This is a genomic window from Streptomyces sp. NPDC127038, from assembly GCF_042725875.1.
Lineage (GTDB): Bacteria > Actinomycetota > Actinomycetes > Streptomycetales > Streptomycetaceae > Streptomyces.
The window spans coordinates 1-57,671 of record NZ_JBHXDQ010000044.1 but is presented as its reverse complement, the minus strand read 5'-3'; the positions used below and the strand labels follow the sequence as shown (position 1 = coordinate 57,671).

Below are 57,671 nucleotides of genomic sequence, written 5' to 3'. Positions count from 1 at the left end.
CAGCTCGTTGGCCAGGTCGACGTTGAAGGCGTCCACGCGGGTCGAGGGGAGGGAGAGGCCGATCTTGTCTTCCTCGTACCGGTCCGCCAGGCCCTTGGCGATGTCACCGATCTCCGAGTGGTCCGCGGAGGACAGGGAGAGGAGGCCGACCTCCTCGAAGCCCGTCGCCTTCAGGCCCTTCTCGACCATCTCGCCGATGCCCGTGATCGAGCGCTCGCGCACGGGGCGGGTGATCATGCCCGCCTGGCAGAAGCGGCAGCCGCGCGTACAGCCGCGGAAGATCTCCACGGACATGCGCTCGTGGACGGTCTCGGCCAGCGGGACGAGGGGCTGCTTGGGGTAGGGCCACTCGTCCAGGTCCATCACCGTGTGCTTGGACACGCGCCACGGGACACCCGACTTGTTCGGGACAACGCGGCCGATACGGCCGTCGGGGAGGTACTCGACGTCGTAGAAGGCCGGGATGTAGACGCTGCCCGTCTTCGCCAGACGGAACAGGACCTCCTCGCGGCCTCCGGGGCGGCCCTCCGCCTTCCAGGCGCGGATGATCTCCGTCATGTCGAGCACGGCCTGCTCGCCGTCGCCGATGATCGCCGCGTCGATGAAGTCCGCGATCGGCTCGGGGTTGAAGGCCGCGTGGCCGCCCGCGAGGACGATCGGGTCGTCGAGCGTGCGGTTCTTCGACTCCAGGGGGATGCCGGCCAGGTCAAGGGCCGTGAGCATGTTCGTGTAGCCCAGCTCCGTGGAGAAGGACAGGCCGAACACGTCGAAGGCCTTCACCGGGCGGTGGCTGTCCACGGTGAACTGCGGCACGCGGTGCTCGCGCATCAGTTCCTCGAGGTCCGGCCACACGCTGTACGTGCGCTCGGCGAGGACGCCCTCGCGCTCGTTCAGTACCTCGTAGAGGATCATGACGCCCTGGTTGGGCAGGCCGACCTCGTAGGCGTCGGGGTACATGAGCGCCCAGCGGACGTCACAGGTGTCCCAGGGCTTGACCGTGGAATTGAGCTCTCCGCCGACGTACTGGATCGGCTTCTGCACATGCGGGAGCAGAGCTTCGAGCTGTGGGAAGACCGACACGGCGGTTTCGGCAGGCATCTCGCGAACCTTCGTGAGCTGATGGGGGTGACCATCTAGCGTAACGCGGCCGGAGGGGCCCGCCGCACCCCCGGACGCCCACGGGACCCGCACCGGGCTCCGCCGAGGGGCGGAAACCGGGCTCCGACAAGGGAAAACCGCGGGCCAACGGATCAGCGGATCAGTGCATCAGAGGATCAGCGGGCGTCACAGCGCCGACTGTGCCCGGATCGTCTCCCACGCCCCGGGCAGCGCCGCCTCCGCCTCCGCGGCGCGCCGCTCCTCGCGGCCGTAGAGGACCCCGTAGGTGAAGGAGCTCTCCCCCGCCGCGTGTGCCAGGGCCGCCAGTTCCCGCAGGGCCCCGCGGGTCATCACGCTGTCCTGGTGGTCGCCGAGCAGGCCCTGGAGCGACTTCATGGACTTGACGAGGCCGGCGGCCGGTCCGCCGAGGGCGGGGGCGGCGGCCTCGGCGGCGTAGCGGGTGCGCTTGGCCTTCTTGCGGGCCTCGTGCATGGCGTGGTCGCGGTCGGCGCCCGGGGGCCGGTCGAGGGCCTCCTCCACGAGGCCGGCGACGGTGCCGAAGTCCTTGCGGACGGCCTTGGCGATCACCTTCGCGGGGTCGCCCGCGGCCGCCTTGAGCAGCGGCGGGCCGGTCACGAGGGCGTCGAGCGCGGTCAGCAGGGCAAGGTAGCGCTTGCCGTCCAGGACGGCGATCAGACGGCGCCGGGAGCCGCCGTGGCGGGCGTGCGCCCAGGTGCGCAGCCGGGTGCGGACCGGGCCGGAGAGCAGGGTGCGGGGCAGCAGGCCGAGGGACTCGGTGAGCCGCTCGGTGAGGACTTCCTGGTCGCGGTCGACGCCGAGCTCGCCGGCCAGCCATTTCAGCTCGTCGCCGATCGGGTCGGTGACGTCACGGTCGAGGATCTTCCCGTACGAGCGGAAGGTGCTGCGCATCCGGCGGGTGGCGACGCGCATGCTGTGCACGGAGTCGGGGAGGTCGCGGCGGACGGCGGGGTCGAGCTCGACGATGGCCTCGTACTGGGCGCGGAGGTAGGCGAGGACGTGGTCGCCCGCGGTGACGGGGTCCGGGGCCGGAGCGGGCTTCTTCCTGGCGCGCTTGCCGGTCTCGCCGAGTGCCCGGGCCAGCTTGGAGGGGGAGGCGGAGCGGCTCAGGCCGGTCTTGCGGAGCTTCTTCTCGACCTTGTCGAGGAAGGCGGGGTCGCCGTCGTCGGCGAGTTCCACCTCCAGCTCGGTCCATTCCGCGGTGCCTCCGCCGCCGCCGAGCCGGTCCGCGCGGACGCGGTCGAGGCTGACCTCGGCGAGCAGGGCGCCGGAGTCGTCGACGAGGTGGCGGATGTCACGGGCGGAGCGCAGGCGTACGAGGGGGACGAGGTCGGCGTCCCGGACCCGGGACCGGACGAGGCCGGCGATCGCGCGGGGCACGGTGTCGGAGAGGGGGGCCCGGATCTCGTCGCGCACGCCGTCGGCGACGGGGAGTTTCAGGTGCCAGCCGGCGTCGGAGCCGCCGGTGCGGCGGCGCAGGGTGAGGGAGGCGGTGGCGAGGCGCTGGTCGGGCGTGTCGTAGTAGGTGGCGTCGAGTTCGGCGACGCCCTTGTCGACGACGCCCGCGACGCCCGGGACTCCGCTCAGGTCCGGCATCCGGGTGCCGCCGTCGGCCGCGGGACCCTCGTACTTGCGCTCGATCTCGCGCTTCGTGTCCGCCATGAACCGAATCTAGACGCGTTTGCGGGCCGTGGGCAGTACCCAACCGGCCCCGGCTTGGCCGGGGGCCGCCTTTTCCCGTTGGCCCGGGTGTCACCTCGTGTATGGCGAGGTGACACCCGGGTTCCATCCGGAGCGCTGTCCGGGGGCCGTCCGAGCCGGGCCCCGGGGGCTTCCGGGCGTGGTCCGGGGATCCGCCCGAGCCGGGTCCAGGCGCCCGCCGGCGGCCCGGAGCCGGTGTCCGGCCCGGGCCCGGTGTCCGGCCCTGCTCCGCTGTCCGGCCCACTGCTGGTGTCCGCCACGCGCCGGTGTCCGGCCCGGCGCCGATACCGCGGCCGCTAAGCCGACATCGGGCGTTGTACCGCGATCGACTGGAGCAGCCCGATCGCCACCCAGACCGCGAACATGGAGGATCCTCCATAGGACACGAACGGTAGTGGCAGACCGGCGACCGGCATGATCCCGAGGGTCATGCCGATGTTCTCGAAGGACTGGAACGCGAACCAGGCGATGATCCCGGCGGCGACGATAGTGCCGTACAGCTCGGTCGTCTCGCGGGCGATGCGGCAGGCGCGCCACAGGACGATCCCGAGGAGCAGCAGGATCAGGCCCGCGCCCACGAAGCCGAGTTCCTCGCCCGCGACCGTGAAGACGAAGTCGGTCTGCTGCTCGGGCACGAACTGGCCGGTGGTCTGTGAGCCGTGGCCGAGGCCGGTGCCGAACAGGCCGCCGGAACCGATGGCGATACGGGCCTGGTTGGTGTTGTAGCCGACGCCGGCCGGGTCGAGGTCGGGGTTGGCGAAGGCCGCGAAGCGGTTGATCTGGTACTCGTCGAGCACGTGCAGCTTCCAGGCGGCGACCGCGCCGATGGCGCCCGCGGCGATGAGGCCGAAGACCCAGCGGTTGGAGGCGCCGGAGGAGAGCAGCACGCCGAGCACGATGACGACCGCGACCATGATCGTGCCGAGGTCGGGCATGAGCAGCACGACCATCATGGGGACGGCCGCGAGTCCCAGTGCCTGCATCACCGTGCGGTGGTCGGGGTACGTCTTGTCGCCCGCGTCCACCCGGGTGGCCAGCAGCATGGCCATGCCCAGGATGATCGTGATCTTGATGAACTCGGCGGGCTGGAGCGAGAGCCCGCCCGCGACGAGCCAGTTGCGCTGGCCGTTGATCGTGGCGCCGAGCGGGGTCAGCACGAGCAGGATCATGAAGACCGAGAGCCCGTACAGGATCGGTACGGCCGTGCGCAGGGTGCGGTGGCCGAGCCAGATCGTGCCGATCATCAGGCCGAAGCCGATGCCGGCGTTCATCAGATGGCGGATGAGGAAGTAGTACGGGTCGCCCTGGTTGATCTCGGTGCGGTTGCGGGTCGCCGAGTAGACGAGGGCCGCGCCGATGCCCGAGAGCGCGATGGCCGACAGCAGTATCGGCCAGTCGAGCCTGCGGGCGATCGAGTCGCGGGCGAACAGGCGTGTCCAGCCGGCGCGCGCGGGTCCGTACCCGGAGACGGAGAAGTTGTTGGCTCCGGTCATGTCAGGATCCTCTTCCCCCGCCGCTTCTGCGGGCGGGCCGTGCGCCTTCGGGTGACGCGGTTGCCCGCGGTGGGCGAGGCGGTGGTGCCGGCGGGCAGGTTCGGGTCGGGGGTGGCGTCCTTGGGGGCCTGGCTGGCCTGCTGGTCCTTGGCCGGGTCCTTGGAGATGCTGCCGGACGCGATCGTGCCGTCGCTCTGGATCTTCGGCAGGCCCTTCTGCGGGGTCGGCAGCAGGGCGTTCTTCTTGTCGATGGCGCCGTCGGCGGAGACGCCGTAGAGCGCGTTGTAGATCTTGCGCACGGCCTCACCGGACGCTCCGGAACCCGTACCGGCCTGCGAGATCGTCATGATGATCGCGTAGTCCTTGGAGTACGTGGCGAGCCAGGAGGTCGTCTGCTTGCCGTAGACCTCGGCGGTGCCGGTCTTGGCGTGCAGCGGGATCTTGTCCTGCGGCCAGCCGCCGAACTTCCAGGCGGCGGTACCGCGGGTGACGACGCCCGCGAAGGCCTCGTTCATGCCCTTGAGGGTGGCCTTGCTGACCGGCAGCTTCCCGTTGACCTTGGGCTTGATCTCCTGGACGCTCTTGCCGTCGGCGCTGACGATGGCCTTGCCGATGGTGGGGGCGTACAGGGTGCCGCCGTTGGAGACCGCGGAGTAGATGGCGGCTTCCTGGATCGGGGTGACGAGGGTGTCACCCTGTCCGATGGAGTAGTTGATCGAGTCGCCCTCGCGCATCTTGTTGCCCTCGAGGCAGTTCTCGTACTCGATGCGCTGGACGTAGCTGCCGTTCTTCTTGCCGGTCTTGCACCAGGCGTCCTTGTTGGCCTTCCAGTAGTTCAGCTTCCACTGGCGGTCCGGGATGCGGCCGGTGACCTCGTTGGGGAGGTCGATGCCGGTCTCCTTGCCGAGTCCGAACTGGTGGGCGGTCTTGTAGAAGTAGTCCTTGGGGGTCTTCTTCGGGTTGATGCCGCCGTCCTTCTTCCACTCGTTGTCGGCGAGTCCGTAGAAGACGGTGTCGCAGGAGACCTCCAGCGCGCGGCCGAGCGAGATCGGGCCGAAGTTCTCGCCCTCGAAGTTCTTGAAGACCTGGCTGCCGACGGAGTACGAGCTGGTGCAGGGGTAGTGGCCGTCGAAGGCGTAACCGGCCTGGACCGCGGCGGCGGTGGAGACCACCTTGAACGTCGATCCGGGCGCCGACTGACCCTGTATGGCGCGGTTCAGCAGCGGGTAGTTGGACTTCTTGCCGGTGAGCGCGTTGTAGTCCTTGCCGGAGATGCCGCCGACCCAGGCGTTCGGGTCGTACGTCGGGTTGGACGCCATGGCGACCACGCGGCCGGTCTTGGCCTCCATGACCACGACCGCGCCGGAGTCGGCCTTGTAGTTCTCGCCGGTGATCTTGTCGAACTGGGTCCGGGCCGCTTCCATCGCGTAGTTCAGCTCGTACTCGGCGACGCGCTGGACGCGGGAGTCGATGCTGGTGACGAGGTTGGCGCCGGGTTCGGCCTTGTCGCTCTTGGCCTTGCCGATCACGCGGCCGAGGTTGTCGACCTCGTAGCGGGTGACTCCGGCCTTGCCGCGCAGGGCCTTGTCGTACTCGCGTTCCAGTCCGGAGCGGCCGACCTGGTCGGAGCGCAGGTAGGGCGAGTCGGTGTCCTTGGCCTTGGTGATCTCGTCGTCGGTGACCGGCGAGAGGTAGCCGAGGACCTGTGCGGCGTTGGACTTGCCGGGGGCGGCGTACCGGCGGACGGCCTCGGGCTCGGCGGTGATGCCGGGGAAGTCCTCGGAGCGTTCGCGGATCTGGAGGGCCTGGCGCGCGGTGGCCTTGTCGGTGATGGGGATCGGCTGGTAGGGCGAGCCGTTCCAGCACGGCTGCGGCGTCTGGGCGTCGCAGAGGCGGACCTTCTGGATGACGTCCTGGGGCTTGAGGCCGAGCACGCCGGCGAGCTTGGTGAGGACGGCCTTGCCGTCGTCCGCCATCTTCAGCAGGTCGGTGCGCGAGGCGGAGACCACGAGCCGGGTCTCGTTGTCGGCGATCGGGACGCCCCGCGCGTCGAGGATCGAGCCGCGCACGGCGGGCTGGACGACCTGCTGGACGTGGTTGCCGGAGGCTTCCTTGGCGTACTGCTGGCCGTTGCGGATCTGGAGGAACCAGAGCCGTCCGCCGAGGGTGCCGAGGAGGGAGAGGACGAGGATCTGGAGGACGATCAGACGGATCTGGACCCGGGGGGTCCGGCCGGTCTCGGGAATGTTGGTCATGGGCGCGGCCCATCCGCTGGAAGGGTGGTGGTGGGCGACGGGTGGGCGTTGGTCACTGCTGCTGCCTCCCCCTCTCAGTACGTGTACGAGTCATACGAGTACACGGCGAACCTGTGCGCGGTGACACCGCGGCCGGTCAAGTGTCGTGGCGTCCCGGGGGTTTGGCCCCGCCGCCGGACGGAGTCCGTCACAGTCGCTTGACCCCCTTGATGCGTCCGGCGCGGGCGACCCGTGCCTTGGCCGCCTTGACGCGCAGGCCGCCGCGCTGGCTGCCGATGCGCAGGCCGGTGCCGGAGGACAGCCAGCCCGATGCGACGTCGGCCGTCTTGGAGGCCGAACCGCCGTCGGCGAGCGGATCGTTCTCGGCGCGCCGGGCCAGGGCCATCAGCACCGGGACGACGAACGGCGCGAGCAGCAGGTCGTAGAGCGTGGCCGTGATGAGCAGGTTGCTGAGCCCGACGTGGCGGGCGGCGGTGTCGCCGACGAGCGCGCCGACACCCGCGTACAGCACGGTGGAGCCGATGGCGGCGGCGACGACCACGACCATGGGTCCGGTCGCCGACTTGAGCCGGCCGTTCTCGGGCTTGGCGAGTCCGGCGAGGTAGCCGACGACGCAGAGCACGAGGGCGTAGCGTCCGGCGGCGTGGTCGGCGGGCGGGGCGAGGTCGGAGAGCAGACCGGCGCCGAAGCCGATGAGCGCGCCGCCGACATGGCCGTAGACCAGGGCGAGGGCGAGCACGGTCAGCAGCACCAGGTCGGGTACGGCGCCCGGGAGATGGAGTCGGGCGAGGACGCTCACCTGGATCACCAGGGCGACGACCACCAGGGTGACGGAGAGCAGCATCCGGTTGAAACGCATGGGATTCGGCTCCTCCTGTTTACTGCTGCTGGCCGAGGGCGGTGGCGCTCGCCGAGGGGGTGACCGTCACGGTCACGGTCGGCGTGGGCGTGGGTCTGGGTTTCGGGGGCAGCACGGTGTCGCGCGGGTCGCTCTTGGGTGCCGCGACGACCACGCCGACGATGTCGAGCTTGGTGAACGAGACGAACGGCGTCACGTAGATCGTGCGGGTCAGGTCGCCGCCGGAGGGGTCGACCCGGGAGACGACGCCGACGGGGACGCCGGGCACGAACGGCTTGTCGGACTGCGATCCGAAGGTGACCAGCCGGTCACCCTTCTTGATCTTGGCCTTGGCGTTGAGGAGCTCGACGCGCAGCGGGCGGTCGCCCTGGCCGGAGGCGAAGCCGAGTTCGTCGCTCGACTCCATGCGGGTGCCGACGGTGAAGTCGGGGTCGTTGGCGAGCAGCACGGTCGCGGTGTCGGGGCCGACGGTGGTGACCCGGCCGACCAGTCCGTCGCCGTTCAGGACGGTCATGTCGCGCTGGATGCCGTCGTTGGCGCCGACGTCGATGGTGACGGTCCAGGAGAAGCCCTGGGCCGCTCCTATGGCGATCACCTCGGCGCCCTTGATGCCGTACTGGCCCTCGCCCGCCACCTTGATCATCTTGTCGAGCTGCTTGAGGCGGCTGCGGTTGCGGTCGTCGCTGCCGAGCCTGGCCTTCAACGCCGCGTTGTCGTGCTCCAGTTGCGCGATGCGGTCGTGCCGGGTGCCCGAGTCGCGGACCGCGGAGATCGCGTTGCCGACGGGGTCGACCGCGGACGACACCCCGTTCTCGATCGGGCCGAAGACCGTCGCGGCGGCCTGGCGGGCACCGTCGACCGGTGAGTCCTGCCCGCCGCGGATGTCCACCGTGATCAGTGCGAACGCGATGGCGATCAGCAGCACCAGGAGCAGCCGGCTCTCTCGTGTGTCCCTCACGTGCGGCGGCCGTGCCTTCCTCGTCGTATTGGGTCAACAGGGGCGCGCCCTGGGCGAAAAGGATGCCCACGGTGCGATGAGGCTGGGGTGGGGGTGGTGAGACGGGGTGGCTGGTATGGGGGATTTACGACTCTTATGTCGCAGGAGTTTATGCCTCCATACCAACGATCCGCCGCACGAGAAGGGGTGATCTCGTACGGCGGAATCGAAGTGTTACTTCATCTGCGGGGCTGGGCGTCCAGAACCTGCTGGAGCGCCTCGAACTCCTCGACGCACTTGCCGGAGCCGAGCGCCACGCTGTCGAGCGGGTCCTCCGCGATGTGGATCGGCATGCCGGTCTCACGACGCAGCCGCTCGTCCAGGCCGCGCAGGAGCGCTCCGCCGCCGGTCAGGACGATGCCCCGGTCCATCACGTCGCCGGAGAGCTCGGGCGGGCACTTGTCGAGCGTCGTCTTCACGGCGTCGACGATGGCGTTGACCGGCTCCTCGACGGCCTTGCGCACCTCGGCGGCGGAGATGACGACCGTCTTGGGCAGACCGGAGACCAGGTCCCGGCCACGGATTTCGGTGTGCTCGTCAGTGTCGAGGTCGTACGCGGAACCGATCGTGATCTTGATCTGCTCGGCCGTCCGCTCACCGAGAAGGAGGCTGTACTCCTTCTTGATGTACTGGATGATCGCGTTGTCCAGCTCGTCGCCCGCGACGCGGATCGACTGAGCGGTCACGATCCCGCCGAGCGAGATCACCGCGACCTCCGTGGTGCCGCCGCCGATGTCCACCACCATGTTGCCCGTGGCCTCGTGGACCGGCAGGCCGGCGCCGATGGCCGCGGCCATGGGCTCCTCGATGATGTGCACCTGGCGGGCGCCGGCCTGGGACGACGCCTCGATGACGGCACGGCGCTCGACGCCCGTGATGCCGGAGGGCACACAGACGACGACACGGGGGCGGGCGAGATAACGCCGCTTGTGGATCTTCAGGATGAAGTAGCGGAGCATGCGCTCGGTGATCTCGAAGTCGGCGATGACGCCGTCCTTCAGCGGACGCACGGCGACGATGTTGCCCGGCGTCCGCCCGATCATCTTCTTGGCTTCCGCGCCCACCGCGAGGATCCCGCCGGTGTTGGTGTTGATCGCGACGACAGACGGCTCGTTGAGTACGATCCCTCGGCCCCTGACGTACACCAGCGTGTTGGCGGTCCCGAGGTCGACAGCCATGTCACGGCCGATGAACGACATTGAGTTCCCCATCAGGATTCGTCTGGCCTTCCCAAAGCGAGCTTTGACGGCTTTTTAGGGACGGCGCGAGGTTGGTGCAGCGACGTGAACGCCTCCATCGTAGACGCGCCTGCACGAACACTGCGCGAGGGTCTTGGCCATTGTCGGCAGATGGCGCAGCACCTCGCTCGTGGAGACGAGCCATCGGGGGCACGCGTTCCCCCGATCAGCGCGCATATGCCACGGGACGGCCGGATTTTTCACGGCCGTCCCAGGTCAGACTGTCGGAGCCGCGCTGACGCAGTCTCAGAAAATTCTTTGAAATTGTGCGGTCCGGCGCGCTTGGAAGATCGTCCGGACGGCCCCGCCGAGGCCCCCCGCGGCCTCGGACGCGACCGTCCGTACGCGGCGGGGTGACCCTCCGTGCACAGGGCCGCCGGAGGGCGAGGCCGTGGTCCGTACGCTCAGGCGCGGCCGGGGAAGAAGATCTTCACCTCGCGCTCGGCGGAGTCCTCGGAGTCGGAGGCGTGGATCAGGTTCTCGCGGACGATCACACCGAAGTCGCCGCGGATGGAACCCGGGGCGGCGGCGATCGGGTCGGTCGGGCCGGCCAGGGCGCGCACGCCCTCGATGACCCGCTCGCCCTCGACGATCAGGGCAACGACCGGGCCGGAGGCCATGAACGCCACCAGCGGCTCGTAGAAGGGCTTGCCCTTGTGCTCGCCGTAGTGCTGCTCCAGCGTGTCCTGGTCCAGGGTCCGCAGCTCCAGCGCGGTGATCTGCCAGCCGGCCTTGCGCTCGATACGGCTGATGATCTCGCCGGTCAGGCCGCGACGGACGGCGTCGGGCTTGAGAAGGACGAGGGTGCGCTGGCTCACGGGAAAGCTCCTTCGGGTCACACTGGTGCGGATGAACGAGGCTACAGGGCGTGTCCCGGTGGCCGCCGCACAGTGCCGGGTGGTACGGGAACACGCCTCCGTCCGCCGGTGACGCGCGCTCCGGCGCCCCACCGGACGGGCCCCGCGGACGCGCCCCGCAGGAGAGGTCCTGCGGACGCGCCCCCACGGGAGAGGTCCTAGGCCGGGGTGCCGTCCGGTTCGGCGTTCGCCTGTGCGGCGAACCTGGCCTTGGCCTCGTCGATCTTGCGGCCGTAGTGGACCGAGGCCCACCACAGGGCGGCGAAGGCCGCGCCCAGGATGAACATCGACGGCACGACGAACCCGCCGGCGATCAGCAGGATCTGCAGCGCCCAGCCGAGCTGGACACCGCCGGGCCGCGTGATCATGCCGCACAGCAGCACGCTCAGCGCCATCAGGACCCCGCAGACCGTCCAGACCGTGGCCGTGGACAGGTCGGGTTCCTTCATGGCGACGAGACCGGCGAAGCCGATGACGAAGAACTCGCCGATCAGCGTGGAAGCACAGAGCGTACGCATGTGGGTCAGCCCCTCCCCAGGAGCAGTCGGGCCTCGCCGACCGTGATGACGGATCCGGTGACCAGCACGCCCCCGCCCGCGTACTCGCCCTCTTCCTCGGCGAGCGTGATGGCGGCCTCCAGGGCATCGTCCAGGCGCGGTTCGACCTGGACCCGGTCCTCGCCGAAGACCTCGACGGCGATCCCGGCGAGTTCGTCCGCGTCCATCGCGCGATGGCTGGAGTTCTGGGTGACGACGACCTCGGCGAAGATCGGCTCGAAGGCCTCCAGCACCCCGCGCACGTTCTTGTCCCCGCTCGCGCCGACGACCCCGATCAGCCGGCTGAAGTCGAAGACCTCGCTCACCGCCTCGGCGGTGGCACGGGCGCCCGCGGGGTTGTGCGCGGCGTCGAGCACCACGGTGGGCGAGCGGCGCACGATCTCCAGGCGGCCGGGCGAGGTGACCGAGGCGAACGCCTTGCGCACGGTGTCGATGTCGAGCCGCTCGGCGTGCGCGGAACCGACGCCGAAGAACGCCTCGACCGCGGCGAGCGCCACGGCGGCGTTGTGCGCCTGGTAGGCGCCGTGCAGCGGCAGGAAGACCTCTTCGTACTCGCCGCCGAGGCCGCGCAGGGTGAGCAGTTGCCCGCCGACCGCGACCTGCCGTGACACGACGCCGAACTCGAGCCCCTCGCGGGCCACGGTCGCGTCGACCTCGACGGCCTTCTTCAGCAGCACCTGGGCCGCGTCGACCGGCTGCTGGGCGAGGATGACGGTGGCGTCCTGCTTGACGATGCCGGACTTCTCGGTGGCGATCTCCGCGAACGTCTCGCCCAGCCGGTCGGTGTGGTCGAGGTCGATCGGGGTCACCACGGCGACGTCGCCGTCGATCACGTTCGTGGCGTCCCAGCTGCCGCCCATGCCGACCTCGACGACGGCGACGTCCACGGGCGCGTCGGCGAAGGCCGCGTACGCCATGCCGGTGAGCACCTCGAAGAACGACAGCCGGTACTCCTGCTGCCCGTCGACCATCTCGACGTAGGGCTTGATGTCGTTGTACGTCTCGACGAAGCGCTCGGCGGACATCGGCGCCCCGTCCAGGCTGATCCGCTCGGTGATCGACTGCACGTGGGGGCTGGTGTAGCGGCCGGTGCGCAGGTCGAAGGCGCCGAGCAGCGCCTCGACCATCCGGGCGGTGGAGGTCTTGCCGTTGGTGCCGGTGATGTGGATCGAGGGGTACGCGCGCTGCGGCTCCCCGAGGACGTCCATCAGCGCGGCGATCCGGGCGACGGACGGCTCCAGCTTGGTCTCGCCCCAGCGGGTGGCGAGCTCCGCCTCCACCTCGCGCAGCGCCTTGTCGGTCTCGGGGTCGGAGGGGCGCCCGGGGACGTCGGCCTGGTGACCGCCGGCGCCCTGGGTGCGCAGGGTGCGGCTGCCGGCCTCGATCACCGCGAGGTCGGGGTCACGGTCCGTCTCGTTCGCCACGATCTCGTCGAAGAGGCCGTGCGGGTCACGGTCTTCCGGCTCGTCGTAGGCGCTGCTGTCGTGCGGGGGGAGGTCACTCACGGGGCCAGTCTACGGAGACGGCGGGGTGTGGGGGCGTGTGGGGCCGCTTGGGGTTTTTCGCCCCCTCCGCCCCTACCCGTCCCGTTCCCGGTGCTCCGCCCCGGACTCCGCTCCTCAAACGCCGGAGGGGCTGAGAATCAGCCCGTCCGGCGTTTGAGGACGAGGCCGTCAGGCCGAAGCGGGGGTCCGGGGGCGGCAGCCCCCAGGTACGGGACGGGAAGGGGCGGAGGGGGCGAGAAACATCTGTCGTGTACGGCGGAAGGCCCCCGGAACCGGGTGGGTTCCGGGGGCCTTCACCTGGGCCGGGGCGGACTAAGCCGCCGGCAGCCGGTCGAGCTGCGTCTGGATACGGGCGATGTCCTCGTCCGCCTTGGCGAGCCGCCCGCGGATCTTGTCCACGACGTTGTCCGGCGCCTTGGCGAGGAACGCCTCGTTGCCGAGCTTGGCGTTGGCCTGGGCCTTCTCCTTCTCGGCGGCGGCGAGGTCCTTGGCCAGCCGCTTACGCTCGGCGGCGACGTCGATCGTGCCCGACAGGTCGAGCGCGACGGTGGCGCCCGCCACCGGCAGCGTCGCCGTTGCCGAGAAGCTCTCGCCCTCCGGCTGGAGGCGCAGCAGCTGGCGGATGGCCGCCTCGTGCGGGGCCAGCGCGGTCCCGTCGAGGGTCAGCCGGGCGGGAACCCGCTGGCCGGGCTGGAGGCCCTGGTCGGCACGGAAGCGGCGGACCTCCGTGATGACCTGCTGGAGCTGCTCGATCTCCCGCTCGGCGGCGGTGTCGCGGAAGCCCGAGTCGGTCGGCCAGTCCGCGACGACGACCGACTCGCCGCCCGTGAGGGTGGTCCAGAGCGTCTCCGTCACGAACGGGACGACCGGGTGGAGGAGGCGCAGGGTGACGTCCAGGACCTCGCCGAGGACCCGGCCGGAGACCTTCGCGGGCTCGCCGCCTGCCATGAACGTGGTCTTGGACAGCTCGACGTACCAGTCGAAGACCTCGTCCCACGCGAAGTGGAACAGGGCGTCCGACAGCTTGGCGAACTGGAAGTCCTCGTACAGGGCGTCGACTTCGGCGACCGTGGCGTTGAGCCGGGACAGGATCCAGCGGTCGGTGGCCGACAGCTCCTCGGCGGGCGGGAGTTCGCCCTCGACCGTCGCGCCGTTCATCAGCGCGAAACGGGTGGCGTTCCAGATCTTGTTGGCGAAGTTGCGCGAACCCTGGACCCAGTCCTCGCCGATCGGGACGTCGACGCCCGGGTTGGCACCGCGCGCGAGGGTGAAGCGCAGCGCGTCGGAGCCGTACTTGTCCATCCAGTCCAGCGGGTTGACCGCGTTCCCGAAGGACTTGGACATCTTCTTGCCGAACTGGTCGCGGACCATGCCGTGCAGGGCGATGGTGTGGAACGGCGGGGTGCCGTCCATCGCGTACAGGCCGAACATCATCATCCGGGCGACCCAGAAGAAGAGGATGTCGTAGCCGGTGACCAGGACGGAGTTCGGGTAGAACTTCGCGAGGCTCTCGGTCTGTTCGGGCCAGCCGAGCGTGGAGAACGGCCACAGGCCGGAGGAGAACCAGGTGTCGAGGACGTCGGTGTCCTGGTGCCAGCCCTCGCCCGTGGGGGCCTCGTCGTCGGGGCCGACGCAGACGATCTCGCCGTTCGGGCCGTACCAGACGGGGATGCGGTGGCCCCACCACAACTGCCGCGAGATGCACCAGTCGTGGAGGTTGTCGACCCAGTCGAAGTACCGCTTCTCCATCTCCTGCGGGTGGATCTTGACGCGGCCGTCGCGGACGGCGTCGCCCGCGGCCTTGGCCAGCGGGCCGACCTTGACCCACCACTGCATGGACAGGCGCGGCTCGATGGTGGTCTTGCAGCGCGAGCAGTGGCCGACGGAGTGGCTGTACGGCCGCTTCTCGGCGACGATCCGGCCTTCGGCGCGCAGCGCGGCGACGATGGCGGAACGGGCTTCGAGGCGGTCGAGGCCCTGGAAGGGGCCGGGGACCGTGATGACGGCGTGCTCGTCCATGACGGCGATGTTGGGCAGGTCGTGGCGCTGCCCGATCTCGAAGTCGTTCGGGTCGTGGGCGGGCGTCACCTTGACGGCGCCGGTGCCGAACTCGGGGTCGACGTGCTCGTCCGCGACGACCGGGATGGAACGGTCGGTCAGCGGCAGCCTGATGAGCTTGCCGACGAGGTGCTTGTACCGCTCGTCACCCGGGTGGACGGCGACGGCGGTGTCGCCGAGCATCGTCTCGGCGCGGGTGGTGGCGACGACGATGGAGTCGTCCCCCTCGCCGTACTTCATGGAGACGAGCTCGCCGTCGTCGTCCTGGTACTCGACCTCGATGTCGGAGATCGCGGTGAGGCAGCGCGGGCACCAGTTGATGATGCGCTCGGCGCGGTAGATCAGCTCGTCGTCGTAGAGCTTCTTGAAGATGGTCTGGACGGACTGGGAGAGGCCCTCGTCCATCGTGAAGCGCTCGCGCGACCAGGCGACGCCGTCGCCGAGGCGGCGCATCTGGCCGGAGATCTGCCCGCCGGACTCGGCCTTCCACTGCCAGACGCGCTCGACGAACGCCTCCCGGCCGAGGTCGTGCCGGGACTTGCCCTCCTTGCCGAGCTCGCGCTCGACGACGTTCTGGGTGGCGATGCCGGCGTGGTCCATGCCGGGCTGCCACAGCGTCTCGAAGCCCTGCATGCGCTTGCGGCGGGTGAGGGCGTCGATGAGGGTGTGCTCGAAGGCGTGGCCGAGGTGCAGGCTGCCGGTGACGTTCGGCGGCGGGATGACCACCGTGAACGGAGGCTTGTCGCTCTTGGCGTCCGCCTCGAAGTAGCCGCGCTCCACCCAGCGCTCGTACAGCGGCCCCTCTACGTCGGCCGGCGCGTACTGGGTCGGCAGTTCGGTGTTGGGCGCTGATGGCTGCTGATGAGCGTTGTCGGTCACGGGATCAGTTTAGGGGCGTCACGCCGCTGTCCCGAAACGGGATTACTTCGTAACGGTGGACCCCCTGGGAGCCTGGGGGGCTGACCTGTGCGTCAGGATGTCAGGAACACATAAGGCATCTGGAGGGGAACCCAGAAATGAGCTACAACCAGCCGGGCCCGTACGGCGGGCAGCCCCAGCAGCCCGGACCCTACGGTCAGCCCGGTGGCCAGCCTGGCCCCTACGGCCAGCAGCCGCCGGCCCCCCAGCCCGGCTACGGCTATCCCCCGCAGGCTCCCCCGGCCCAGCCCGGCTACGGCTACCCCCAGGCTCCGGGCGTGCCGCCGCAGACTCCCCCGTACGGCCAGCAGCCCGTGTACGGCCAGCAGCCGCCCTACGGCACGGTCCCGATGCCCCCCGAGCCGTCCGGCGGCAAGAAGAAGACGGCCCTGATCATCGGCGCGGTGGCCGTGGTGGCGGCGGTCGCGGTGGGCGCGTACCTGCTCCTCGCCGGCAACAGCGGCGGCGCCTCGGTGGCCGACGACGGCCCCCACAAGCTGACGACGCCGGCGACGGTCATCGGCGGCCAGTACAAGCGCATGGGCGCGGACCAGGGCCCGCAGGACCCGTCCTCCAGCGACGCCAAGGACCTGGCGGCCAGCGGTATCACCAACTCCAAGTCGGTCAGCGGTGTCTACTCCACGATCGACCTGAACAACCCCGACACGCTGAAGGACCTCACCGCCATCGCGGGGTCCAAGGCCATCAGCTTCTCCGGCCTCTACGGCAAGGTGAAGGACCCGGCGGCGGCCATCGACGCCTCGTTCGCCAACATCAAGAAGGACTCGGCCAAGGAGTCGGCCTCCAAGATCGAGTTCGTCGGCGACGCCAAGTCCGTGAGCCCGGCGGGCCTGGACGGCGCGATCATGAAGTGCCAGGAGGCGAAGGCGCTCAACCAGACGACGGGCAAGACGGACACCCAGTACATGTGCATGTGGGCCGACTACAGCACGCTCGGCTTCGGCGTGGCGGCCTCGGGCGGTCACGGCGTGAGCATGGACGAGTCGGCCAAGGTGACCGCGGCCCTGCGCAAGGACATCCGCGTCCCGGCGTGACCTTCCGCTCGGCGCAGGACGAGGATCGGCACATGGCGGAGGCGCCCGGCCGAAATGCCCGGCGCCACCCCCAAGTTCGTCGCGAAACCCTCACGCCCCGATGCAGGCGGCCTGCCCCTTCCCCCCGCCGCCGGGGCGGCACCCTCGGGGGGGCGATTGGGCTGTCGGTCCCGGGGGGGGGGGCCGCGGGTTAACGGCCGGGGCCCCTCCGCCATGTGCGTCGCGAATCCGTCAGGCCCGGATGCAGGCGGCCTGCACGTCGTCGTTCTTGACGTGGATCTGCGCCAGCTGGATGACGCAGTTCGGGTTTCGGAGCCTTGCCCAGCACGAGGTCCAACGCCTTGTTGCGGCAGGCGGCCTTCACCTTCGGCCCCACCAGGTAGTGGTGATTGCCCATGCAGTTGACGCAGGTGGACTCGTCGGCCTGTGCGGCCGTCGCGGTCACCAGCGGAACGACACCGGCCGATACCTCTCGGGTGAGCGGTGCGAATGGCGTGAACCTCTCGGTCACGGTGGGCACAAACGCGGCGGGGCGCCGGCGGATCGCCGACGCCCCCGGAAGACTGCTGGTGGCTACGCCGTCTTCTGCTCGCCCGGGCCGCCGCGGCGGGCGTCCCTGGGGATCAGGGTCGGGTTGACGTTGCGCAGGACCACGTCGGCGGTGATGACCACGCGGGCCACGTCCTTGCGGGACGGGACCTCGTACATCACGGCCTGGAGGACTTCCTCCATGATGGCGCGCAGGCCGCGGGCCCCGGTCTGGCGGAGGATGGCCTGGTCGGCGATGGCCTCCAGCGCCTCGCGCTCGAAGTCCAGCTCCACACCGTCGAGTTCGAAGAGGCGCTGGTACTGCTTCACCAGCGCGTTGCGCGGCTCGACCAGGATCTGGAGGAGCGCCTCGCGGTCCAGGTTGTGGACCGAGGTGATGACGGGCAGACGGCCGATGAACTCGGGGATCATCCCGAACTTGACCAGGTCCTCCGGCATGACGGCCTCGAACTGGTCCTTGGACTCCAGCTCCCGCTTCGAGCGGATCGTCGCGCCGAAGCCGATGCCCTTCGCGCCGGCCCTCGACTCGATGAGCTTCTCCAGGCCCGCGAAGGCACCGCCCACGATGAACAGGACGTTCGTCGTGTCGATCTGGATGAACTCCTGGTGCGGGTGCTTGCGTCCGCCCTGCGGCGGCACGGAGGCCGTCGTCCCTTCGAGGATCTTGAGCAGCGCCTGCTGCACGCCCTCACCGGAGACGTCGCGCGTGATCGACGGATTTTCGCTCTTACGGGCGACCTTGTCGATCTCGTCGATGTAGATGATCCCGGTCTCGGCCTTCTTGACGTCGTAGTCGGCGGCCTGGATCAGCTTCAGCAGGATGTTCTCGACGTCCTCGCCGACGTACCCGGCCTCCGTCAGCGCCGTCGCGTCGGCGATGGCGAACGGGACGTTCAGCATGCGCGCGAGGGTCTGGGCGAGGAGCGTCTTGCCGGAGCCCGTGGGGCCCAGCAGAAGGATGTTGGACTTCGCCAACTCGATGGCGTCCTCGCGGTTCTGGCCCGTGCTGTTCTCACCGGCCTGGACGCGCTTGTAGTGGTTGTACACCGCGACGGAGAGGGCCTTCTTGGCGGACTCCTGACCGACCACGTACCCCTCGAGGAACTCGTAGATCTCGCGGGGCTTGGGGAGTTCCTCCCAGCGCACCTCGCTCGTCTCCGCGAGTTCTTCCTCGATGATCTCGTTGCAGAGATCGATGCACTCGTCGCAGATGTACACACCGGGGCCTGCGATGAGCTTCTTGACCTGCTTCTGGCTCTTGCCGCAGAACGAGCACTTGAGCAGATCGCCGCCGTCACCGATGCGTGCCACGGTGTGCTTCCCCTTCGCCTGGGAGCCGCCTGGATCCAGCGGCTCCTGGTGCTGCCTTATGTCCGACGGTACCTTGCCGAGCCCCTCGTTCGGGCCCCCCTTGGCGCGGTTCACTTTGACGTGGACCGCGCCACGGAGCGGCAGACGATACAGCGATACGTCACACGACCGCGGAGTTGTTCATCTTCCGCGTCGAAATGATCTGGTCGATCAGGCCGTACGCCAGCGCGTCCTCGGCCGTGAGGATCTTGTCGCGCTCGATGTCCTCGCGGATCTTCTCGATCGGCGTGGTCGAGTGCTTGGCCAGCATGTCCTCCAGCTGACCGCGCATGCGCAGGATCTCGTTCGCGGCGATCTCGAGGTCCGAGACCTGACCGCGGCCGGTCTCGCTGTAGGGCTGGTGGATCAGCACGCGCGCGTTCGGGAGCGCCATGCGCTTGCCCGGGGTGCCGGCCGCCAGCAGGATCGCGGCGGCCGAGGCGGCCTGGCCCATGCAGACCGTCTGGATGTCCGGCTTCACGAACTGCATCGTGTCGTAGATGGCCGTGAGGGCCGTGAACGAGCCGCCGGGGCTGTTGATGTAGACCGAGATGTCACGGTCGGGGTCCATCGACTCCAGGCACAGCAGCTGCGCCATGACGTCGTTGGCGGAGGCGTCGTCGATCTGCACGCCGAGGAAGATCACGCGCTCCTCGAACAGCTTCGCGTACGGGTCGTACTCACGCACGCCCTGCGAGGTGCGCTCGACGAAGCGCGGGATGACGTAGCGGGACTCCGCGCGAGGACCGGTGTACTCGGCCTGCGTGCGGGCGAAGAGGCCGCTGCCGGGGAAGTCGTTCACTGTGTCTCCTGGAAAACCTGAAAGGGCTGAGCGGTCGGCTGAGGGCACGCTGGGGGCCTCGCCCCACCGGACGGGCGGGAAGGGGCCCCGCGCCGCTCTCGCGGGCGCTGGAGGGGCTTACGACGCCCCGGTGCCGCCACCGCCCGGCATTCCGGCAGCGGTGGGCACGATGTCGTCGATGAGGCCGTACTCCTTGGCCTCGATCGGGTCGAACCAACGGTCGCGGTCCGAGTCGCGCGTGACCTGCTCGACGGTCTGGCCGGTGTGGAAAGCGGTCAGCTCCGCCATCCGCTTCTTGGTGTGCAGCAGCCGCTCGGCGTGGATCTTGATGTCCGAGGCGGAGCCCGCGAGGCCCGCGGAGGGCTGGTGGATCAGGATCTCGGCGTTCGGCAGGGCGAAGCGCTTGCCGGGCGTACCGGCGCTGAGCAGGAACTGGCCCATCGAGGCCGCCATGCCCATGGCGATCGTCACCACGTCGTTCTTGATGAACTGCATGGTGTCGTAGATCGCCATGCCGGCCGTGATCGATCCGCCGGGGCTGTTGATGTAGAGGTAGATGTCCTTGTCCGGGTCGGCGGCAAGGAGCAGCAGCTGCGCCGTGATCTTGTTGGCGATGTCATCGTCGACCGCCTGGCCGAGGAAGATGATCCGCTCGCCGAGCAGTCGGTTGTAGACCTGGTCGCCGAGGCCACCACCGATAGGGTCGCCGGCAGCTGTGGGCATCAGATTCGTCACGTATCCACCTGCTCGTCTTACGACGGCGCCGGGCCGTCTCACGTCTTCTGCAGGAACCTGGGACCCCGGGTTCCGCGCCGCCTCCCGGCGGCGTCCGGGGACTCCCCTGCCCTCGTATTCATGGACCCTAACGCGCGGGTCCCTCCGGGGAATCCCGCAGAGGGAACTGTTCGCTGTGAGCGCATGCGCTGCGCCGGCTCCACCAGGGCTCCGGGCGCCCTTGTCCACCGGCTCGGGGCCGTCGCGGTCACCCTCGAAAGGCCGCACCCGCCGTGGGCCCGGGGGCCGGGACGCGGCCGCGGCGCCGTACTGGTCGCTCGCGCAGTTCCTCGCGCCCCCAAAAGCAGACGGGCCCCCGGGGACGTGAAGTCTCCAGGGGCCCGTTCAGGGTTGCTGCCGGGGCTATCAGGCCTCGGTGGTCTCCTCGGCGGCGTCGGTGGCCTCGACGGTCTCGGCCGTCTCGTCCTCCTCGTCGTCCAGGTCGACGATCTCGCCGTTGGTGTCCTTGACCGTGGCGGCCTCGACGACGACCGCGAGGGCCTTGCCGCGGGCGACCTCGCCGACGAGCATCGGGACCTGGCCGCCCTCGACGACGGCCTGGGCGAACTGGTCGGGGGACATGCCGGAGGAGGCCGCGCGCCGCATGAGGTGCTCGGTGAGCTCCTCCTGGTTGACGTTCAGCTTCTCCTTGTTGACGAGCTCGTCGAGGACGAACTGCGTCTTGATGCCCTTGACCGCGGCGTCCTTGGTCTCGGCGTCGAACTCTTCCTCGGTCTTGCCCTGGATCTCCAGGTACTTCGCGAGGTCGAGGCCCATCTGGCCGAGCTGGTGGTGCTCGAGGTTGTGCTTACGGGTGTTGATCTCGTCCTCGAGCAGCTTCTCGGGGACGGGCACCTCGACGAGCTCCAGCAGCTTCTCCAGGACGCGCTCCTGGGCCTGCGTGGCCTGGTCGTACTGCTTCATGTTCTCGAGGCGCTTGCGGCTGTCCGCCTTCAGCTCGTCGAGGGTGTCGAACTCGGAGGCGAGCTGCGCGAACTCGTCGTCCAGCTCGGGCAGTTCGCGGGCGGCGACCTGGGTGACCTTGACGGTGACCTCGGCCTCCTTGCCGGCGGCGGAGCCGCCCTTGAGCTCGGAGGTGAAGGTGGCCTCGCCACCGGCCTCCAGGCCCTTCACGGCCTCGTCGATGCCGTCGAGCAGCTCGCCGGAGCCGATGGTGTACGAGACGCCGCTGGCGACACCGTCCTCCAGGACCTCTCCGTCGACCTTGGCCTCGAGGTCCAGGGTGACGACGTCCTCGTCCTGGGCGGCGCGCTCGACCGGGGAGGTCGACGCGAAGCGCTCGCGCAGGTCGGAGACGGCCTTCTCGACGTCCTCGTCGCTGACCTCGATGGCGTCGACCTCGACCTCGATGCCGGAGTAGTCCGGGATCTCGATGGCCGGGCGGACGTCGACCTCGGCGGTGAAGTTCAGCGTCTCGCCGTCCTTCAGCTCGGTGATGTCGACCTCGGGCTGGCCGAGGACGTTCAGCTCAGCCTCGTTGACCGCTTCGGTGTAGAACTTCGGGAGCGCGTCGTTGACGGCCTCTTCGAGCACGGCGCCGCGACCGAACCGCTGGTCGATGACGCGCGCCGGGATCTTGCCCTTCCGGAAGCCCTTCACCGTGACCTGCTGGTTGATCTTCTTGTACGCCGCGTCGAGGCTGTCCTTGAGCTCCTCGAAGGGCACCTCGACAGTGAGCCGAACCCGAGTCGGGTTCAGGGTCTCCACGGCGCTCTTCACGGTTCGGTCTCCTTGTGGCTGACTTCTTGGGGGATTCTGCTGCGTGCCGCTGCCGACCAGGCAGAGCCCTGGGCGGATTCCGCGGCCCTTGAGAGACGTAACAGTGCAGACATACGGGCACGCAGCTTGCATAGTAACCGCAGGCGGTACACGCCCCAAAAGGCGATCTTGTCCGGGCGGATCCCGCGCGGCCCTGCCGGTGGTCGGGGTGGCGGGATTTGAACCCACGGCCTTCCGCTCCCAAAGCGGACGCGCTACCAAGCTGCGCCACACCCCGTCGGTGCGACACGTAGGGTACATGCCCGCAGGCAGTGCGGCTGCCGCATTTCGCGAGCGCCGACGCGGACGGGAAACGGGGTGTGCATTGGGGGCCCTCGACCCGCTACGATGCCTTCTGTGCCCAGGTCGCTGACCTGCGGCGCGTGCTGTGCGGGCGTAGCTCAATGGTAGAGCACTAGTCTTCCAAACTAGCTACGCGGGTTCGATTCCCGTCGCCCGCTCCAGATAACAAAAGGCCAGGCCGGAGGGCATTTCCTCCGCCTGGCCTTTGTCGTGTCCGGGGGCTCCGATCAGCCCTCCGTGCCCGCGGCGTGCCCGTCGGAGCCGCGGGGAGCCGCGGGGAGCCGCGGGGAGCCGCGGGCGGGGCCGGTCGGATCAGGTCGGCCGTGGTCGAGCCGTGCCGGTTCGTCCGGCGAGCAGGCCCGCCAGCAGGAGGACGATCAGGCTGCATCCCACGCCGCACAGCGTCCACAGCAGCCGGTAGCCCTCGGCGGCGTAGTCGGAGGGCTGCGGAAGGTCCACCAGGATGAGCGCGCCCGCGGCGATGGCCGCGCTGTAGAAGGTGTAGTTCCAGAAGCGGATACCCGCCCCGTGCATCAGCAGGACGAGCGCCACCACTTCAAGGCCGCGCTCGACCGCGAAAAGTCTGAGTCCGTGCTCGCTCGTGGGCACCAGCAGCAGCCCGGCCACGACCGCGCCGATCAGCGTTCCGACGAGACGTTGCGCGCTGACGAGCGCGGCCTGTTCCAGACTCGGCTTCATCGCGACCATGGCCGCGATCGGGATCCAGGAGTCGTGCGACAGATCCAGTCCGAACGCCAGCGCCACGGTGCCGGCGATGACCACGGCTCGGATCACCGCGAAAAGGATCAGCGGCGGGGTCAGCTTCCTCCGCGAGTTGTCACCCGGGAGCTCCGAGAAGGGCTGGCTCCGATCCGTACGTCCCCGGATCAGCCACCACAGGAACGTCACCGCGATCCACAGCGCCGCGCCTCCGCTCCAGGCGAGCACCTGGGCCCAGATGTGGCTGGTGACGTGGACCGCCTTGTGGATGCCGAACTCGTATCCGAGGGCGACGACGAACCAGACGTTGAGCAGCATGGCGTCGATGAACCGATGGACCCCGAAGGCGACGGCCAGCCCGGCCGCCAGGGTGACCACGAAGGCCGCGAGCACCATCCAGCCCCAGGCCTCCGCCCCGATCCAGAACGCCAGCGCGGTCACCCCGGCACCCACCAGCGCGAAAGCGGCGACGGAGAGTGCCCGGTGCCCGTAGCCGCCTCCCGGGTCGCTCAGTGCCGCGAACAGCAGCCCGAACAACGCGCCGATCAGGTAGACCTGATGTCCGATCGCCCAGAAGACGAACAGCGGCACCAGCCCGGCGTCCAGGACCGCCACCGCTCGCGGCCAGTTCAGCCCTGCGGCATCGAACGCGAACACCTTCGACAGCCGGCCCACGGCCTTTCCCCTGCCGACGGGCTGTGCGGCTCGGCTCCTTGCGCTCGCCACGGGTGCTCTCTTCCGATCGTCACACATGCCGCTCAAGTGTCAGATGAGCCCACATGTGATCGCGGTGGGTTCGGCGGCCTGTCCGCCCCCACTCCCCAGGAACTCACGGAAGCGCGTGGCCCCGCCTCCCGAGTCCCACCGATCGGGTGAGCACGACGGCGCGCGTGACCGGCGGTGTGCGCCCGGCGCGCGCCCGGGCGTTCACATCCGGGGACCGGCCGTGGCCGTCGCGGCCCGTTCGGAGAAGTCCCGTTCAGAAACTGATCGAGTTGATGGTCTGCGCTATCGAGTCGAGGAACCGGTTGATGGACGGAGCCATACCGGTCGACGCGAGGAAGAAGCCGAAGAGCACCGCGACGATGGCAGGTCCCGCCTTGATGGATCCCCCTCGGATCAGCACCACGAGGATGATCGCCAACAGCAGCACCACTGACAGCGAAATGGCCACAACTGATCACACCCTACGGTCGGTCGCTCTCCCGGCCCGGAGGTGCAGCCCCGCACACCCCCGCCAGAACCATCGTGCCACCAACCGGCCACTCGTATGCGGCTGGTGACGCATCGTTGGCCGAGGGAGGCCACCGGAGCGGGCCGTGACCCCACCCGAGCTGCGCCGCACCGCTTTCCCCCGGCGACACCGCAGCCCACCACGCACACGCCGTCGCGGCGCAATTCGACGGCGCGCCGGACAGTGAATTCCCGGCAACCGTTGCCATGTCCACACATCCCGTTCGCAGGCAATTCGAATTGTTGCCACAGGCACACCACATGCGCGGCTTCCGGCCGCCCGAACCATCACCGAACGGGACATTTCTCCAGAGTCGCCCGCAGGTGATATACCTCGATTCGTCCATGAGAATCAGGACATAACACCCTTCGCCGGTAGGCGAATCGATATACGGAACCCTTGCGGATCGGCAGGCACACATCTCCGAATCCTGGGTACGCGCAGGCGATAAGCAGGAATGAGATCGGGCGTTTTACGAGAACGCACAGACGACGCTAGGGTGCCTCAGATGTTCCACGCCGCCACTCCCCCCGTTCGCGCAGCGAGGTCCAGATTCGTCCCCCGGAATTCTTGGCGGGAGGGCCTGTGACCAACTCGCTCCGACCCCACGGCCACCACAGGTCACCCCTCCCCTCGGCCCAGCAGCCGACGGACGGGGTACCGGGCCCGCGATCACCCCGCCCGTCCGCGACGGCCGTCGATGTGCCGGGCACCCCCTCGGCCGCCAAGCCCGCCAAACAGCGCGACGCCTTCTTCGACAACGCCAAGTACCTGGCGATCGTGCTCGTGGGTATGGGTCACATGTGGGATCCGCTGAAGGGCCAGAGCCGAATCCTGGAAGCGCTGTACATGTTCGTGTACGCCTTCCACATGCCGGCCTTCATCGTCATCTCCGGCTACTTCTCCCGCAGTTTCGACATGCGCCCCGACCGCCTGAAGCGTCTGGTCACCGGCGTCGTCGTGCCGTACATCGTGTTCGAGACGGCCTACTCCCTCTTCAGCCGGTGGGTCGGCGGCTCCGGCATGGAGATCAGCCTGCTCGACCCCTGGTATCTCACCTGGTTCCTGGCCGCGCTGTTCGTCTGGCGGCTGACGACCCCCCTGTGGAAGCTGGTCCGTTGGCCGCTTCCGCTGACCGTGTGTCTCGGTCTGGTCGCGTCCGTCTCACCGGAGATCGGTAACGACCTGGACCTCCAGCGGGTGCTCCAGTACCTGCCGTTCTTCGTCCTCGGCCTGTCCCTGAAGCCCGAGCACTTCCAGCTCGTGCGCCGTCGTGAGGTGCGCCTGCTGTCGGTCCCCGTCCTGGCCGCGGCACTGGTCGTGAGCTACTGGGCGGCGCCCCGGATGAACATCGCCTGGTTCTTCCACCGCGACAGCGCGCAGGAGCTCGGGGTCTCCTGGTGGACGGGTGTGCTCATGACGCTCGCGCTCTACTCCTGCTCGCTGCTGCTCACCGCGTGCTTCTTCGCCTGGGTGCCCCGGCGCACGTTCTGGTTCACGGCGCTCGGCGCGGGCACGCTGTACGGCTATCTGCTGCACGGCCTGGTCCTCAAGGGGTGCGACTACGCGGGCTTGTTCGACCAGGGCTGGCTGCACGAACCGCTCGGGGAGGCCCTCGCGACGATCGCCGCGGCCGTCCTCGTCACCGTCCTGTGCACCCGGCCGGTCCAGCGGATCTTCCGGTTCGCGATGGAGCCGAAGATGGAGTGGGCGTTCAGGCGGGACGCGACGGAGGCCGCCCGGGAGCGGGCCAGGGCCACCGCCTAGCGGGGGCACCCGGCACCCGGCGCCCCCGGCGGACGAGACGCTCTCACTACGAACTACGAGCTACGAACTACGAACTACGAGAAGGGCGGGCCCGGAGTCTCCGGGTCCGCCCTTCTCGGCGTCGGCGCCCACGGCCTTCCCGGCGTTCAGCCGGGCGGCAGCCCCAGCAGGGCCCGCATGGTCGCGTACTTCCTGGTCAGGCGCATGCGGGTGAGTTCGTCGAGGACCGCGAGCCGGTCCGGGTCGGAGTTGTGCGCCAGGTCGGAGGCCTTGACCAGCAGCGCGCCCCGGGTGGTGCGGACGCGTCCGGCGTACGACTCGGGGGACTCGCCGTCCGCCTTGGTGAGCGCCCGCACGATGTCCTTGGTACGGGGGCTCAGCGCGGCCTCGTCCAGCCACTCCTCGGAGAGGGCGTCGTCCTCGACGGCGTCGTGCAGCCAGGCCGCCGCCAGCTGGTCCTCGTCCCCGCCGCGCTCGCGGACGCCGTCCGCCACGGCCTGGAGGTGCTCGGAGTAGGGCCGGCCGGCCTTGTCGGTCTGGTCCGCGTGCGCCGCGCGGGCGAGCGCTTCGACTTCGGTCAGGGTCAGGAGAGGTCGGGTCACGCGATCAGTGTCTCCTCGGTACGGGCCGCCGCCTCCGTCGCCGGGATCGGGCGGGCGCGGGGCGCGGTCAGCGTACCGGGGCCAGTCCGTCGCGGCAGATGAGCAGCAGGGCCCGGTCGTCGTTGACGTCCCTCGCCACCGCCTCGATGAGGTGCCAGGCGGCGCCGTGGAAACCGCCGGCGACATAGCGGTCGGCCTCTCCGGTGAGCCGGTCGATGCCCTCGACGATGTCCCGGTCGGCGGTCTCGACCAGTCCGTCCGTGAACAGCATGAGCACGTCCCCGGGCCGCAGCGAGCCCTTCACCGGGTCGAACTGGGCGCCGTCGTACACCCCCAGCAGGGGCCCTTCCGCGGCCTTCTCCTCCCAGCGGCCGCTGCCCGCGCTGAGCTGGAGGCCCGGCGGGTGCCCGGCGGAGAAGAGTTCGTAGTCGCCCGAGTCGAGGTCGAGCACCAGGTGGATCGAGGTCGCGAAGCCCTCGTCCCAGTCCTGGCGGAGCAGATAGCCGTTCGCGGCGGGCAGGAAGGCGTGCGGCGGGAGCGAGCCGAGGAGGCCGCCGAAGGCCCCGGACAGCAGCAGGGCGCGGGATCCGGCGTCCATCCCCTTGCCGGAGACGTCGGTGAGGACGACTTCGAGGGTCCGGCCGCCGTTCGTCCGTGCGGCCACGACGAAGTCGCCGGAGAAGGACTGTCCGCCCGCCGGGCGCAGCGCCATCTCGCGGTGCCAGCCCACCGGCAGCTTCGGGAGCTTGCTCTGCACGCGGATGCGTTCGCGCAGGTCGAAGAGCATGGTGCCGCCGCGCCGCCAGGGCACGCCCACCCGGCTGCGGAACTGTGCGATCAGCAGTCCGAAGAAGCCGCAGGCCGCCACGACCAGGACCACGCCGGGTGTCACCCGGGAGGGACCCTCGGTGTACGGGCCGAGCTTCACGGACTCCACTATCAGCGCGGTGGCGGCGGCCGCGTACAGCCCGAGCAGGCTGGCGGGCCGCAGCAGCAGGCCGCCGGCCACGATCGGCAGGACCAGGGCGGCGGGTGAGCACCACACCGAGTTGACCAGGGTGGTGGAGGCGATCACCGGGATCATGATCAGCAGGCCGGCCAGCGCGATCCAGTCGGAACCGTCGCCGCGGAAGTAGTCCACGGCGGATCTGCGCAGCCCTGTGCGGGCCCGGTGCCATTGCATCCTCAACCGGGCCGTGAACGTATCGGCCGCCGCGCGCCGCTCTCGTCCTGCTGCCATTAGTTCGGGACCCTATCCATCGGACCAGGCGCTTGGCACGGGAGGTCCTACTTGTCCCCCCTCCGAGCGCTCAACTTCACAGAGAACCGCGGTGGCACGTTCCGGTCGGGGGCCGTCGCGGCCGGGCGAAATCTGCTCGCTCGCACCGCATTGCCCTGGTAGGCATGGGCTATGACGACTGACGTTCGGGTGCTGCGGCAGGCCGACTGGGACGAATGGTACGAGAACCTGATCCGGGCGTTCGGAGGTGTGGCGGAGTCGTCCGAGGAGCGCGAGCTGTGGAGCGCGCTCACAGAGTACGACCGTTCGCTCGGCGTGTGGGACGGGACGGAGTGTGTGGGTACGGCGGGTGCCTTCTCCTTCCGGGTCACGGTCCCCGGCGGTGCCTCGGTGCCGGCGGCCGGGGTCACGATGGTGAGCGTGGCGGCCACGCACCGGCGGCGCGGGGTGCTCACCGCGATGATGCGCCGCCAGCTGGACGACGTCCGGGCCCGGGGCGAGGCGGTCGCCGTCCTGGTCGCCTCGGAGCCGGTGATCTACGGGCGGTTCGGGTACGGGATCGCGACCTCGTCGGTCAGCGCGGAGATCGACACCGCCCGGGTGCGGCTGTCCGTGCCGCCCGGGACGGAGGGCGTACGGCTGCGTTACGCGGCGCCCGGGGAGGTGCTGGACGCCTGCGAGGCGGTGTACGCGCGGCTGGTGCCGCAGCGGCCCGGGATGCTGGCCCGCCGGCCCGGCTGGGAGCGGCTGATGCTCCTGGATCCGGAGAGCGAGCGGAACGGAGCCTCGCCTTTGCAGTGCGTGGTCGCCGAGCGGGACGGCGAGACCGTCGGGTACACCCGCTTCCGGGTCAAGCCGGAGTGGGGCCCGGCCGGGCACAACGGGGTCGTGACGATGGTGGATCTGGAGGGACTGGACCCGGCGGCGCGGGCGGCGCTGTGGCGGTTCCTCTTCGACATCGACCTGACGTCCACGCTGCGGACCCGGGGCCGTCCCGTGGACGACGGCTGGCAGTACCTGGTCTCCGACATCCGCCGCTGCCAGCTTCGGGTGAAGGACTCGCTGCATGTGCGGCTGGTGGAGGTCGGGGCGGCGCTGGAGGCGCGGACCTACCAGGCGCCGGTGGACGTGGTGTTCGAGGTCGAGGACGCCTTCTGCCCCTGGAACGAGGGGCGTTGGCGGCTGACCGGCGACGCCAAGGGCGCGGTGTGCGTACGGACCGAGGACGCCCCTGATCTCGCCCTGACCGCGCGGGAGTTGGGGGCGGCCTACCTGGGCGGGGTGTCCCTGGCCTCGCTCGCGGCCGCCGGACGGGTGCGGGAACTGCGGCGGGGGGCGCTGGCGGAGGCCTCGGTGGCGTTGGCCTCGGTGGTGGCCCCCTGGCTGCCGCACGGGTTCTAGGACCCCGTCGCCGGGCGCCCGACGAAGAGCCCGGTTCAGGACCGGTCCCGGCTCAGGCCCGGTTCAGACCCGGTTCCGGTTCATGTCCGGTCCCGGCTCAGGCCCGCTGGCAGCCCGGGCACCAGAAGAGGTTGCGGGCGGCGAGATCGGCGGTGCTGATCTCGCCGCCACAGACGTGGCAGGGCAGGCTGGCCCTGCGGTACACGTAGACCTCGCCGCCGTGGTCGTCCACGCGCGGCGGGCGTCCCATGGCCTCGGGCATGTGTTCCGGCCGGACGGTGTCGATGCGGTTGTTGCGGACGCCCTCGCGCATGAGGTCCACGAGGTCGGCCCAGATCGCGTCCCACTGCGTGGCGCCGAGGTCCCTGCCCGCGCGGTAGGGGTCGATGCCGTGCCGGAAGAGGACCTCGGCGCGGTAGACGTTGCCGACACCGGCGATGACCTTCTGGTCCATCAGCAGCGCGGCGATCGTCGTACGGCTGCGGGAGACCCGCCGGTAGGCCGCCGAGGGATCGGCGTCCGGGCGCAGCGGGTCCGGGCCGAGGCGGTCGTGTATCGCGTTCTTCTCGTCGTCCGTGATCAGCGCGCAGGTGGTGGGGCCGCGCAGGTCGACGTACGCCGTGTCGTTCACGAGGCGCAGGCGGACGGTGTCCGTGGGCGGCGGGGCGGGTGTGCCGCCGAATCCGACCTTGCCGAAGAGGCCGAGGTGGATGTGGACCCACCGCTGCGGTCCGAAGCCGAGGAACAGGTGCTTGCCGTGGGCCTGCGTGGTGGTCAGGACCGATCCGTCGAGGAGGGCCGCGGCGTCGCCGAACTTGCCCTGGGGGCTGGTGACCCGGACGCCGCGGCCACCGAACGCGGCGAGGTAGTCCTCCGCGAGCCGGTGAATGGTGTGCCCCTCGGGCACCGTTCCTCCTGCTGTCTGTCTCGCTCGTCCGACGGCCGGCCGTCGGCGGGCCGTCGGACGTGCACCCGGCGGCCGGTCGGCCGCGTCGTCGGTCGCGCGGCCGGTCCGCCGGTCCGGGCTTACGGCTGCTGCGGGTGGTGGGCCGGGATCGGCGGGAGTTCCCGGGTCTTCTCGTAGTCGGCGAGCATCTCGATGCGGCGGACGTGGCGCTCCTCGCCGGTGAACGGCGTGTTGAGGAAGGTCTCGACGAACTTCGTCGCCTCCTCCTCGGTGTGCATCCGGGCGCCGACGGAGATGACGTTCGCGTTGTTGTGCTCGCGGCCCAGCGCGGCGGTCTGCTCGCTCCAGGCGAGCACGGCGCGTACGCCGGCGACCTTGTTCGCGGCGATCTGCTCGCCGTTGCCGGAGCCGCCGATCACGACGCCGAGGGAGTCCGGGTCGGCCACGGTGCGCTCCGCGGCGCGGAGGCAGAACGGCGGGTAGTCGTCCTGGGCGTCATAGATGTGGGGCCCGCAGTCGACGGGCTCGTGGCCGGCGGCCTTGAGCCACTCGACGAGGTGGTTCTTCAGTTCGAGACCGGCATGGTCGGATCCGAGATACACGCGCATGGTCCGAGTGTGACACGGCCTCCCCGGCCCGGCCGAGCCGGGTCCCACGCCGAAAAAGTGTGAGCCATCCTACAGAACCTCAAGAAAACCTCAAGTAACGATCTGGATTCAAAGGTTCACGAATTCCTTTGCCTCCGTTTCACTGGACCAACTTGTACGCCGACCCCTACAACGGATCGGTGGGCGCCCCGTACACCGCTCGTACGGGTTGGGCGCTCTGTACGGGAATCTGCTCATCCGGCGCAAAGGAATCCCCCTCATGACCTCGCAGCCGACCCCCACGAAGGCCGCACAGGCCCCCGGAGGCCCCGGAGAACCCGGTGGCGGCCTCCAGGCCGGGCTCAAGAACCGTCATCTGTCGATGATCGCCATCGGCGGCGTCATCGGCGCCGGGCTCTTCGTCGGCTCCAGCACCGGCATCGCCACGGCGGGCCCCGGCATCCTCCTCTCGTACGCCCTCGTCGGCACCCTCGTGGTGCTGGTGATGCGGATGCTCGGTGAGATGTCCGCCGCCAATCCGACCTCGGGTTCGTTCTCCGCGCACGCCGACCGGGCGCTCGGGCGCTGGGCCGGGTTCTCCATCGGCTGGCTCTACTGGTTCTTCTGGGTGGTGGTGCTGGCCGTGGAGGCCACCGCCGGCGCCAAGATCCTCGAAGGGTGGATGCCCGGCGTACCGCAGTGGGGCTGGGCGCTCATCGTGATGGTGGTCCTGACGGCCACCAACCTCGTATCGGTCGGTTCCTACGGCGAGTTCGAGTTCTGGTTCGCCGGGATCAAGGTCGTGGCGATCGGCGCGTTCATCCTGGTCGGCGCGCTCGCGATCTTCGGCGTGCTGCCGGGTGTGGACGCCCCCAAGGCCGGTCTGGGCAATCTGACCGATCACGGCGGCTTCCTGCCGCACGGACCGGGAGCGATCCTCACCGGTGTGCTGCTGGTCGTCTTCTCCTTCATGGGCAGCGAGATCGCGACGCTCGCCGCCGGTGAGTCCGAGGACCCGCAGCGGGCCGTGACCAAGTCGACGAACAGCATCATCTGGCGCATCGCCGTGTTCTACCTGGGCTCGATCCTCGTCGTCGTCGCGCTGCTGCCCTGGAACGATCCGTCGATCAAGGACAAGGGCTCGTACGTCGCCGCCCTGGACTCCCTCGGGATCGCGCACGCCGGTCAGATCATGAACGTCATCGTGCTGACGTCGGTGCTGTCCTGCCTCAACTCCGGCCTGTACACCGCCTCCCGGATGGCCTTCTCGCTCGGCCGGCGCGGGGACGCGCCGAAGGCGTTCGCCCGCACCACGCGGCGCGGTGTGCCGATGACCGCCATCCTCGTCTCGGTCGCGTTCGGCTTCCTGGCCGTCTTCTTCAACTACAAGTTCCCGGACTCGGTCTTCCTCTTCCTGGTCAACTCCTCCGGCGCGGTGGCCCTGTTCGTGTGGCTCGCCATCTGCTTCTCGCAGCTGCGGATGCGGAAGATCATCGAGCGCGAGGCGCCGGAGAAGCTCGTCGTGCGGATGTGGCTCTACCCGTATCTGACCTGGGCCACGGCCGCGATGATCGTGTTCGTGCTCGGCTACATGCTGACCGACACCGAACACGACGGCCGGGAGACCGTGCTGCTGTCGCTGCTGGTCGCGGCGATCGTGCTGGTCATCGCCTTCGTCCGGCAGAAGGCCGGCGCGGGTGCCCGCACTTCCGCGGAGCCGCCGGTGAGCGGTTCCCGCGAGGAGACCCAGGCCGAGGTCGGCGCCTGACCCGCCACCGACGCCTGAGTGAGGAGGGGCCCGCGGCGATCGCCGCGGGCCCCTCCTTCGCTTCCCGTGCGCGCGCCCGGGACACGCGAAGGCCCGCCGGGTGAGGTCGTCGACCTGCCCGGCGGGCCTTCGCGTACGGAGCTACGGCGTCACTTCTTGTCGACGAGCTTCCAGGCGGTGGGCAGGATGCCCATGGCCAGGGCGGCCTTGAGGGCGTCGCCGATCAGGAACGGGGTGAGGCCGGCCGCGAGGGCCGCGCTCGCCGACATGCCGGTGGCCAGGGCCAGGTAGGGCACGCCGATCGCGTAGATGATCGCCTCGCCGAGCAGCATCGTGCCCGCCATGCGCAGCACGGAGCGGTCGGCGCCGCGGCGGGCCAGGGCGCCCACGACGGTCGAGGCGAGCAGCATGCCGAGGATGTAGCCGAAGGACGGGGCCGAGGCGCCGGAGCCGCCGCCCGCGAACCACGGGACACCGGCCATGCCGACGACGGCGTACACCGCGAGCGACAGGAGGCCGCGGCGGGCGCCGAGCGCCGTGCCGACGAGCAGCGCGGCGAAGGTCTGGCCGGTCACCGGCACCGGGGAACCCGGGACGGGCAGCGAGATCTGGGCGGCGAGACCGGTGAGGGCGGCACCGCCGAGCACGAGGGCGGCGTCACGGACGCGGGAGGCCGGAAGAAGGTCGGCGAGGACCTCGCCGGGGCGGGAGGGCGTGGCGACAGCGGTGCTCATGAGGACTCCGGCGAACGGGGACACCCCCATGGCTCGGGGGGAGCTCGGGGGAGGACAGGGCGGAACACGGCGACGCTATCCCAGCGGCATCCGGGTGATCACCGTCAGCGATCGACAAAGCGCGGTTCCGGGGCTTGGTGGGCTCCTTACAAAGAGTGGCCGGTACACCCGCCCGAAGGTGATGCTGGTCACTGAGGTGGAGTCGTTTCCGCTACGGGACGCCCCGGGGCGGGGACTGTGGGGACTCACCAAAGACTCCGCCGGTCCTTCCGGACCGCGGGTGGGGATCCCGGCCCGGCTGTCCGGTCCTTGGGCGCCTCTGGCAGGTGCCCCGGCCGACCCCCTACCCTTCCCCCATGGTTCCCCAGGCCCTGAACTTCGCGTCGCGTCGCTACGTCGACCTGCGACGCCAGGGCACCGCCACCTGTCGCCGCCCGTCCTGAGGCGGGACGGAGCGGATCCGGCCCGCCGGGACGAGACCACGGCGGAAGACCCCAGCGGACCACACCCCGCGCGCGGCGCACCCGTTGCGGCGCGGCGCGGGTGACGGCGCCCGGCCGGACCAGCTCCCGAGGACGAACCCCATGGCCAGTACGGTGGCACCCCCCTTCGCTTCCCCTCCCTCCCCCGTCCACGACCGGCGCCGGGCGAGCGCCAGCGTGATCCTGCGGTCCGTGCTGGAACACGGGCCGGTGGCGCGCAGCACCATCTCCCGTCTGACCGGGCTCTCCCCGGCGTCGGTGACCGACTACTGCGCCCGGTTCACCGAGCGGGGCCTGATCCGGGAGGCCGCCGCGCCCCTCAGGTCGGGCGGGGTCGGGCGGCCGCACCTCCCGGTCGACCTGGACCGTTCCCGTTTCGTCGTGGGCGGGGTGCACGTGGCGGTGCCCTATACGACGGTGGCGCTGCTTGACCTGCGCGGGCGGGTCCTCGCCGAGAGGCGGCTGCGGCACGACAGCACCGAGCCGGACCTCGTGCTCGCGAACGCCGCCGACGCGATCGTCGCGCTCCTCGCCGGTGTGCCCGGCCGGACCGCCCTCGGCGTCGGGGTGGCGGCCGGCGGCTGGGTGGACCCCGGCTCCGGCACGATCGTGGAACACCCGCTGCTGGGCTGGCGCGACGTAGCCGTACGGGAACGGGTCGGGGCCCGCACGGGGCTGCCGGTCCATGTGGACGGGCACGCGAGGGCGCTGGTGAACGGGGAGCGGCTGTTCGGGCGGGCCAGGGGCGGCCGGAGCGTGCTGCACCTGTTCGCGGGCAACGTGGTCGACGCCGCCTTCGCCACCCACGACCAGGTGCACTACGGGCCCCGCTCGCAGGCCGGCGCGATAGCCCATCTGCCGCTGCCGGGCGGCTCGGAGCGGTGCGACTGCGGCCGCACGGGCTGCCTCCAGGCGGAGTTGAGCGAACTGACGCTGTGCCGGCGGGCCCGGGAGCACGGCGTCACGGACGGCTCGAATCCGATGCACGTGGTCTCCGCGGCGGCGGCAGGCGACCCGCTGGCGGTGGAACTGCTGACGCGGCGGTCCCGGATGGTCGGACGGGCGGCGGGGCTGCTGCTCGACGTGCTCAACCCGGAGACGGTCGTCGTCACCGAGATCGGCGCCATCCACCGGGAGGACTGCCTCACCGCGCTGCGCGAGGCGGTGGGACCGGAGCGGGCGTCCGCGGTGGTGCCGACGAGTTTCCCCGACTCGGTGCTGGCCGTGGCGGGCGGGTCGGTCGTGCTCGACGTGCTGTACCGCGATCCGCTGGGCGCCGCGGGCTCCCCACCAGCGGTCAATTAATTCAGGAAGTCCGAATGTTGACAGGCCTCGTTGCCGGACAGGAGCATCGTCGGCATGAGCAGCGCGCGGGTGCAGGTTCCGCTCACCAAGTGCCGTGTGGTCGACCTGATGCGGGTCGCACGCACACGTTGTTGCTGACCTCTCGCCACTGACCCGCCCCTGACGCGAACGTCACGGGCTTCGGGTCATCGGCCCTTCCGGCCCCCTTCTCACGACGTCGATCCGCTGAGACGCCGATCCGTCGTACCCGCGTCCGGTCGTCCGGTACCGCCCCGCCCGTCGTCCGGCCGCCTCCGCCCCGGCCGTCCCCTCGGGCAGGCCACCGGCGTGTGTCCCCGGCGCGCCCGCCGTCCCTCCGGCTTCGCCCTGCCCGGAACCGCGCGCGCCCTCCCGCCACTTGGAAAACCCGGAGTCCTCCCATGCCACCAGTGTCCGCACGCCCGCCCCGCCCCTCCTCTCCGCTGTCCGCGCCCGGCGCGGACCGGCGGGTGTTCCTGTCCTCCCTCCTCGGGCTCGCGGCCGCGGCCGGGCTGAGCGGCTGCGCCGGTGCCGGCGCGGCCGGCACCCGGTCCCGGGAGGACCTGTCGGCACCGCTGTCCGACACGGTGCCGAAGGGAACCGAGCTCAAGGTCGCCTCGTACCAGGGCGTGCAGCAGCTCCAGTTCAAGCTGGCCGGGCTGACCGGGCTGCCGTTCACCGTGTCCGACTGGGTGAACATCGGCGCCGGTCCCGATGTCATCAACGCCTTCCGCGCCAAGTCCCTGGACGTCGGGAACAACGCGGGCATCCCGCCGATCCAGGCACACTTCCAGGGCCTCGACGCGAAGATCGTCGCGATCGGCATCACCCGCAAACCCAACTACCTGTTCGCCACGAAGCCCGGCAGCGACATCAGGAGCGTGCAGGACTTCAAGGGCAGGAAGCTGGCCTTCTCGCAGGGCCAGGCGCAGGGTGTCGTCCTGCTCCGCGCCCTGAAGCGGGCCGGCATCGCCTACGGCGACGTGAAGCTCGTACCGCTCACCAGCAACCAGTTCCTCACCGCCCTCCAGGCGGGCCAGGTGGACATCGCCCCGCTCGCCAACAGCCAGGCGCCCGCCTATCTCAAGCAGTACGGGCCGAAGGGCGCGCACACCATCACCACCGACGTGGTGGACCTGCTCAACCTGCTCTGGGCGCCGTCCTCGGTGCTGGCCGACCGGGCCAAGGCGGCCGCGGTCGCCGCGTACATCCCGCGCTGGGCCAAGGGCCAGGTGTGGGCGTACGAGCACCCCGACGCCTGGAACGAGGAGTTCTACGTCAAGACGCAGAACCTGACCCTCGGCCAGGCACGGTCGATCACCGCTCTGGCCAACAAGCCCTTGTTCCCGCCGAGTTGGGACGAGGCGATCAAGTGGGAGCAGGAGACCGCCGATCTGCTGGCGGAGGGCGGCTTCGTGAAGGGGTTCAAGGTCGGTTCGCTCTTCGACCGGCGCTTCGAGGCCCTCGCGGCCAGGGCCGTCCCCGCGGAATACCGGAGGTGACGGCGATGACCACCGAGACCACACCCCCGGCCACGACCCCCGTCGGGTCGGCGCGGCCCTCCCCCGCGGCGCCTGCCCCAGACACCGCGACCGCCCCCGGTGCGGAGAGGAGCACTCGCCCGTCCCGTCGGGGCCGGGCCCCCCGGCGCCGCACGCTCGCGCCCGGCAGGCGGCTGCCCGCCTCGAGGCTCGTCGGTCCGGCGCTGTTCCTCGCCCTGTGGGCCCTCGCGTCCGCCGCCGGACAGCTCGATCCCGGCGCGATCCCCGCGCCCTGGACGGTGCTGAGGACCACCGGTCACCTGTGGACCGACGGCACCCTGCCCACCGACGTGCTGACGTCCCTGGAGCGCGCGGGATACGGGTTCGCGCTCGGCCTGGCCGCCGGTGTCGTCCTCGCCCTCGCGTCCGGGCTCAGCCGGATCGGGGAGGCGCTGATCGACGGGACCGTGCAGCTGAACCGGGCGATCCCGACCCTCGGTCTGATCCCCCTGTTCATCCTCTGGCTCGGCATCGGCGAGACCTTCAAGATCGCGATCATCGCGATCGTCGTCTACATCCCGATCTATCTGAACCTGCACTCCGCGCTGTCCGGCATCGACCACCGGTTCGTGGAACTCGCCGAGGTCCAGGGGCTGTCGAGGCTCCGCTTCATCCGCGAGGTCGTGATCCCCGGCGCGCTGCCCGGTTTCTTCGTCGGACTGCGGCTCGGCGTCACCGCCTCCTGGCTCTCCCTGGTCGTCCTGGAGCAGATCAACGCCACCAGCGGCCTCGGCTACATGATGTTCCAGGCCCAGAACTACGGCCGGACCGACATCATCCTCGTCGGCCTGCTGATCTACGGCATCTTCGGGCTCGTCTCCGACAGCGCGGTTCGTCTCGTCGAACGAAAGGTGCTGTCGTGGCGACGCACACTCAACGGCTGACCCCCTCCGGCACCGGCTCCGACACGGTCCGGCTGCGCGGGCTCACCCGGTCCTTCGAGGGCCGTACGGTGCTCGACGGCGTCGACCTCGACCTCCCCGCGGGCCAGTTCACCGCCCTGCTCGGCCACAGCGGCTCCGGCAAGAGCACCCTGCTGCGCGCCATCGCCGGCCTCGACCACGGCGTCGCCGGGAGCGGCGACCTCACCGCGCCGGAACGGGTGTCCGTCGTCTTCCAGGACTCCCGGCTGCTGCCCTGGCGCCGCGTCCTCGACAACGTCCTGCTGGGCACGGACGGACGCGAGGCCGCGGAGAAGGGCCGCTCCGCCCTCGCCGAGGTGGGCCTCGCGGGGCGTGAGCGGGCCTGGCCCAACGAGCTGTCCGGCGGCGAGGCCCAGCGCGCCGCGCTGGCCCGCTCGCTCGTACGCGAACCCGAACTGCTCCTGGCCGACGAGCCGTTCGGGGCGCTGGACGCGCTCACCCGGATCCGTATGCACGTCCTGCTGCGCGAACTGTGGGAACGCCACCGGCCGTCGGTGCTGCTCGTCACCCACGACGTGGACGAGGCGATCGTGCTGGCCGACCGGGTGCTCGTCCTCGACCACGGCCGTATCGGCCTCGACCTGTCCATCGACCGCCCGCACCCCCGCTCGTACCGCGACCCGCTGCTCGGCGAGTACCGCGAACGCCTGCTCTCCGCCCTCGGGGTGACCGAGGACGTGACCGGACCTCCCACAGGACCGGACCCCGAAGCCACCACCGCACCGACCACCACCGCCCGCCCGATCCGCCGTCCCGAAAGGACCCGCACCCCATGACAGACATCGAGATCCAGAAGGTCACCGCGCACATCGGCGCCCGTGTGCTGGGCGTCGACATCTCCAAGCCGCTGGACGACATCACCGCCGCCGCCCTGCGCTCCGCGCTCAACGAGCACAAGGCGCTGGTCTTCGACGACGTCGACCTGGACGACGAGGGACAGCAGGCCTTCGCCCGCCACTTCGGCGACCTCACCACCGCGCACCCCACCGTGGCCGCCGTGGACGGCGCCCCGAACGTGCTGCCCGTCGACAGCGAGCGCGGCCGCGCCAACCACTGGCACACCGACGTGACCTTCGTGCTCAACCCGCCGCAGGCCAGCACCCTGCGCAGCATCACCGTCCCGCCGTACGGCGGTGAGACGCTCATCGCCAACTCCGCGGCCGCCTACCGCGATCTGCCCGAACCGCTCCGCGCGTTCGCCGACACGCTGTGGGCGGAGCACACCAACGACTACGACTACGCGGTGCCGGACGAGAGCATCGACGAGGAACAGGCCGCCCAGCGCGCCCAGTTCACCTCCATCACGTTCCGCACCGCGCACCCGGTCGTGCGGGTCCACCCGCTGACGGGTGAACGCGGCCTGTTCATCGGCGGGTTCGCGCAGCGGATCCTCGGGCTGTCGGTGGGCGAGTCCCGCAAGATCCTCGACCTGCTCCAGGCCTATGTCACCCGGCCCGAGAACGTCCTGCGCTGGCGCTGGTCCCCGAACCAGCTGGTCCTCTTCGACAACCGGATCACCCAGCACTACGCGATCGACAACTACGACGGGCAGCCGCGCCGGCTGCACCGCGTGACCGTCGCCGGCGACGTGCCGGTCGGCGTCGAGGGCGAGGAGAGCCGCTCGATCGAGGGCGACGCCTCGCACTACACCCCGGTGGCCGGCTGACACCACCGCGGCCCCGGTGAGGGACACGGACCGCAGGACGGCCCCCGCGAGGACCACGCTCGCGGGGGCCGTCCCGTCACGGCTCGCACGGCACGTTCAGCGAGATCAGGGCGGCGGCCCCGTCCTCCATCCGCATTTCGGTGACCGCCCCGTTGCGCAGGCCCGGCAGGACACGCCGGTACTCGCCCAGCGGAACGGACAGGGCCTTGCAGAGCACCAGGCGCAGCAGGGTGTTGTGGGCGACGACCAGCACGCGCCGGCCGGGGTGGGCGTCGGCGGCGCGGCGCAGGGCACGCGTTCCCCGGGCCGCCGCCGTGCGCGGATCCTCCGCCTCGGGGAACGGGTAGGACACCGGATCGGCGCGGTACGCCTTGGCCCGGACCGGGTTCTCCCGCTCGAACTCGGCGAGCGTGCGGCCCTCCAGCACCCCGAAGTCGCATTCCCGCAGGCCCGGTTCGCGGTGGGGGACGAGTCCGAGGGCGCGACAGGCGGGCTCCGCGGTGGCGACGGCCCGGGACATGGTCGAGGTCCAGATCGCGTCGACGGGGTGGGCGGCGGCCCAGCGGCCGAGGGCCTCCGCCTGGGCACGGCCCTCCTCGGTGAGGCCGACGTCGCTCACTCCGGCGTAGCGGTTCTCCGCGTGCCAGACGGTCTGACCGTGCCGGACCAGGAGGAGGGTCGTCGTGCGGCTCGTTGTACTCATGAGGCGGAGTATCCAGGTCGGGCCGGGCCCGCGGGCGCTGCGCGGGAAGTCCCCGGACACGGTCGGCCGGTTCACCCGTCGCGGGCCCCGCGAACGTCTACGCTCGCGGGGCCGGCGGTCGGCACCCGGGTGTTCCCTCCCCGCCTCCCGTCCGCAGCGGCGAAGACGGTTCTCGTACGGAGGTGTCGTCGTGGTCGTGCGCTGCCCGAACTGCGGAGGTCCGCTGCAGCCGTTCCGCAGGCTGACCCGGGAGGAGCAGGAGGAGGTGCGCCGGATCAAACAGGTGGACGATCCGGCCGCCTACCATCGCTGCACCCGCCCGGGCTGCCGCCGCTTCCAGCGCTGGAGCAACTGGCGCGACGGCGACGACTTCCCGGAGCCCGGGGCCTCGTGACCCGGGGCTCCGGGTTCCCCGGCCCGCGGCCTACAGGTTGCTGAAGTCCGGCCCGGCGGTCCGCGTGCGCTTGATCTCGTAGAAGCCCGGCACCGATGCGACCATCAGCGTGCCGTCCCAGAGCTTGGCGGCGTCCTCGCCCTTGGGGGTCGGGGTGACGACCGGGCCGAAGAAGGCGAGCTGGCCGCCGTCGGAGCCGGGGACCGCGATGACCGGGGTGCCGACGTCCTGGCCGACCTTGTCGATGCCCTCCTTGTGGGAGGCGCGCAGCTCGGCGTCGAACTCGAAGTCCTCCTGGTCGGCGTAGTCGATCAGGTCGGCGGGCAGGCCCACCTCCTCCAGGGCGCCGGCTATCGCCTCCTTGGTCGGGCCCGCGCCCTCGTTGTGGAAGCGGGTGCCGAGCGCGGTGTACAGCGGGCCGAGGACGTCCTCGCCGTGCTTCTGCCAGGCGGCGGTGACCACCCGGACGGACTGCCAGGCCGTGGTCGCGAGCATCTCGCGGTAGTGGTCGGGAAGTTCGTCGAGCTTGGGCTCGTTCAGGACGGCCAGGCTCATGATGTGCCAGCGGACCTCGATGTCCCGGACCTTCTCCACCTCGAGCACCCAGCGCGAGGTCATCCAGGCCCAGGGGCACAGCGGGTCGAACCAGAAGTCGACGGGGGTCCTGCCGGTACCGGTCTGGACGGTCTGGACGGTCTGCTCGGGCATGGCTCTCCTCGGAACGCGGTGTTTCCCTGGCAAACACCGGCACTCGGCCGCGCCATTCCCGCGCGCCCGTGCGATTCCCCGGTGTCATCGCCGTCGCGGTGCCCGCCGTGAGGAGCACATGGCAGGATCGCCCTGTTCGCACATGTCTATGACGCCATGAGGGAGTGCAGCCGTGCCCGGTGAGAACCTGTCCCGCGACGAGGCCCAGGAGCGGGCGGCACTGCTGTCCGTCGACAGCTACGACGTCTTCCTCGACCTGCGCTCGGCCGTCGGGGAGACGGAGTCCGGCGGGCCGGAGGGCGGGCCCCGCACCTTCCGCTCGGTCACCACGCTCCGTTTCCGCTGCGCCGAGCCGGGCGCGGCGAGCTTCGCCGATCTGATCGCCCCGAGTGTGACGGCCGTCTCCCTCAACGGCAGGGACCTCGACCCGGGCGAGGTCTTCGACGGCTCCCGGATCCGGCTGGAGGACCTGGCCGCCGAGAACGAGCTGGTCGTGGACGCGCAGTGCGCGTACTCCCGCACGGGCGAGGGCATGCACCGCTTCGTCGACCCCGAGGACGGCGAGGTGTACCTGTACACGCAGTACGAGCCCGCCGACTCGCGGCGCGTCTTCGCGAACTTCGAGCAGCCGGACCTCAAGGCGCCGTTCCGCTTCGAGGCGCGGGCCCCCGAGGGCTGGACGGTGTGGAGCAACGGCGCCGGCGAACTCACCGACGGCGTGTGGAAGTTCGCCGAGACGAAGCCGATCTCGACGTACATCACCGCCGTGGTGGCGGGCCCGTACCACTATGTGACGGACTCCTACTCCCGCACCTTCGACGACGGTACGAAGCTGGAGATCCCCCTCGGCGCGATGTGCCGCAAGGGCCTGGCCCCCCACTTCGACGCCGCCGACGTGTTCCTGGTGACCAAGCAGGGCCTGGACTTCTTCCACGACCACTTCGACTACCCGTACCCGTTCGGGAAGTACGACCAGGCGTTCGTGCCCGAGTACAACCTCGGCGCGATGGAGAACCCGGGGCTCGTCACCTTCCGCGAGGAGTACATCTTCCGCGGCAAGGTGACGCAGACCTCGTACGAGTCGCGGGCGAACGTCATCCTGCACGAGATGGCGCACATGTGGTTCGGCGACCTGGTCACCATGGTCTGGTGGGACGACCTGTGGCTGAAGGAGTCCTTCGCCGACTTCATGGGCACGTTCGCGAACGTCGGCGCGACCCGCTTCACCGACGCCTGGATCACGTTCGCCAACCGCCGCAAGGCCTGGGCCTACCGGGCGGACCAGCTGCCGTCCACCCACCCGATCACGGCCGACATCCGTGACCTCCAGGACGCCAAGCTGAACTTCGACGGCATCACCTACGCCAAGGGCGCCTCCGTCCTCAAGCAGCTGGTGGCGTACGCCGGGCAGGACGCCTTCCTGGAGGGCGCCCGCCGCTACTTCAAGCGGAACGCGTACGGGAACACCCGGCTCGGCGACCTGCTGTCGGCGCTGGAGGAGACGAGCGGACGGGACATGGCCGCCTGGTCGCGGTCCTGGCTCCAGACCGCGGGCGTCAACTCCCTCACCCCGCAGGTGATCCTGGACGCCCAGGGGCGCGTCACCGAGCTCGCGGTGCTCCAGGAGGCCCCCGAGTCCCACCCCGAACTGCGCCCGCACCGGGTGGCCGTGGGCCTGTACCACCGCGAGGACGGCGACGGTCCCCTCGTGCGGTACGCGCGCGCCGAGGTGGACGTCGACGGGCCCCGCACGGTCGTCACCGAGCTGGCCGGCGCCGAGGCTCCGGCGCTCGTCCTCGTCAACGACGACGACCTCACGTACTGCAAGATCCGTTTCGACGAGGGCTCGCTGGCCACGCTGCGCGAGGCGCTCGGCGAGATCACCGACCCGCTCGCCAGGGCGCTGTGCTGGTCCGCGCTGTGGAACCTCACCCGCGACGGGATCGTGCCCGCCCGGGACTTCATCGCCCTGGTGCTGCGCTTCGCGGGCCGCGAGTCCGACATCGGCGTCCTGCAGATGCTGCACGCCTGGGCGAACTCGGCGCTCGTCAACTACGCGGCGCCGGGCTGGCGCGAGGAGGGCGGGGTGCTGCTCTCGGAGGGCGCGCTGAAGGAACTGCGGCTCGCCGAGCCGGGGGGCGAGCACCAGCTCGCCTGGGCCCGCTTCTTCGCCGTGGCCGCCTCATCCGAGGCCGATCTCCAGCTGCTGCAGGGCCTGTTGGACGGGACGGCGAAGATCGACGGACTCGCGGTCGACCAGGAGCTGCGCTGGGCCTTCCTGGAGCCGCTGGCCGCCCGGGGTGCCGCCGACGAGTCCGCGCTCGCCGCCGAACTCGCCCGCGACGACACGGCGTCCGGCAAGCGGCACCAGGTCCGCTGTCTGGCCGCGCGTCCCTCGGCGGCGGTCAAGGCGCAGGCGTGGGCGGCCGTCGTGGAGTCCGACGCGCTGTCGAATGCCCTGGTCGAAGCGACCATCTCCGGCTTCGGCCAGCCCTCCCGGCGGGACCTGCTCGCGCCGTACACCGCCAAGTACTTCGCGGCGATCGACCGCGTCTGGGCGGAGCGGTCCATCCAGATCGGCATGGACGTGGTCCGGGGGCTGTTCCCCTCGCTCCAGGACTCGCCCGAGACGCTGGCGGCGACGGACGCCTGGCTGACGGAGCACGAGGACGCGCCGCCTGCGCTGCGCCGGCTGGTGCTGGAGTCGCGGGACGATCTGGCGCGGGCGCTGCGGGCGCAGGCCCGTGACATCGCCGCCGCGGGCTGATCACACGGTACGGACGGGGCCCGGACGGGACCCGCGGAGAGGGCACCGGCGCCACGGGCGTCCGGTGCCCTTCGCCGTCCACCGCCCCCGAGCCCTCCTCCCTCCCGCTTCCTCTTTCCTGCCTCCTCAATTCCTGCCTCCTCAATTCCTGCCTCCTCAATTCCTGCCTCCTGCGGCGATGAGTTGATCAACTGATCGGATGCGCGGATTGGTTACGAGATGGAGGTATTCAGAGCCGTAACCCCTATGAACACGCGGCCGGACCAGCGGCTTCCGCAGGTCGAACATGCGTGCTTTCGGGAGCGGTTGTCCCGATTCGCCGACGGGCGGGTAACAGCGGTTAGAACGCGGTGGCCCGGCGGGAACCCCCTGGACCATGAACCACAGCGCCCCGCTCTCCCCCCGCGCCCTCCGCCCCTCGTCCCCCGTGCGGCACCGGGTCCTGACCGCCGCCCAGTTGCGCGTCCGCGGCGTGACCACCGCGGACGCCAACGAGCGGTGCCGGACCGGCGGGCCCTGGCAGCGGATCCTCCCCGGCGTGTACCTGCTGCGTCCCGGCCCGCCGACCCCCGAGGAGCGACTGCACGCGGCGCTGCTCTACACCGCCCGTCCCCCCTCGGCCCGCACCGCGCCCCATGTCCCCGCCCAGCCCGGCTCCGAGGAGTCGTGGACCCGCCCGCCCCACCCGGAAGCGCTGATCACCGGTCTCGCGGCGCTGGCCCTGCACGGTTTCTCCTGCGCCCCACCACTGTCCTCGCTCGGCACGATCGACGTGCTGGTCCCCCGGCTGCGCCGGCTGCGCTCGGCCGACGGTGTCCGCATCGTGCGCACGACCGTGCTGCCCGCGCCGTCGTACGTGGCCGGGGTCCCGGTGGCCGCCGTGCCCCGCGCGCTGGCCGACGCGGTCGCGGAGTCGGCCGACCCGGAGGCGGTGCGCGGGCTGCTGACGGAGGCGGTGCGGCGGGGCTACTGCGAGCCGCGCTCGGTCGTGGAGGAGCTGACGGCGGCCCGACTGCTCGACCGGCCGCACGTGGTGGACGCCGTGGACTCGCTGGTGGCGGAGGGCAGGGCGATCGCGGAGAACCGGCTGTACCGGATGGTCTTCGAGCACGGGCTGCCCGACCCGGTCTGGAACGTCGACCTGCGGCTGCCCGGCGGCCCCCGCCTCGGCGGAGCGGACGCGTACTGGCCCGAGCAGGCGGTGGCCGTCGAGCTGGACACCCGTACACCGCTCCGGGGCGCCGACGCGCAGGAGTCCGAGCGGGCCCGCAGGCGCGAGCACCTGGAGCGGCTCGGCATCACCGTCGTCCACGTCACGCCCCGCGGACTCAGAAACGCGATGGAGCAGCAGGCCGCCGTCGTACGGACCGCGCTGATGGCCGCGAACGACCGCGATCCGGCCGCCTATGTCGTGGTGCTGCCCCGGTCGTGACGGACAGGGCGGTGCCCGGAGGGGAGGGAGGGGGTCCACGCCTGTTCGCGTGGGCCCCCTCCCGCGTTCCGGCGGCGTTGTCGGTGCCTCGATCTACTGTGGTGCGAGCGGGGGTTCCCCGGCCCGGTCCGGCCGGACGCTCCCGCCGGGACGAGCCGCAGACAACGACAGGAGAGCGCGATGACGACCCTGCCCGACCGCCCGAACACGGCACTGCTGGTGATCGACATGCAGCGCGGGGTGGTGGACACCGCGCATGACCTGGAGGCGGTGACCGCGAACATCGGGACGCTCGTCGCCCGGGCCCGCGCCGGGGCGGTGCCGGTGATCTGGGTGCAGCACTCCGACGACGGTCTGAAGTACGGCAGCGAGTCCTGGCAGTACGTGCCGGAGCTGGTCCGCGAGGAGGCGGAGCCCGTCGTCCACAAGAACTACGGCGACTCCTTCGAGGCCACCAGTCTGGAGGCCCTGCTCGCCGAGCGGGGCGTCGGCCATGTCGTGGTCACCGGCGCCCAGACGGACATGTGCATCCGCTCCACCCTGCACGGCGCCTTCACCCGTGGGTACGACGTGACGCTGGTCGGCGACGCCCACACCACGGAGGACCTGACCGCGTACGGCGCCCCCGCCCCGGCCCTGGTCGTCGCCCACACCAACCTGTACTGGAAGGAGCAGCGCGCGCCGGGCCGGCGCGGGAGCACCGTCGGGACGGCGGAGGTGGACTTCGCCGTCGGAGCCGACGTCTAGCGGCGCGCCCCGAACACGCCGGGAGCGGCTCGCCGGGCCGTCGGCGGTGTCCCGCAGAACTCGGCCTCGACCACGGCCTCGGGGTTGCCGGTCCAGTCGCCGTCGAAGTTGAGGGCGAGGGAGTGGCGGCCGTCGGCGGTGGTGACGGCCACGGAGGTCGAGCCGTGGATCCCGCCGTCGTGGCCCCAGATCCGGACGCCGCAGCTCAGCGTCTCCTCCAGGAGGCCGAGGCCGTAGCCGCCGTTCGGGGCTCCGTCGACGGCGACCGTCGACTTCATCTCCTTGAGCTGCCGGGGCGGCAGGAGCCTGCCGCGCAGGAGGGCGCTGTAGAAGCGGTCGAGGTCGGCGCTGTCGGAGATCATCTCGCCCGCCGAGGAGGCCATGGAGGGGTTGAGCGAGGTGACGTCGTAGGTCGGTCCGGTCGTCGTGTCGGCCAGCTTGGAGTACGCCCTGCTGTGCGGGCCGGGGACCGTCGCCCGGGTGCCCGGCAGTGACGTGGCGTGCAGCCGGAGGGGTTTGATGATCCGGTCGCGGATCTCCGAGGCGTAGGAACGGCCGGTGACCTTCTCGATCACCATGCCCGCCAGGACGTAGTTCGTGTTCGAGTAGTTCCAGGACGTGCCCGGGGCGAAGTCCGGCTCGTGGGCCATCGCGACGGCGACGAGCTGCTGCGGCGTCAGCGTGTCGTAACGGTGGCGGAAGAAGCCGTCCTTGGCGAAGTGCGCGGCGACGAAGTCCTCGTCGGTGGTGTAGTTGAAGATCCCGCTGGTGTGGTTGAGGAGCTGGCGGACCGTGATCCTGGTGCCGTCGTTGCCGTTGCCGTGGACCACGCCGGGCAGCCAGGTGTCCACGGTGTCGTCCAGTGACAGCCGCTTCTCCGCCTCCAGCTGGAGCAGGACGGTGGAGACGAACGTCTTGGTGATGCTGCCGACGCGGTAGCGGTCGGCCGCGGAGCGCGGTGCGCCGGTCCGCAGGTCTCCCACGCCCGTGGTGGCGGACCAGGTGCCGTGCCGGTCCACGGCCGTCGCCGTCACCCCCGGGACACCGTCGCGCACGGCCGCCTCCATGGCCGTCCGCGTCGGTGTGTGGCCGCCCCGCGCGGGCGCCGCCGCCGCGACGCCCGCCTGGGTCACGGCGACCCCCGCGACGATCGCCCCCACCAGTGCCGTACGTACCTTCATGTCGTCCCCGTCTCGCTGTCGGACTCGGTCGGGGGAACGGACCGGAGGGGGCGCCGGCGGGTTGCCCGGACGGCGCGGGTTGATCCTTTTTCGGCCTTCCGGAGGATCGGCCCTTCGCCGGGGTCAGCCGGTCGCCGGGGTCAGCCCTTCTTGAGGATCAGCTCGGTGTTGCGGTCGCGGGAGGTGCCCGCGAGGTCGGTGCGGGCGCCGGGGGCGTTGAAGGAGAGCTCGCGGTACAGGGCCGCGAGGCCGGTCTGGGTGAGGTCGGAGAAGTCCGTGGCGTGCGGGGCCGAGGACTCGATGAGCGTGGTGAACAGGGAGAGCGTGCCGTCCTTGTTGTCGACCAGTTCGATGACGCGGGCGAGCTGGGGGAAGTCCACGTGGGAGGCGGTGCTGATCTCCCAGAAGGACCGGTTGCCGGCGGCGGCGTGCGGGACGATCTCGTTCTTGTGGGTGTGGCCGTTCACCCAGGCCAGGGTGTTGGGGTACTTCGCGAGGAGGGCGACGACCTCCTGGCCGCCGTGCCGCTTCTCGGCCGGGTGCGCGGGGTCGGGCTGGGTGTTGCGCATCGTCTTGCTGGTGTGGTGGCTGAAGACGACGACGTAGGAGTCCGCGTTCTCGCGCAGCGTCTTCTCCAGCCAGCGCAGCTGCGCCGTGCCGATGGAACCCTCGTAGTGGCCGCCGGGGTCCGTGGTGTCGAGGCTGACGCCGATGACGTCGTCGGCGATGCGGAACGTGTAGTACTGGGTGCCCGCCGAGAGATTGGCGGAGGAGTAGCCGTGACCGATCGGGCCCGGTCCGGTGTTCGCCGGGTCGAGATGGGCCTTGATGTACTCGGCGGGGGTGAACGGGGCACGTTTCGCGTCGGGCGTGACCGAGCGCATCTGGCGGGTGTGCGCCCTGAGCAGGTCGTGGAACACGGCGCCCTTCGGGCTGGTGCCGTTCTTGATGCTCTTGGCGAGCGCGCTGCCCGTCGCGGGGTCCAACGACATCAGCTTCTTGCCGCCGACGGCGAACCCGGTGAGGTAGGAGTCGCCGCGGGCTCCGTAGACGCCCATCAGGAGCGCGTCGTGGTTGCCGACCGTGGAGTACCAGGGCACGTTCAGGCCGGGACTGCGCAGCTCTCGGATGGCGGCCGCCAAGAAGCCCTGGATGCGCGGGAAGCCGAGCTGCTTGTCGACGTCGCGCAGGGCCGCGTCGGGCTGCCAGTAGCCCTTCAGGCCGCTGGACTGGACGCCCTCGTAGTGCCGCGGGTCACCGCTGTTGGGGGTGATGCGGCCCCCGCTCATGACCTTCAGGAACCACTCGAGCTCCGTCTTGGAGTTGTTGTCGGTGTTGTCCCCGGTGGTCATGACGAAGTGCAGCGGGGAACCGGTGACGGGAGCTCCGTGCAGCGAGTTGACGCGCTCGACCAGCGAGACCGCGCCCGCGACGGTCAGCGCCTCCTGCGGGCGCCAGGCACCCTTGTTCTGGGCGCGCAGGAACTCAGGGCGCAGCGGGTGCTGGGCGTCGACCAGGTGCAGGTCGGTGAGCTGCACGAACGCGGCGAGCGCGGTGCGCCGGTCGGCCCGGCCCGTCTTGGCCGCGGCGAGTTCGTCGCGTACGACCCGCTTCCAGCCGGGGCCGTCGCCGAGGCGGCGGTAGCCGGTGGAGCCGGAGCGCGGGGTGGCCACGCTGCTGAGGGTCGTGCCGCGGGTGTACGGGGCGAACGTGGCCGGGACGGTGCGGCCGGCCGCGGCCTGCCCCTGGGAGCGGGCCAGCGAGTCGGCGACGGGCGCCTGGCCGGCGGTCGTGGCGTGCGCCGGGGCCTGCGGGCGCAGGGCCAGGCCGAGCCCCGTGGTGAGGGACACCGCTCCGGTTGCGGCCAGCAGCGTGCGGCGGTTGAGGGCGGGTACGGTGGCGACAGAGCGTGTGCGCGGCATGGCGCGGTCTCCCCGAGTGCGAACGCGGCGGCAGTGGCCGCGGGGTGTTCGACTGGCGAACTCCCCGCTTCTACTGGATCGTTGGCACTGGGGATGACCTGCGCGTTAACTGGACGGCAACGGGCGACGCCGATCACCGTACGTCGATCTCGGCGCACCCTGGGCGTCCATGGAGTGCCCTCCGAACGGCCGGTGGGGGGTCACTCCGTGTTCATCTTTCGGGGTAGGGGAGGTGGAACCGGCGGGTGGATCCGGGGGGATCCGGGTGTACGGCCCGCCCGTTCAGGGGGTCGCCGGGTTGGCCGGGGAGTAGGCGGGCGGGGACCAGCGCAGCGGGCTGGCGGCGGGGGTCTCGACGGCCCCGGCGAGGGTGAAGCGGACGGTGCGTCCGCCGTCGGGGGTGAACTCGGTGCGGGCCGTGCCGGTGAGCTGGAGCACCCTTCCCGAGGTCCAGTCGAGGAAGAGCAGGCCGGCGCGCGGGTCGGCCGTGAGGTTGCCGAGGCTCAGGAACATGGAGTTCCCGGGGTAGTCGCGCCAGCTGAGCCGGCCGGGCGAGTCGACGTGGACGAAGCCGGGGTTGCCGCCGCGGTGGCTGGCGTCGGCGCCGTGCGGGTGGACGGTGGCGAGGAAGAAGGTGTCGGCGGCCTCGACGAACTCCCGCTGGGAGGGCGTGAGTTCCGTTCCGCGCCGGGGAACTCCCGCCGCGCGTCCGGCGACCGTCTCGTAGGTCTCCCTCTTCTGGAGGTACTTGGGGCAGTTGGCGAAGACCTGTTCGGCCTCGACCGCGAAGCCGCGCGGACCCGGCCGGACCCGGCCGTTGAGGCGCATCCGGCGGCGGGTGCGCGGGTCGAGGGCGATGGTGCCGACGGCGGTGCCCTCGGCGGCGAGGGCCGCGGTGAGCGGATCGCCTGCCGGGAGGCCGCCCGCGACCGAGATCCGGTGGGCCCCGGTGGCCCGGACGAATCCCGGAGCCCCGGTGAGCAGCGAGGCCCAGACCCCGCCGCCCGCCGGATCGGGGTCCCGCTCCGCCCCGGTGGCGCTCCCGGGGGCGGCGGCGCCGACGACCAGCATGGGCTGGAGTTCGAGGAAGGCCGCGGCGACCGGGCGGATGCCCTGGCCCACGGCCCGGCCGACGTGGTCGGCGAGGTCCCGTACGCCCACGCGGTCCTGGATCGCCCGCGAGCCGGAGTGATACGTCATGACCGCTCCCCGAGCTAGAAGAAACCGCAGGTCGGCGCGGACGCGTGCGGTGCCGGGGCGTCTTCGGCGCCGCTCGCCGCGAAGATCTCCAGCCGGGTGCCGTCCGGGTCGTGGAAGAAGATGCCGCCCGAGGCCGAGCCCTCGCCGTGGGCGACCAGGCCGTCATGGGCGAAGGTCACTCCGTACGCGCGCAGGGCGGTCTCGTACTCCCTGACCCGCTCGACGGACTCGGCTTCGAGGGCGAGGTGGTGCAGGCCCGCGAGACCGCCCTCGTAGGCGCCGCCCGCCTGCTGCCAGAGGGTGAGCACGGGGAGGCCGTCGCCGGACAGGGGGCCGAGGAACGCGTACCGCCGCTCCCCGTCGCCGCCCTCGCCCCCGCTCTTGCCCTCGCCGAGCACCCCGAATCCGAGGACGTCGCGGTAGAAGGCGAGCGAGCGGTCGAGGTCGGTGACGTTCAGGCCGACGTGGCCGGTGCGCAGCGTCATGACGGTGCCTTTCTGCCGGTGGCCGCCCCATCGAAGGGCTAACCCTTGTCATCGACTTTAGGAGTTAGAATCGACAGCGTCAACCGGTGACCTACCCTTGAGCGGTTAGCAGCGAAGGGAGACCCCCATGTCCACCGGCCCCGACCCCCGCCCGCTCACCGGCGAGCCGGTCTCGCTCGACCTGCTCAACACCCGCTGGGTCCAGGAGGGCGCGGTGCGCGACCTGCTGGCCGACACCGGGGGTCTCGCGATCTGGCTGGCGGGCAACGGGCTCGGCTTCCCCGCCGACGACACCGTCCTGCGGCACACACTCGAAGCCCGCGACGCCCTGCGCGCCGCCGTCGACACCCCCCGCACCCCGGCCGGCGGACAGGACCCCCGGTTCCCGGCCGAGGCCGCCGCCCGCGTCGACGCCGTCCTCGCGCACGGACGCGTCCGGCTGACGCTGACCGAGCGGGGACCTGGCGGGACACCGGAGTTCGACGACCCCTCCTGGGGACCCGGCTGGCTCGCCGCGCGCGACTACCTCGACCTGCTGGAGACCGCCCCCGACCGCATCCGCCGCTGCGCCCACGAGGCCTGCGTCCTGCACTTCTTCGACACCTCGCGCAACGGCACCCGCCGCTGGTGCTCGATGGCGGCCTGCGGTAACCGCGCGAAGGCGTCCCGCCACTACGCGCGCACGAAAGAGAGCTGAATCGACAAAGCGAGACGCCGGGGCGTCCGCGATATCCCCTCATAGCGTGTCATCGACGGCATGACGTGTGGCGGAAGTACGCCATGCGTTCATCCCTGCTTGGTCAACTCTCCCCAAACAACTGCCCCTTGGGTAAAGCTGAGCGGTCATCCGGGCTCACATTCCGGACTGATGCGACCGGTCCCACAAGAAGCGCCGGAACCGGCCGTTCCACGCTCGTTCCTTTACCTACAAGGGATGCAGATGATCTCCGACCCCCAGCGCGCACCCATATCGGGCGCGAGACGCGTGGCCCGCCTGGCCCTGGCAGCGGGCCTGGTGGCCGCGCTCTCCGCGGCCGGGCCGATACCCATGGCCTTCTCCGCGGACACGGGTGCGCCCGCCGCCGATCCCGGCACCAAGTCCGCCGCCGCCAAACTCGGTTCGAACGACGCCGACCTCCTCGCCGAGGCCAAGGCCAACGGCGACAAGAACGTCACGATGATGATCGCGACGGCACCCGGCCAGACCGAACAGGTCGCCGAGGAGCTGAACGCCGTCAAGGGCGGCTCGGTGGGCCGCAGTTACGACAAGCTCGGCTACGTCCGCGCCACCGTACCGACGAGCCGCGCGGACTCGGCCATCGCCGCCGCCGCCAAGCTTCCCTCGGTGCACGGGATCGACCTGCGCCAGGAGATCGCGCTGGACGACCCGGCCCCGAGCGCGGACACCGCCAAACACGGCAGCAACGCCTCCACCGCCGCCACCTACCCCGGTCCCGGCAAGAACACCCCCGCCGAGAACCCGTACAACCCCTCCTTCGAGACGGGCGCGGTCGACTTCGTCAAGGACCACCCGAAGGCGGACGGCCGGGGCGTCACCATCGGCATCCTGGACTCCGGTGTCGACCTGGGCCACCCCGCGCTCCAGAAGACCACCACCGGCGAGCGCAAGATCGTCGACTGGGTCACCTCGACGGACCCGATCCTCGACGGCGACGCGACCTGGCGCCCGATGGTCACCCCCGTGGCCGGGCCCACCTTCACGTACAGCGGCAAGACGTGGACGGCGCCGGCGGGCTCGTACGAGATCAGCACCTTCCGCGAGTCGGCGACGGCGGGCGGCGACGCCGCGGGCGACGCGAACCGCGACGGTGACACCACCGACGCCTGGGGCGTGCTCTACGACCCGGCGGCGGGCACGGTCACCGTCGACCTGAACAACAACAACGACTTCACCGACGACACGCCGATGAAGCCGTACAAGGACGGCTTCCAGATCGGCTACTTCGGCACCGACAACCCGGCGACGGACGTCGTCGAGCGGCAGCCGTTCGTCGTCGAGATCCGCAAGGACGTGCCGATGGACCCGTACGGCGGGTCCTGGATCGGCAAGAAGGCCGACTTCGTCAACATCGGTGTCATCGAGGCCGAGCACGGCACCCACGTCGCCGGCATCACCGCCGCCAACGGCCTGTTCGGCGGGAAGATGAACGGCGCGGCCCCCGGCGCGAAGATCGTCTCCTCGCGCGCCTGCACCTGGACCGGCGGCTGCACCAACGTGGCGCTCACCGAGGGCATGATCGACCTCGTCGCCAACCGCGGTGTGGACATCGTCAACATGTCCATCGGCGGTCTGCCCGCGCTCAACGACGGCAACAACGCGCGCGCCGAGCTCTACACCCGGCTCATCGACACCTACGGCGTCCAGCTGGTGATCTCCGCGGGCAACTCCGGACCCGGCGCGAACACCATCGGCGACCCGGGCCTGGCCGACAAGGTCATCTCGGTCGGCGCGACCATCTCCAAGGAGACCTGGGCCTCCAACTACGGCTCGCAGGTGGAGAAGAAGTACGCGATGCTGCCCTTCTCCTCGCGCGGCCCGCGCGAGGACGGCGGCTTCACCCCGACGCTGAGCGCGCCCGGCGCGTCCATCAACTCCACCCAGACCTGGATGCCGGGCTCCCCGGTCGCCGAGGCGGGCTACACCCTTCCGGCCGGCTACTCGATGCTCCAGGGCACCTCGATGGCCTCCCCGCAGGCCGCGGGCGCCTCGGCGCTGCTGCTGAGCGCCGCGAAGCAGAAGGGCATCAGCCTCACCCCGGCCACCCTGCGCACCGCGCTGACCTCGACCGCCCACCACATCAAGGGCGTTCAGGCCTACGAGGAGGGCGCGGGCCTCATCGACATCGGTGACGCCTGGGACGCCATCAAGGACGGCGCCACCGCCCACGACTACACGGTGAAGGCGCCGGTCGACACCGCGATCGACTACGCGCTGAAGACCCCGGGCTTCGGCACCGGCCTGTACGACCGCGAGGGCGGCCTCAAGGCCGGGCAGCGCAAGACGTACGACATCACCGTCACCCGCACCTCGGGCCCGGACCGGCCGGTGCGGCACGAGCTGTCCTTCGCCAACAACGCCGGCGACACCTTCCGGATCCTCGGCAAGGACGAGGTGAACCTGCCGCTGAACCAGCCGGTCACCGTCAAGGTCCAGGCCGCGCCGCGGTCGGCCGGGCTCAAGAGCGCGATCCTGGAGGTCGACGACCCGCGCACCGAGGGCGTCGACAAGCAGATCCTGTCGACCGTCGTGGTCTCGACCCCGCTGAAGTACACCTACAGCGCGTCGGGTTCGGTGCAGCGCAACAGCACCACCTCGTACTTCGTGACGGTCCCCGCGGGCGCCAAGTCCCTGGAGGTCGCGATCGGCGGGCTGAAGGACAAGAGCCAGACCCGGTTCATCGCGATCCACCCGTACGGCGTCCCGGTCGACAACACCAGCACCCCGTACTGCTACAACAACTACCTCGACGGCAACGGCTGCAAGCCCGACGTGCGTTCGTACGCGGACCCGCAGCCCGGCGTCTGGGAGGTCGAGGTCGAGGCGCGCCGCACCTCGCCGCTGCTCGACAACCCGTACAAGCTGGACGTCGCCGTGCTCGGCGCGGCCTTCGACCCGGCCGTGGTGACGGTCCCCGAGGCCAAGGTCGGCACCCCGGCCACCGCCTCCTGGACCGTGAAGAACAACTTCGCCGCGCTCGACGGCAGGCTGAAGGGCGGCCCGCTCGGCTCGTCCAAGAACGCTCGGCCGACCATCACCGAGGGCGCGACCCAGGTCACCACGGTGGACGTGCCCGCGGGTGCCTCTTCGCTGGACGTGGCGATCGGCAACGTGTCGGACAACGCCGCCGACCTCGACCTGACGGTGAAGAACGCCGCCGGGACCGTCGTCGGGCAGTCGGCGGACGGCGACTCGGAGGAGGCCGTCTCCATCGCCAACCCCGCCGCCGGGACGTACACCATCGAGGTCGCGGGCTACTCCGTCCCCTCGGGCTCGACCGCCTACGACTACCGGGACGTGTTCTTCTCGACCGCGCTCGGCACGGTCTCGGTGGACGACTCGACCCCGGTGAAGCTCGCCACCGGCGCCTCGGCCACGGTGTCCGGCTCGGTCACCGCCGCCGCGGCGGCGCCCGAGGGACGCGAGTTCTTCGGCCAGGTCCAGCTGGTGAACGCGCGCGGCACGGTCGCGGGCCTCGGCAGCGTGAAGATCGACAAGGTCACGCCGTAGCGGTGTGACCCCCGGCCGCGGGAGCGGCCCGGGGATCCGGGGCGGGCGTCCGGCGACGGACGCCCGCCCTTTCCCGTGCCCCCGCGCCCGGGGTCACTCCGCGCACCTCGCGTCCAGGGACTCGGGCAGCGCCTTGACGATCCAGGACCGCTCGCGGGCGATCGCCTGCTCCCCCGTGGTCCAGATGTCGGGCGTCGAGGCGTGCCGCTGGATGCCGATCAGGGCCTCCTCGCCCCGGTGCAGCCGGGGGACGACGTTCCGGTCCATCAGGAAGGTGACCTTCCGTTCGCCCGTGGCCGGCTTGTAGTAGTGGTAGACGTCCAGGGTGACGCGGTCCCGCGTGGTGCCGGGGACCGGGGTCACCCCGGTGACCGTGCCCTCCACGAGGAGCCGGGAGCAGGCGATGTAGCCGGGGGCGCTGAGCGAGGCGCGGCTGCCGCTGTCCGCCTTGGCTCCGGCGGCGGCGCTCTTCTCGTCCGCCCTGTCCCCCGACCCCTGCGTCACCAGCCGGCCCAGCCCGACGACCATCGAGGCCACCGCTGCCGCGGCCAGGGTCCCGGCCCCGACGGCGAGGGCGACCCGGAGCCGTGAGCGCCTGCCCGGGCTGCTCCCGGGGCGCCCGTCGCCGTACCTCCGCGACGCCGGGGATCTCCCGCCCCCGCCGGGCCTCACGGAGCCGCGGACGCTCCGGGACCCGCCGGCCCGCCCCTCCGTCCGCCCGGAGTCCGCCAGCGCGTCCCCGATGACGACCAGCTGCTCCCTGAGCGCGTCCAGGTCCGCGGCGGCCGCCCGGTGCTCGGCCATGAACAGGACGTCGTGGCGGGCGCCCTCGGGCAGCTCCTCGTCCGTGATCGCGGCCAGCAGCGGGTCCAGACCTTCGTACTCGGCCACGTCACACCACCTCGTCCTCGTGCAGGCGGGCGCGCAGGGCGCGGACCGCCGTGTGCAGCCTGCTCTTGACCGTGCCCTCGGGCACACCGAGCTCCTCGGCGATGTCCCGCACCGGCAGATCGGCGTAGAACCGCAGGACGAGGACCTGGCGCTGTGCGTCGGGCAGTTCGTCCAAGCCCTGGGCGACGGCCAGAGACAGCACGCTGGTCTCCTCGTCGGAGGGCCGGTCCAGCTGGCGCAGCGAGGCCAGCCGCTCGCCCAGCCGCTCCTGCCGGCGCTTGGCCCGGTGCCAGTCCATGGCGAGGTTCGAGGCGACGACCGCGGCCCAGGCGGACACGTCCCGGGGCGCCTCGTCGCCCTTGGCGGCCCGCTCCAGCAGCCGCAGCCGGACCTGCTGTACCCCGTCCGGCAGGTCCGCCTGCGGCACGCCCCCGAGCGCGAGCACCGCCCGCACCCGGCGTTCCTGTGTCGCGTCCAGGGGATCGTCCGCCCCCGCTTCCCGACGTGGCCTTCTCCGCAGCACAGCCACCCCTCCCCTCCCCGCGTCCCCTCTACGACGCCGGCGCCGGGCGAAACGTTCGGTCCTGTGCGAGTCGTACGTCACACCGGGTGTACGGTCGCGCCGGCGTCCGCACCGTACGGCTTGCGGTGCCTCTCCGTCACCGGGCCATTTCTTCGTACCCGGACGCCCCGGCGCCGCAGGATCGGGCTCCGCGGCGCGCCCGGCCGCGTCCCAGCCTGTGAGCCGCGCGACGAAAGGATTGGACACGCGGGCCCCGGTCAGACGCATGATGGAAGCGCTGGACCACGTAGAACGCACGTCAAGGGAGTCGCCGTGAGGGTCGGAATCGTCGGAGCCACCGGGATGGTCGGCACAGCCATGCGCAAGATCCTCGTGGAGCGGGACTTCCCGGTCGAGGAACTGCGTCTGTTCGCCTCGGCCCGCTCGGCCGGGACGGTCGTCGACGGGGTCACGGTGGAGGACGCTTCCACGGCGGACTACTCGGGCCTGGACATCGTGCTGTTCTCGGCGGGCGGCGCCACCTCCAAGGCGCTGGCCGAGAAGGTCGCCTCGCAGGGCGCCGTCGTGATCGACAACTCCTCCGCCTGGCGCAAGGACCCCGAGGTCCCGCTGGTCGTCTCCGAGGTGAACCCGCACGCGATCGCCGACCGCCCCAAGGGCATCATCGCCAACCCGAACTGCACGACGATGGCCGCGATGCCGGTCCTCAAGCCGCTGCACGAGGAGGCGGGCCTCGAAGCCCTGATCGTCGCCACCTACCAGGCGGTGTCCGGCTCGGGCGTCGCCGGTGTGGCGGAGCTGCACGGCCAGGCGCTGAAGGTCGTCGGCGAGGCCGACGCGCTCACCCACGACGGCGAGGCGGTCGACTTCCCCGAGCCGCAGGTCTACAAGCGCCCCATCGCCTTCAACGTGCTCCCCTTCGCCGGTTCGCTCGTCGACGACGGTCTGAACGAGACGGACGAGGAGCAGAAGCTGCGCAACGAGTCCCGCAAGATCCTGGAGATCCCCGGCCTCAAGGTCTCCGGCACCTGTGTCCGGGTCCCGGTCTTCTCCGGCCACTCCCTCCAGGTGAACGTCCGGTTCGCCCGCCCGATCTCCGCCGAACGCGCCACCGAGCTCCTCGCGGGCGCCCCGGGTGTCGTCCTGTCCGACATCCCGACGCCCCTCCAGGCCGCCGGCAAGGACGCCTCGTACGTCGGGCGCATCCGGCAGGACGAGACCGCCGAGAACGGCCTCGCGCTGTTCGTCTCCAACGACAACCTCCGCAAGGGTGCCGCGCTGAACGCGGTCCAGATCGCGGAGCTGGTGGCGGCCGAGCTCAACGAGGGCTGACACCCGCGTCCACCACACGCCCGAGGGGGCGGGGGCCCGCCGGGGCCCCCCCCCC

At 70.9% G+C, this 57,671-nt stretch carries 46 protein-coding genes and 2 tRNA genes (1 of these 48 running past the window's edge); 17 read left to right on the top strand and 31 right to left on the bottom strand.

The genetic code is table 11. The features are described 5' to 3' along the window. From ACFWI4_RS26785 to ACFWI4_RS26735, 11 genes are all read right to left on the bottom strand, one after another. Window positions 1-1,098, bottom strand: the 5' portion of a protein-coding gene (locus tag ACFWI4_RS26785; protein WP_387200938.1) for a TIGR03960 family B12-binding radical SAM protein. The gene continues 873 nt to the left of window position 1, outside the view; only the first 1,098 of its 1,971 coding nucleotides appear in the window; it begins with the start codon at window positions 1,096-1,098; its stop codon lies off the left edge, out of view. Window positions 1,099-1,284: 186 nt separating this feature from the next. After that, complete coding sequence (locus ACFWI4_RS26780; protein WP_387200935.1) at window positions 1,285-2,799, bottom strand: CHAD domain-containing protein; 1,515 nt, start codon at window positions 2,797-2,799, stop codon at window positions 1,285-1,287. Between the two features lie 335 nt (window positions 2,800-3,134). Next, window positions 3,135-4,331, bottom strand: a complete 1,197-nt coding sequence (gene rodA, locus ACFWI4_RS26775; protein WP_387200932.1) for a rod shape-determining protein RodA — start codon at window positions 4,329-4,331, stop codon at window positions 3,135-3,137. Next, a complete protein-coding gene (gene mrdA / locus ACFWI4_RS26770) occupies window positions 4,328-6,586 on the bottom strand; it encodes a penicillin-binding protein 2 (RefSeq protein WP_387200929.1) in 2,259 nt (752 codons plus the stop codon). The genes rodA and mrdA overlap by 4 nt, the downstream gene beginning before the upstream one ends. 187 nt (window positions 6,587-6,773) lie before the next feature. Next, window positions 6,774-7,445, bottom strand: coding sequence for a rod shape-determining protein MreD (gene mreD / locus ACFWI4_RS26765; protein ID WP_387200926.1), 672 nt, complete (start codon window positions 7,443-7,445; stop codon window positions 6,774-6,776). A 19-nt stretch (window positions 7,446-7,464) separates the two neighbouring features. Beyond that, complete coding sequence (gene mreC, locus ACFWI4_RS26760) at window positions 7,465-8,403, bottom strand: rod shape-determining protein MreC (RefSeq protein WP_385406465.1); 939 nt, start codon at window positions 8,401-8,403, stop codon at window positions 7,465-7,467. Between the two features lie 218 nt (window positions 8,404-8,621). Then, a complete protein-coding gene (locus tag ACFWI4_RS26755; RefSeq protein ID WP_037618813.1) occupies window positions 8,622-9,641 on the bottom strand; it encodes a rod shape-determining protein in 1,020 nt (339 codons plus the stop codon). Between the two features lie 443 nt (window positions 9,642-10,084). Continuing rightward, window positions 10,085-10,498 carry a nucleoside-diphosphate kinase gene (gene ndk / locus ACFWI4_RS26750; RefSeq protein ID WP_385406462.1) on the bottom strand — a complete coding sequence of 138 codons (414 nt, stop codon included), beginning with the start codon at window positions 10,496-10,498 and terminating at the stop codon, window positions 10,085-10,087. Between the two features lie 197 nt (window positions 10,499-10,695). Next, window positions 10,696-11,055, bottom strand: a complete 360-nt coding sequence (locus ACFWI4_RS26745; RefSeq protein ID WP_387200921.1) for a DUF4233 domain-containing protein — start codon at window positions 11,053-11,055, stop codon at window positions 10,696-10,698. A 5-nt stretch (window positions 11,056-11,060) separates the two neighbouring features. Further along, the gene (locus ACFWI4_RS26740) at window positions 11,061-12,599 is read right to left on the bottom strand and encodes a bifunctional folylpolyglutamate synthase/dihydrofolate synthase (protein ID WP_387200918.1); all 1,539 of its coding nucleotides are present in this window, start codon (window positions 12,597-12,599) and stop codon (window positions 11,061-11,063) included. A gap of 312 nt (window positions 12,600-12,911) precedes the next feature. Further along, entirely contained in the window at window positions 12,912-15,536 is a 2,625-nt protein-coding gene (locus ACFWI4_RS26735) for a valine--tRNA ligase (RefSeq protein WP_387200915.1), read from the bottom strand. A 137-nt stretch (window positions 15,537-15,673) separates the two neighbouring features. On the opposite strand from ACFWI4_RS26735, the gene ACFWI4_RS26730 reads away from it, so the two are divergent. Further along, window positions 15,674-16,630: a hypothetical protein gene (locus ACFWI4_RS26730; RefSeq protein ID WP_387200912.1), complete on the top strand. Its 957-nt coding sequence runs from the start codon at window positions 15,674-15,676 to the stop codon at window positions 16,628-16,630. 573 nt (window positions 16,631-17,203) lie between these two features. Here the strand turns inward: ACFWI4_RS26730 and clpX are convergent. The 5 genes from clpX to ACFWI4_RS26705 all read right to left on the bottom strand — a co-directional run bounded on the left by clpX (window position 17,204) and on the right by ACFWI4_RS26705 (window position 22,122). Then, window positions 17,204-18,490 carry an ATP-dependent Clp protease ATP-binding subunit ClpX gene (clpX, locus tag ACFWI4_RS26725; protein ID WP_151471405.1) on the bottom strand — a complete coding sequence of 429 codons (1,287 nt, stop codon included), beginning with the start codon at window positions 18,488-18,490 and terminating at the stop codon, window positions 17,204-17,206. A gap of 160 nt (window positions 18,491-18,650) precedes the next feature. Continuing rightward, entirely contained in the window at window positions 18,651-19,331 is a 681-nt protein-coding gene (locus ACFWI4_RS26720; RefSeq protein WP_339129346.1) for an ATP-dependent Clp protease proteolytic subunit, read from the bottom strand. Between the two features lie 117 nt (window positions 19,332-19,448). Next, a complete protein-coding gene (locus ACFWI4_RS26715; protein ID WP_037618823.1) occupies window positions 19,449-20,054 on the bottom strand; it encodes an ATP-dependent Clp protease proteolytic subunit in 606 nt (201 codons plus the stop codon). A 417-nt stretch (window positions 20,055-20,471) separates the two neighbouring features. Next, the gene (gene tig / locus ACFWI4_RS26710; RefSeq protein ID WP_385406447.1) at window positions 20,472-21,845 is read right to left on the bottom strand and encodes a trigger factor; all 1,374 of its coding nucleotides are present in this window, start codon (window positions 21,843-21,845) and stop codon (window positions 20,472-20,474) included. A gap of 200 nt (window positions 21,846-22,045) precedes the next feature. Further along, window positions 22,046-22,122 (bottom strand) — tRNA-Pro (locus ACFWI4_RS26705). A gap of 152 nt (window positions 22,123-22,274) precedes the next feature. On the opposite strand from ACFWI4_RS26705, the gene ACFWI4_RS26700 reads away from it, so the two are divergent. Further along, window positions 22,275-22,348 (top strand) — tRNA-Gly (locus ACFWI4_RS26700). Window positions 22,349-22,499: 151 nt separating this feature from the next. On the opposite strand, the gene ACFWI4_RS26695 is transcribed toward ACFWI4_RS26700, so the two are convergent. Together ACFWI4_RS26695 and ACFWI4_RS26690 are read right to left on the bottom strand one after the other, a co-directional pair. Then, the gene (locus ACFWI4_RS26695; RefSeq protein ID WP_387200909.1) at window positions 22,500-23,582 is read right to left on the bottom strand and encodes an FUSC family protein; all 1,083 of its coding nucleotides are present in this window, start codon (window positions 23,580-23,582) and stop codon (window positions 22,500-22,502) included. 304 nt (window positions 23,583-23,886) lie between these two features. After that, window positions 23,887-24,081 (bottom strand): hypothetical protein, encoded by a 195-nt coding sequence (locus ACFWI4_RS26690; protein WP_037618829.1) that lies wholly within the window; start codon window positions 24,079-24,081, stop codon window positions 23,887-23,889. 645 nt (window positions 24,082-24,726) lie between these two features. On the opposite strand from ACFWI4_RS26690, the gene ACFWI4_RS26685 reads away from it, so the two are divergent. Continuing rightward, on the top strand, window positions 24,727-25,908 hold the full coding sequence (locus ACFWI4_RS26685; protein WP_387200906.1) for an acyltransferase family protein: 1,182 nt from the start codon (window positions 24,727-24,729) through the stop codon (window positions 25,906-25,908). A gap of 146 nt (window positions 25,909-26,054) precedes the next feature. Here ACFWI4_RS26685 and ACFWI4_RS26680 read toward each other — a convergent pair whose 3' ends face one another. Beyond that, window positions 26,055-26,510, bottom strand: a complete 456-nt coding sequence (locus ACFWI4_RS26680) for an HD domain-containing protein (RefSeq protein ID WP_385406439.1) — start codon at window positions 26,508-26,510, stop codon at window positions 26,055-26,057. 67 nt (window positions 26,511-26,577) lie between these two features. Then, window positions 26,578-27,750 carry a PP2C family protein-serine/threonine phosphatase gene (locus ACFWI4_RS26675; protein ID WP_385406436.1) on the bottom strand — a complete coding sequence of 391 codons (1,173 nt, stop codon included), beginning with the start codon at window positions 27,748-27,750 and terminating at the stop codon, window positions 26,578-26,580. Between the two features lie 171 nt (window positions 27,751-27,921). On the opposite strand from ACFWI4_RS26675, the gene ACFWI4_RS26670 reads away from it, so the two are divergent. Then, the gene (locus ACFWI4_RS26670; RefSeq protein WP_387200901.1) at window positions 27,922-29,151 is read left to right on the top strand and encodes a GNAT family N-acetyltransferase; all 1,230 of its coding nucleotides are present in this window, start codon (window positions 27,922-27,924) and stop codon (window positions 29,149-29,151) included. 97 nt (window positions 29,152-29,248) lie between these two features. Here the strand turns inward: ACFWI4_RS26670 and ACFWI4_RS26665 are convergent, their stop codons facing one another. Together ACFWI4_RS26665 and ACFWI4_RS26660 are read right to left on the bottom strand one after the other, a co-directional pair. Continuing rightward, window positions 29,249-30,058: an Fpg/Nei family DNA glycosylase gene (locus ACFWI4_RS26665; RefSeq protein ID WP_387200898.1), complete on the bottom strand. Its 810-nt coding sequence runs from the start codon at window positions 30,056-30,058 to the stop codon at window positions 29,249-29,251. Between the two features lie 119 nt (window positions 30,059-30,177). Further along, window positions 30,178-30,666, bottom strand: a complete 489-nt coding sequence (locus tag ACFWI4_RS26660; RefSeq protein ID WP_385406428.1) for a ribose-5-phosphate isomerase — start codon at window positions 30,664-30,666, stop codon at window positions 30,178-30,180. Window positions 30,667-30,925: 259 nt separating this feature from the next. On the opposite strand from ACFWI4_RS26660, the gene ACFWI4_RS26655 reads away from it, so the two are divergent. Continuing rightward, window positions 30,926-32,413 (top strand): amino acid permease, encoded by a 1,488-nt coding sequence (locus ACFWI4_RS26655; RefSeq protein ID WP_387200894.1) that lies wholly within the window; start codon window positions 30,926-30,928, stop codon window positions 32,411-32,413. Window positions 32,414-32,562: 149 nt separating this feature from the next. On the opposite strand, the gene ACFWI4_RS26650 is transcribed toward ACFWI4_RS26655, so the two are convergent. Then, a complete protein-coding gene (locus ACFWI4_RS26650) occupies window positions 32,563-33,147 on the bottom strand; it encodes a biotin transporter BioY (RefSeq protein ID WP_385408240.1) in 585 nt (194 codons plus the stop codon). Between the two features lie 584 nt (window positions 33,148-33,731). Here ACFWI4_RS26650 and ACFWI4_RS26645 point away from each other — a divergent pair. The 5 genes from ACFWI4_RS26645 (at window position 33,732) to ACFWI4_RS26625 (ending at window position 39,082) form a co-directional block, all read left to right on the top strand. Beyond that, complete coding sequence (locus tag ACFWI4_RS26645) at window positions 33,732-34,934, top strand: ROK family protein (RefSeq protein WP_387200891.1); 1,203 nt, start codon at window positions 33,732-33,734, stop codon at window positions 34,932-34,934. A 428-nt stretch (window positions 34,935-35,362) separates the two neighbouring features. After that, window positions 35,363-36,454 carry an ABC transporter substrate-binding protein gene (locus ACFWI4_RS26640; RefSeq protein WP_387200888.1) on the top strand — a complete coding sequence of 364 codons (1,092 nt, stop codon included), beginning with the start codon at window positions 35,363-35,365 and terminating at the stop codon, window positions 36,452-36,454. Between the two features lie 5 nt (window positions 36,455-36,459). Then, a complete protein-coding gene (locus ACFWI4_RS26635; RefSeq protein WP_387200885.1) occupies window positions 36,460-37,377 on the top strand; it encodes an ABC transporter permease in 918 nt (305 codons plus the stop codon). Next, a complete protein-coding gene (locus ACFWI4_RS26630) occupies window positions 37,353-38,192 on the top strand; it encodes an ABC transporter ATP-binding protein (RefSeq protein WP_387200882.1) in 840 nt (279 codons plus the stop codon). Before ACFWI4_RS26635 ends, ACFWI4_RS26630 begins: the two co-directional genes overlap by 25 nt. Continuing rightward, window positions 38,189-39,082, top strand: a complete 894-nt coding sequence (locus ACFWI4_RS26625) for a TauD/TfdA dioxygenase family protein (protein ID WP_387200879.1) — start codon at window positions 38,189-38,191, stop codon at window positions 39,080-39,082. Before ACFWI4_RS26630 ends, ACFWI4_RS26625 begins: the two co-directional genes overlap by 4 nt. Before the next feature lie 76 nt (window positions 39,083-39,158). Here the strand turns inward: ACFWI4_RS26625 and ACFWI4_RS26620 are convergent, their stop codons facing one another. Continuing rightward, a complete protein-coding gene (locus ACFWI4_RS26620; protein WP_387200876.1) occupies window positions 39,159-39,785 on the bottom strand; it encodes a histidine phosphatase family protein in 627 nt (208 codons plus the stop codon). 196 nt (window positions 39,786-39,981) lie between these two features. On the opposite strand from ACFWI4_RS26620, the gene ACFWI4_RS26615 reads away from it, so the two are divergent. Next, complete coding sequence (locus ACFWI4_RS26615; RefSeq protein WP_385408254.1) at window positions 39,982-40,179, top strand: hypothetical protein; 198 nt, start codon at window positions 39,982-39,984, stop codon at window positions 40,177-40,179. A 30-nt stretch (window positions 40,180-40,209) separates the two neighbouring features. Here the strand turns inward: ACFWI4_RS26615 and ACFWI4_RS26610 are convergent, their stop codons facing one another. Continuing rightward, complete coding sequence (locus ACFWI4_RS26610; RefSeq protein WP_385408256.1) at window positions 40,210-40,887, bottom strand: DsbA family protein; 678 nt, start codon at window positions 40,885-40,887, stop codon at window positions 40,210-40,212. Between the two features lie 172 nt (window positions 40,888-41,059). On the opposite strand from ACFWI4_RS26610, the gene pepN reads away from it, so the two are divergent. The 3 genes from pepN to ACFWI4_RS26595 all read left to right on the top strand — a co-directional run bounded on the left by pepN (window position 41,060) and on the right by ACFWI4_RS26595 (window position 45,833). After that, the gene (gene pepN, locus ACFWI4_RS26605; protein ID WP_387200872.1) at window positions 41,060-43,654 is read left to right on the top strand and encodes an aminopeptidase N; all 2,595 of its coding nucleotides are present in this window, start codon (window positions 41,060-41,062) and stop codon (window positions 43,652-43,654) included. A 376-nt stretch (window positions 43,655-44,030) separates the two neighbouring features. Beyond that, window positions 44,031-45,086, top strand: a complete 1,056-nt coding sequence (locus ACFWI4_RS26600) for a hypothetical protein (RefSeq protein ID WP_385408260.1) — start codon at window positions 44,031-44,033, stop codon at window positions 45,084-45,086. 180 nt (window positions 45,087-45,266) lie between these two features. Continuing rightward, window positions 45,267-45,833: a cysteine hydrolase family protein gene (locus tag ACFWI4_RS26595; RefSeq protein WP_387200869.1), complete on the top strand. Its 567-nt coding sequence runs from the start codon at window positions 45,267-45,269 to the stop codon at window positions 45,831-45,833. Here ACFWI4_RS26595 and ACFWI4_RS26590 read toward each other — a convergent pair. The 4 genes from ACFWI4_RS26590 to ACFWI4_RS26575 form a co-directional block, all read right to left on the bottom strand. Then, window positions 45,830-47,014 (bottom strand): serine hydrolase domain-containing protein, encoded by a 1,185-nt coding sequence (locus tag ACFWI4_RS26590; protein ID WP_387200866.1) that lies wholly within the window; start codon window positions 47,012-47,014, stop codon window positions 45,830-45,832. The two genes, ACFWI4_RS26595 and ACFWI4_RS26590, sit on opposite strands and share 4 nt — an antisense overlap. A gap of 140 nt (window positions 47,015-47,154) precedes the next feature. Beyond that, the gene (locus ACFWI4_RS26585) at window positions 47,155-48,936 is read right to left on the bottom strand and encodes a TIGR03767 family metallophosphoesterase (protein WP_387200863.1); all 1,782 of its coding nucleotides are present in this window, start codon (window positions 48,934-48,936) and stop codon (window positions 47,155-47,157) included. A 282-nt stretch (window positions 48,937-49,218) separates the two neighbouring features. After that, window positions 49,219-50,136: a pyridoxamine 5'-phosphate oxidase family protein gene (locus ACFWI4_RS26580; protein ID WP_387200860.1), complete on the bottom strand. Its 918-nt coding sequence runs from the start codon at window positions 50,134-50,136 to the stop codon at window positions 49,219-49,221. A 14-nt stretch (window positions 50,137-50,150) separates the two neighbouring features. After that, window positions 50,151-50,621 carry a VOC family protein gene (locus ACFWI4_RS26575; RefSeq protein WP_387200857.1) on the bottom strand — a complete coding sequence of 157 codons (471 nt, stop codon included), beginning with the start codon at window positions 50,619-50,621 and terminating at the stop codon, window positions 50,151-50,153. Between the two features lie 127 nt (window positions 50,622-50,748). On the opposite strand from ACFWI4_RS26575, the gene ACFWI4_RS26570 reads away from it, so the two are divergent. Next, window positions 50,749-51,318, top strand: coding sequence for a CGNR zinc finger domain-containing protein (locus ACFWI4_RS26570; protein ID WP_387200854.1), 570 nt, complete (start codon window positions 50,749-50,751; stop codon window positions 51,316-51,318). 243 nt (window positions 51,319-51,561) lie between these two features. Next, window positions 51,562-54,870 carry a S8 family serine peptidase gene (locus tag ACFWI4_RS26565; RefSeq protein ID WP_387200976.1) on the top strand — a complete coding sequence of 1,103 codons (3,309 nt, stop codon included), beginning with the start codon at window positions 51,562-51,564 and terminating at the stop codon, window positions 54,868-54,870. A gap of 93 nt (window positions 54,871-54,963) precedes the next feature. Here ACFWI4_RS26565 and ACFWI4_RS26560 read toward each other — a convergent pair whose 3' ends face one another. Continuing rightward, a complete protein-coding gene (locus ACFWI4_RS26560; RefSeq protein ID WP_387200851.1) occupies window positions 54,964-55,761 on the bottom strand; it encodes a hypothetical protein in 798 nt (265 codons plus the stop codon). Window position 55,762: 1 nt separating this feature from the next. Further along, on the bottom strand, window positions 55,763-56,290 hold the full coding sequence (locus ACFWI4_RS26555; protein ID WP_387200848.1) for a sigma-70 family RNA polymerase sigma factor: 528 nt from the start codon (window positions 56,288-56,290) through the stop codon (window positions 55,763-55,765). Between the two features lie 306 nt (window positions 56,291-56,596). Here ACFWI4_RS26555 and ACFWI4_RS26550 point away from each other — a divergent pair, with 306 nt between their 5' ends. Further along, window positions 56,597-57,616 carry an aspartate-semialdehyde dehydrogenase gene (locus ACFWI4_RS26550; RefSeq protein WP_387200845.1) on the top strand — a complete coding sequence of 340 codons (1,020 nt, stop codon included), beginning with the start codon at window positions 56,597-56,599 and terminating at the stop codon, window positions 57,614-57,616. Window positions 57,617-57,671 lie beyond the last annotated feature (55 nt).

Bases quoted from the DNA above. Each gene is read 5' to 3' on its own strand.
- ACFWI4_RS26780 (WP_387200935.1), bottom strand. From the start codon at position 2,799: ATGGCGGACACGAAGCGCGAGATCGAGCGCAAGTACGAGGGTCCCGCG.
- rodA (WP_387200932.1), bottom strand. From the start codon at position 4,331: ATGACCGGAGCCAACAACTTCTCCGTCTCCGGGTACGGACCCGCGCGC.
- mrdA (WP_387200929.1), bottom strand. From the start codon at position 6,586: ATGACCAACATTCCCGAGACCGGCCGGACCCCCCGGGTCCAGATCCGT.
- mreD (WP_387200926.1), bottom strand. From the start codon at position 7,445: ATGCGTTTCAACCGGATGCTGCTCTCCGTCACCCTGGTGGTCGTCGCC.
- ACFWI4_RS26755 (WP_037618813.1), bottom strand. From the start codon at position 9,641: ATGTCGTTCATCGGCCGTGACATGGCTGTCGACCTCGGGACCGCCAAC.
- ACFWI4_RS26745 (WP_387200921.1), bottom strand. From the start codon at position 11,055: ATGCGTACGCTCTGTGCTTCCACGCTGATCGGCGAGTTCTTCGTCATC.
- ACFWI4_RS26730 (WP_387200912.1), top strand. From the start codon at position 15,674: ATGAGCTACAACCAGCCGGGCCCGTACGGCGGGCAGCCCCAGCAGCCC.
- ACFWI4_RS26715 (WP_037618823.1), bottom strand. From the start codon at position 20,054: ATGCCCACAGCTGCCGGCGACCCTATCGGTGGTGGCCTCGGCGACCAG.
- ACFWI4_RS26675 (WP_385406436.1), bottom strand. From the start codon at position 27,750: ATGGCAGCAGGACGAGAGCGGCGCGCGGCGGCCGATACGTTCACGGCC.
- ACFWI4_RS26670 (WP_387200901.1), top strand. From the start codon at position 27,922: ATGACGACTGACGTTCGGGTGCTGCGGCAGGCCGACTGGGACGAATGG.
- ACFWI4_RS26660 (WP_385406428.1), bottom strand. From the start codon at position 30,666: ATGCGCGTGTATCTCGGATCCGACCATGCCGGTCTCGAACTGAAGAAC.
- ACFWI4_RS26655 (WP_387200894.1), top strand. From the start codon at position 30,926: ATGACCTCGCAGCCGACCCCCACGAAGGCCGCACAGGCCCCCGGAGGC.
- ACFWI4_RS26650 (WP_385408240.1), bottom strand. From the start codon at position 33,147: ATGAGCACCGCTGTCGCCACGCCCTCCCGCCCCGGCGAGGTCCTCGCC.
- ACFWI4_RS26645 (WP_387200891.1), top strand. From the start codon at position 33,732: ATGGCCAGTACGGTGGCACCCCCCTTCGCTTCCCCTCCCTCCCCCGTC.
- ACFWI4_RS26635 (WP_387200885.1), top strand. From the start codon at position 36,460: ATGACCACCGAGACCACACCCCCGGCCACGACCCCCGTCGGGTCGGCG.
- ACFWI4_RS26625 (WP_387200879.1), top strand. From the start codon at position 38,189: ATGACAGACATCGAGATCCAGAAGGTCACCGCGCACATCGGCGCCCGT.
- ACFWI4_RS26620 (WP_387200876.1), bottom strand. From the start codon at position 39,785: ATGAGTACAACGAGCCGCACGACGACCCTCCTCCTGGTCCGGCACGGT.
- ACFWI4_RS26610 (WP_385408256.1), bottom strand. From the start codon at position 40,887: ATGCCCGAGCAGACCGTCCAGACCGTCCAGACCGGTACCGGCAGGACC.
- ACFWI4_RS26600 (WP_385408260.1), top strand. From the start codon at position 44,031: ATGAACCACAGCGCCCCGCTCTCCCCCCGCGCCCTCCGCCCCTCGTCC.
- ACFWI4_RS26595 (WP_387200869.1), top strand. From the start codon at position 45,267: ATGACGACCCTGCCCGACCGCCCGAACACGGCACTGCTGGTGATCGAC.
- ACFWI4_RS26590 (WP_387200866.1), bottom strand. From the start codon at position 47,014: ATGAAGGTACGTACGGCACTGGTGGGGGCGATCGTCGCGGGGGTCGCC.
- ACFWI4_RS26585 (WP_387200863.1), bottom strand. From the start codon at position 48,936: ATGCCGCGCACACGCTCTGTCGCCACCGTACCCGCCCTCAACCGCCGC.
- ACFWI4_RS26580 (WP_387200860.1), bottom strand. From the start codon at position 50,136: ATGACGTATCACTCCGGCTCGCGGGCGATCCAGGACCGCGTGGGCGTA.
- ACFWI4_RS26575 (WP_387200857.1), bottom strand. From the start codon at position 50,621: ATGACGCTGCGCACCGGCCACGTCGGCCTGAACGTCACCGACCTCGAC.
- ACFWI4_RS26570 (WP_387200854.1), top strand. From the start codon at position 50,749: ATGTCCACCGGCCCCGACCCCCGCCCGCTCACCGGCGAGCCGGTCTCG.
- ACFWI4_RS26565 (WP_387200976.1), top strand. From the start codon at position 51,562: ATGATCTCCGACCCCCAGCGCGCACCCATATCGGGCGCGAGACGCGTG.